General features: G+C 43.7%; 36 protein-coding genes (2 of these 36 running past the window's edge). 15 read left to right on the top strand and 21 right to left on the bottom strand.

Features of this window, described 5'->3' with window-relative positions; genetic code table 11:
• The 6 genes from ACQY73_RS23855 to ACQY73_RS23830 all read right to left on the bottom strand — a co-directional run.
• Nucleotides 1–1,117 carry the 5' portion of a peroxiredoxin family protein gene (locus ACQY73_RS23855; protein ID WP_428655783.1) on the bottom strand. The gene continues 107 nt to the left of window position 1, outside the view, so only the first 1,117 of its 1,224 coding nucleotides appear in the window; its start codon is at nucleotides 1,115–1,117; its stop codon lies beyond the left edge, outside the window.
• A 250-nt stretch (nucleotides 1,118–1,367) separates the two neighbouring features.
• Nucleotides 1,368–2,045 (bottom strand): carbonic anhydrase, encoded by a 678-nt coding sequence (locus ACQY73_RS23850; protein WP_428655781.1) that lies wholly within the window; start codon nucleotides 2,043–2,045, stop codon nucleotides 1,368–1,370.
• The gene (locus ACQY73_RS23845) at nucleotides 2,011–3,585 is read right to left on the bottom strand and encodes a SulP family inorganic anion transporter (protein WP_428655779.1); all 1,575 of its coding nucleotides are present in this window, start codon (nucleotides 3,583–3,585) and stop codon (nucleotides 2,011–2,013) included. Before ACQY73_RS23845 ends, ACQY73_RS23850 begins: the two co-directional genes overlap by 35 nt.
• Nucleotides 3,586–3,632: 47 nt before the next feature.
• A complete protein-coding gene (locus ACQY73_RS23840) occupies nucleotides 3,633–5,186 on the bottom strand; it encodes a SulP family inorganic anion transporter (RefSeq protein WP_428655777.1) in 1,554 nt (517 codons plus the stop codon).
• Between the two features lie 241 nt (nucleotides 5,187–5,427).
• Entirely contained in the window at nucleotides 5,428–5,760 is a 333-nt protein-coding gene (locus tag ACQY73_RS23835) for a hypothetical protein (RefSeq protein WP_428655775.1), read from the bottom strand.
• Nucleotides 5,761–5,893: 133 nt separating this feature from the next.
• Complete coding sequence (locus tag ACQY73_RS23830; RefSeq protein WP_428655774.1) at nucleotides 5,894–6,625, bottom strand: lysophospholipid acyltransferase family protein; 732 nt, start codon at nucleotides 6,623–6,625, stop codon at nucleotides 5,894–5,896.
• A gap of 134 nt (nucleotides 6,626–6,759) precedes the next feature.
• On the opposite strand from ACQY73_RS23830, the gene ACQY73_RS23825 reads away from it, so the two are divergent.
• Complete coding sequence (locus ACQY73_RS23825) at nucleotides 6,760–7,743, top strand: acyl-ACP desaturase (protein ID WP_428655773.1); 984 nt, start codon at nucleotides 6,760–6,762, stop codon at nucleotides 7,741–7,743.
• Between the two features lie 95 nt (nucleotides 7,744–7,838).
• On the opposite strand, the gene ACQY73_RS23820 is transcribed toward ACQY73_RS23825, so the two are convergent.
• A complete protein-coding gene (locus tag ACQY73_RS23820) occupies nucleotides 7,839–9,461 on the bottom strand; it encodes a SulP family inorganic anion transporter (protein ID WP_428655771.1) in 1,623 nt (540 codons plus the stop codon).
• A 225-nt stretch (nucleotides 9,462–9,686) separates the two neighbouring features.
• Between ACQY73_RS23820 and ACQY73_RS23815 the strand changes: the two genes are divergently transcribed.
• On the top strand, nucleotides 9,687–10,898 hold the full coding sequence (locus tag ACQY73_RS23815) for a DUF1343 domain-containing protein (RefSeq protein WP_428655769.1): 1,212 nt from the start codon (nucleotides 9,687–9,689) through the stop codon (nucleotides 10,896–10,898).
• An 81-nt stretch (nucleotides 10,899–10,979) separates the two neighbouring features.
• Nucleotides 10,980–11,870, top strand: coding sequence for an SAM hydrolase/SAM-dependent halogenase family protein (locus ACQY73_RS23810; RefSeq protein ID WP_428655767.1), 891 nt, complete (start codon nucleotides 10,980–10,982; stop codon nucleotides 11,868–11,870).
• Between the two features lie 77 nt (nucleotides 11,871–11,947).
• Here ACQY73_RS23810 and ACQY73_RS23805 read toward each other — a convergent pair whose 3' ends face one another.
• Both ACQY73_RS23805 and ACQY73_RS23800 read right to left on the bottom strand, forming a co-directional pair.
• Complete coding sequence (locus tag ACQY73_RS23805) at nucleotides 11,948–13,513, bottom strand: glycoside hydrolase family 10 protein (RefSeq protein WP_428655765.1); 1,566 nt, start codon at nucleotides 13,511–13,513, stop codon at nucleotides 11,948–11,950.
• 207 nt (nucleotides 13,514–13,720) lie between these two features.
• Nucleotides 13,721–15,601, bottom strand: coding sequence for a CocE/NonD family hydrolase (locus ACQY73_RS23800; protein ID WP_428655763.1), 1,881 nt, complete (start codon nucleotides 15,599–15,601; stop codon nucleotides 13,721–13,723).
• Nucleotides 15,602–15,804: 203 nt separating this feature from the next.
• Between ACQY73_RS23800 and ACQY73_RS23795 the strand changes: the two genes are divergently transcribed.
• From ACQY73_RS23795 to ACQY73_RS23770, 6 genes are all read left to right on the top strand, one after another.
• Nucleotides 15,805–16,449: a hypothetical protein gene (locus ACQY73_RS23795; protein ID WP_428655761.1), complete on the top strand. Its 645-nt coding sequence runs from the start codon at nucleotides 15,805–15,807 to the stop codon at nucleotides 16,447–16,449.
• A 425-nt stretch (nucleotides 16,450–16,874) separates the two neighbouring features.
• Nucleotides 16,875–20,093, top strand: coding sequence for a SusC/RagA family TonB-linked outer membrane protein (locus ACQY73_RS23790; RefSeq protein ID WP_428655759.1), 3,219 nt, complete (start codon nucleotides 16,875–16,877; stop codon nucleotides 20,091–20,093).
• Nucleotides 20,094–20,126: 33 nt separating this feature from the next.
• Nucleotides 20,127–21,689, top strand: a complete 1,563-nt coding sequence (locus tag ACQY73_RS23785) for a RagB/SusD family nutrient uptake outer membrane protein (protein WP_428655757.1) — start codon at nucleotides 20,127–20,129, stop codon at nucleotides 21,687–21,689.
• 164 nt (nucleotides 21,690–21,853) lie between these two features.
• On the top strand, nucleotides 21,854–23,134 hold the full coding sequence (locus ACQY73_RS23780; protein WP_428655755.1) for an amidohydrolase family protein: 1,281 nt from the start codon (nucleotides 21,854–21,856) through the stop codon (nucleotides 23,132–23,134).
• 80 nt (nucleotides 23,135–23,214) lie between these two features.
• Nucleotides 23,215–24,693: a phytoene desaturase family protein gene (locus ACQY73_RS23775; RefSeq protein ID WP_428655753.1), complete on the top strand. Its 1,479-nt coding sequence runs from the start codon at nucleotides 23,215–23,217 to the stop codon at nucleotides 24,691–24,693.
• Between the two features lie 46 nt (nucleotides 24,694–24,739).
• Entirely contained in the window at nucleotides 24,740–25,576 is an 837-nt protein-coding gene (locus tag ACQY73_RS23770; RefSeq protein WP_428655751.1) for a phytoene/squalene synthase family protein, read from the top strand.
• A 70-nt stretch (nucleotides 25,577–25,646) separates the two neighbouring features.
• Here ACQY73_RS23770 and ACQY73_RS23765 read toward each other — a convergent pair whose 3' ends face one another.
• The 3 genes from ACQY73_RS23765 to ACQY73_RS23755 all read right to left on the bottom strand — a co-directional run bounded on the left by ACQY73_RS23765 (nucleotide 25,647) and on the right by ACQY73_RS23755 (nucleotide 31,134).
• Nucleotides 25,647–25,886 (bottom strand): hypothetical protein, encoded by a 240-nt coding sequence (locus ACQY73_RS23765; RefSeq protein WP_428655749.1) that lies wholly within the window; start codon nucleotides 25,884–25,886, stop codon nucleotides 25,647–25,649.
• A 217-nt stretch (nucleotides 25,887–26,103) separates the two neighbouring features.
• Nucleotides 26,104–27,870: a RagB/SusD family nutrient uptake outer membrane protein gene (locus tag ACQY73_RS23760; RefSeq protein WP_428655747.1), complete on the bottom strand. Its 1,767-nt coding sequence runs from the start codon at nucleotides 27,868–27,870 to the stop codon at nucleotides 26,104–26,106.
• A gap of 30 nt (nucleotides 27,871–27,900) precedes the next feature.
• Nucleotides 27,901–31,134: a SusC/RagA family TonB-linked outer membrane protein gene (locus tag ACQY73_RS23755; RefSeq protein WP_428655745.1), complete on the bottom strand. Its 3,234-nt coding sequence runs from the start codon at nucleotides 31,132–31,134 to the stop codon at nucleotides 27,901–27,903.
• A gap of 678 nt (nucleotides 31,135–31,812) precedes the next feature.
• Between ACQY73_RS23755 and ACQY73_RS23750 the strand changes: the two genes are divergently transcribed.
• Both ACQY73_RS23750 and ACQY73_RS23745 read left to right on the top strand, forming a co-directional pair.
• Nucleotides 31,813–34,725 (top strand): SusC/RagA family TonB-linked outer membrane protein, encoded by a 2,913-nt coding sequence (locus ACQY73_RS23750; RefSeq protein WP_428668527.1) that lies wholly within the window; start codon nucleotides 31,813–31,815, stop codon nucleotides 34,723–34,725.
• 10 nt (nucleotides 34,726–34,735) lie between these two features.
• A complete protein-coding gene (locus ACQY73_RS23745; protein WP_428655743.1) occupies nucleotides 34,736–36,424 on the top strand; it encodes a RagB/SusD family nutrient uptake outer membrane protein in 1,689 nt (562 codons plus the stop codon).
• Between the two features lie 236 nt (nucleotides 36,425–36,660).
• Here ACQY73_RS23745 and ACQY73_RS23740 read toward each other — a convergent pair whose 3' ends face one another.
• The 4 genes from ACQY73_RS23740 to ACQY73_RS23725 form a co-directional block, all read right to left on the bottom strand.
• Nucleotides 36,661–40,236 (bottom strand): VCBS repeat-containing protein, encoded by a 3,576-nt coding sequence (locus tag ACQY73_RS23740; protein WP_428655741.1) that lies wholly within the window; start codon nucleotides 40,234–40,236, stop codon nucleotides 36,661–36,663.
• Between the two features lie 132 nt (nucleotides 40,237–40,368).
• Entirely contained in the window at nucleotides 40,369–42,090 is a 1,722-nt protein-coding gene (locus tag ACQY73_RS23735) for a RagB/SusD family nutrient uptake outer membrane protein (protein WP_428655738.1), read from the bottom strand.
• Between the two features lie 14 nt (nucleotides 42,091–42,104).
• Nucleotides 42,105–45,335 carry a SusC/RagA family TonB-linked outer membrane protein gene (locus ACQY73_RS23730; RefSeq protein WP_428655735.1) on the bottom strand — a complete coding sequence of 1,077 codons (3,231 nt, stop codon included), beginning with the start codon at nucleotides 45,333–45,335 and terminating at the stop codon, nucleotides 42,105–42,107.
• Between the two features lie 648 nt (nucleotides 45,336–45,983).
• Nucleotides 45,984–46,868 carry an alpha/beta hydrolase gene (locus tag ACQY73_RS23725; RefSeq protein ID WP_428655733.1) on the bottom strand — a complete coding sequence of 295 codons (885 nt, stop codon included), beginning with the start codon at nucleotides 46,866–46,868 and terminating at the stop codon, nucleotides 45,984–45,986.
• A 90-nt stretch (nucleotides 46,869–46,958) separates the two neighbouring features.
• Between ACQY73_RS23725 and ACQY73_RS23720 the strand changes: the two genes are divergently transcribed.
• Nucleotides 46,959–47,690, top strand: a complete 732-nt coding sequence (locus ACQY73_RS23720; RefSeq protein WP_428655731.1) for an NUDIX hydrolase — start codon at nucleotides 46,959–46,961, stop codon at nucleotides 47,688–47,690.
• 9 nt (nucleotides 47,691–47,699) lie between these two features.
• On the opposite strand, the gene ACQY73_RS23715 is transcribed toward ACQY73_RS23720, so the two are convergent.
• The 4 genes from ACQY73_RS23715 to ACQY73_RS23700 all read right to left on the bottom strand — a co-directional run bounded on the left by ACQY73_RS23715 (nucleotide 47,700) and on the right by ACQY73_RS23700 (nucleotide 53,914).
• The gene (locus ACQY73_RS23715) at nucleotides 47,700–48,809 is read right to left on the bottom strand and encodes a hypothetical protein (RefSeq protein ID WP_428655729.1); all 1,110 of its coding nucleotides are present in this window, start codon (nucleotides 48,807–48,809) and stop codon (nucleotides 47,700–47,702) included.
• On the bottom strand, nucleotides 48,806–49,918 hold the full coding sequence (locus tag ACQY73_RS23710) for a hypothetical protein (protein ID WP_428655727.1): 1,113 nt from the start codon (nucleotides 49,916–49,918) through the stop codon (nucleotides 48,806–48,808). The genes ACQY73_RS23715 and ACQY73_RS23710 overlap by 4 nt, the downstream gene beginning before the upstream one ends.
• 96 nt (nucleotides 49,919–50,014) lie before the next feature.
• Nucleotides 50,015–50,974: a TIM barrel protein gene (locus tag ACQY73_RS23705; RefSeq protein WP_428655724.1), complete on the bottom strand. Its 960-nt coding sequence runs from the start codon at nucleotides 50,972–50,974 to the stop codon at nucleotides 50,015–50,017.
• Nucleotides 50,975–51,082: 108 nt separating this feature from the next.
• A complete protein-coding gene (locus tag ACQY73_RS23700) occupies nucleotides 51,083–53,914 on the bottom strand; it encodes a PQQ-dependent sugar dehydrogenase (protein ID WP_428655721.1) in 2,832 nt (943 codons plus the stop codon).
• A gap of 262 nt (nucleotides 53,915–54,176) precedes the next feature.
• Here ACQY73_RS23700 and ACQY73_RS23695 point away from each other — a divergent pair, with 262 nt between their 5' ends.
• The 3 genes from ACQY73_RS23695 (at nucleotide 54,177) to ACQY73_RS23685 (ending at nucleotide 57,550) form a co-directional block, all read left to right on the top strand.
• Entirely contained in the window at nucleotides 54,177–54,851 is a 675-nt protein-coding gene (locus ACQY73_RS23695; protein ID WP_428655719.1) for a response regulator, read from the top strand.
• A gap of 8 nt (nucleotides 54,852–54,859) precedes the next feature.
• Nucleotides 54,860–56,266, top strand: coding sequence for a sensor histidine kinase (locus ACQY73_RS23690; RefSeq protein ID WP_428655716.1), 1,407 nt, complete (start codon nucleotides 54,860–54,862; stop codon nucleotides 56,264–56,266).
• A 123-nt stretch (nucleotides 56,267–56,389) separates the two neighbouring features.
• Nucleotides 56,390–57,550: a trans-sulfuration enzyme family protein gene (locus ACQY73_RS23685; protein WP_428655714.1), complete on the top strand. Its 1,161-nt coding sequence runs from the start codon at nucleotides 56,390–56,392 to the stop codon at nucleotides 57,548–57,550.
• 66 nt (nucleotides 57,551–57,616) lie between these two features.
• Here ACQY73_RS23685 and ACQY73_RS23680 read toward each other — a convergent pair whose 3' ends face one another.
• Nucleotides 57,617–57,671, bottom strand: partial view of an alpha/beta hydrolase family protein gene (locus ACQY73_RS23680; RefSeq protein ID WP_428655712.1) — the end only. Its footprint extends 1,097 nt past the window's final position; only the last 55 of its 1,152 coding nucleotides appear in the window; the start codon falls outside the window, past its right edge; its stop codon occupies nucleotides 57,617–57,619.

The raw sequence follows: 57,671 nt of genomic DNA, 5'->3' as shown, positions 1-57,671 counted from the left end.
GTCCTTTTTTGTCGATAAAAATAGTGGTAGGATAGCCGGCCACTTTGTTGAGCGCAGGAAGCGATTTACTCGCATTGGCATCATTCGTTCCCGCTAAAAGCAATGGATAAGGCACGCCGAAACGTTTGCCCATGTAATCAATTTTTGGTCCTGACACTTTCATTTCCGGTGAACGTTCAAACATTAGACCTACTATTTCTACGCCGCGTTTAGCATTTTTTTCGTACCAAGGCACCATAAATCGCGTTTCGTCCATGCAGTTAGGGCACCAGGAACCGGAAAGTTGCAGCACCACTACTTTGCCTTTAAACCGCTCGTCTTTCGAAGAAATAATATTGCCTTTGGTATCCGGAAAGCTAAATTCCAACGACTCAAAACCCGGTTTCAAATAGGTAAGTGCCGTAGGTGGAGGCAACGCCGCTTTTTCGTCGCGGTAAGAAGCAAAAGGCTGATACCCTGAAATTCCCGACCACATACCGCCGCGAATAGTGCCTGAAGGCAAAATAGCCGCCCGAAACAAAAACGCGTGCGAACCATCGTAGCATGACATGAAAAGACTATCGCCCACAACATCACCTGCCAGGTAGCGGTAATCGCCCGTTGGGGTGAGTACAGTTCCTGCCAATTTTGTCCCTTTTTGTTCCAGAATTCCTACTGCGAAGGTCGAATCTTTCCCCTGCGGGCGAATAAAATAAGTGGCGTATTTGCCCGTAACGTTCTTCGTTGTTTTGGCAGGAGTTTTGGCAAATAAATACGGTTCTCCTTTTTGTGCTTTGAAAGGAAGCACGGATACCCAAGTGCCGTTACGGTTTTTCTTCCATGAACCGGTCAATTGATTTCCCGATACTTTGGCAACCAAGTCCGAATCAAAGATCAGCATCGGAATGTGCAATGAATCGCCTTCCATGTAGGCTTCGTCCATGGCAAGGCGCTCGGAGCCGTTCAAGACAAAAACTTCGTACTTACCATTGGCTTTAGGATTGATCTCCAGCCCGAATGGCAAATCATACGCGCCCCGCTGAAGGGCTGCACGCCAAGTGCTTTTAGGAATGTTGGTTTGGCCGAAGCCGACAAAGAAAGTACTGAGAGCAAGTAATGTAGAGGCTATTTTTTTCATTTAGCTTGTTATGATGGGTGATTTTTAGTGAACAAGCTTTTTTTTAGAAAAGTTGGCTTAACAACATTTTATTGCATTTTCAATACCGGCTCGCCTCACATTTTTTTATCCTAAATTAAAAAAGAGAGTTTGGCCGGTTGGCGCAAACTCTCTTTCTATGTGAACCCCACCCTAAATCCCTCCCCTCTTAGGGAGGGACTTTGAATTCCCCTCCCTAAGAGGGGAGGGTCGGGTGGGGTTATGAAGACTTCTAATGTTTGTATTCTCCCGCCAAATCGTCTTCCGGCTTTTTTGCTTCTTCAAAATCGTAACGATAAATAGGCGAAATTTCCGCGCCGGGAAGCACTTCCGTAATTGGATTAATAAGGCCGGTATGCAGATCAAACACCCAACCATGCAAATGAGGGTATTGGCGTTGATGCCATGAACGCTGCACGATTGTCGTTTTAGCCAAGTTGTTTACCTGCTCGATCACGTTCAGCTCAACCAAACGATCAAAACGTTTTTGTTCAACGTCGATACTGTTCAGTTCCGTTTCATGTTTTTCGTATACCTCTTTAATATTACGTAACCATTTGTTAATCAACCCAAAATCTTTGTTGGTCATGGAAGCTTTTACGCCTCCGCATCCATAATGGCCTACTACAAGTATGTGTTTAACTTTCAAGACCTCTACCGCGTATTGCAATACACTCAACATATTGATGTCGGTATGAATCACTAAGTTAGCCACGTTACGATGCACGAAAAGTTCGCCCGGGGCCGTTCCCGTTACTTCATTGGCGGGTACACGGCTGTCAGCGCAACCGATCCAAAGAAATTCGGGTTTTTGGTCAGCGGCCAATTCCTCAAAATAGTTTTCGTCGAGCATGAGCTTTTCCGCAGCCCATGATTTATTCGCTAATAAGAGTTTTTTGTATGCTTGCATTTGATTTTCGATTTGAGATTTTACGACGGGTTATTCCCTTAAATTCTACCTGTATTCCCCGTAAAGGAGCATCTTCCTGAAATTCTTCCAGTGTTGTATAAATATCGTGGTCAATAAAATGAGCGCGCACTCCGTCTACAAACACATAATCACCGGATTTTAAGGAGGCCAATACTTCTTTCAAGTGCGCTTTATTTAAAAAGGACACATCTTTTTTGAACCAGATCAAGACCGTTTCTTTGTCTCTGCCTACGCTGATAGCCGACAGATTGTTGGTATAAACAACGTATGCCATTCCCACGACCAGCCCAATGGTCAGCCCGATCAACAGATCAGTGAATACAATGGCAATGACCGTAATGATGAAAGGAATAAATTGGTTAAGCCCTTCCTGATACATTTTCTTGAAAACGGCAATTTTTGCCAGTCGATATCCTACGAAAATAAGCAGGGCAGCTAAGCAGGCCAACGGAATATAGTTGAGCCATCGGGGAATGGCAATGACCGCTAACAGCATCAAAAGTCCATGAATGAACGACGAAAGGCGGGTTTTGCTGCCGCTGTAAATATTAACTGATGTACGAATCGTCACCACCGTCAGCGGTAAACCTCCGATAAGCCCCGAAACTATGTTGCCGATCCCCTGCGCTTTCAATTCTTGATTAGGTGATGATATCCGGCGCTGCAAATCCAGTTTATCAGCCGCTTCCAAGCTAAAAAGCGATTCTATACTTCCCACAATTGCAAGCGTAAGCGCTGAGATATACACTTGCGAATTGGTTAAAATTTCCAAAGCCGGAAAGTTAAAGGCTGCTTTGGCATCTTCCCAATCGCGAATGATAGGAACGCGTACCATGTGGCTTGATTCTTTCAAACTCAATTCAGGAATCCATAACCGAAACGCCTGATTGAGCAACACTCCCGCCAAAACTACCACTACTCCGCCGGGGATTGTCTTAAAGAATTGAATCCCTCTTCTCTCCAAATAACTCCACCATATAATAAGTCCTAAACAAATGACACTTATTATAATAGCGCCCATAGCTGGATGATTTAGTGCTTCAAGAATTTCTGAAAATGTATTGCGATGATCGGCTTGGGAAAACTCAAATTCTCCTTCGTAATCGGCATCCCAGCCCAAAGCGTGCGGAATCTGTTTCAGAACAATCACAATCCCAATGGCCACCAACATGCCGCTGATTACGCTGGAAGGCACAAAACTGCTGAGTCTTCCTGCTTTTAGCCATCCCAGCAAAAACTGAATGATTCCGGCAAGTACCACAGCCATCAAAAAATTAGGATAACTGCCCAACCGTTGGATGCTGTCAAAAACAATGATGGTAAGCCCCGCCGCCGGGCCACTGATGGTCACCTCTGAGCCCGAGAATAAGGTCACCACCATTCCGCCGACCACCCCGGCCAAAAGCCCCGAGAAAAGGGGCGCTCCCGACGCAAGGGCAATGCCGAGGCATAAAGGCAGTGTTACAAGAAATACCGCCAAACCTGCCGAAAAATCTTTATTTAAATACTTTAAAGTCATAAGCAAGCAGTCATAATTAAGAAATGAGTACTAAGAAAATTACGCCATTAATGTCCTGCAACACCTTTGAATTCAGGAATGCCTTTCAGCTCTAATTTGATTCCTCTCAGGATGGCAGTTTCTTTAAAATTGTGAATGATCTCGAGCACGTCCAAATCAATATTGTGCGATTTTGTACCATCAATGATCACGTGTGAATTGGCCGGCAGTTTATCCAATGTCAAGGTGATCACTCCTTTGTTGATGAATGTTACATCTTCTACCAATTGAATCGTAATCGTCTCACTTTCATGGCGTTTTTCTTTCATGAAATAGTACGCCCGTTTGTAGTTGTTGCGTAAAATAAAGAAGATGGAAACTGCCATTCCGATGCCGATCCCTTTCAACAGATCCGAAAACAAAATGGCAACAATGGTTACGATGAAAGGAATAAACTGCTCCCAACCCAACGCATACATCGTCTTAAACAAGGATAATTTGGCGAGTTTATACCCTACCACCAAAAGTACCGCCGCCAAACACGCCAACGGAATTTTGTTCAATAAACCTGCAAAACCAACGACACTGATCAACAGCAAAAACCCATGAATGATCGCCGATTTTTTGGTTTTACCTCCCGAATTGATATTGGCCGAACTGCGAACGATTACTGCCGTCAGGGGAAGGCCTCCGATCAATCCCGACACGATATTTCCCAGTCCCTGCGCTTTTAATTCACGATCGGTGGGAGTATTACGCTTATAAGGATCAAGTTTATCGGCAGCTTCTACACTTAACAGCGACTCTAAACTCGCCACAATCGCAATGGTGATCGCAATGATATACACATTAAAATTGCGTAGGCCTGCAAAGTCGGGCAGGGTAAATTGTCCAATAAATTCTTTGACTGAATTTGCTACCGGCAGTTTGACCAAGTGATCATTTTCCAAGGCCAGTATGGGATACGTTAGCTTAAAGAATTCGTTTAACCCAATTCCCAACAAAACTACTATCAACGCGCCGGGTACAAATTTGAAAAATGTATATTTTTTTAAGAAGGGTTTATCCCAAGCGATCAGGATCGACAGCGAAATAGCTGCAATGATGATGGCACCCGGGTGAAGGAAATTAATGGCATTTAAAATTTCAGAAAAAGTATTTTCGCCATCTACCTGAAAAAACACAAAGTCCCCTTCGCTGTCTTTGTCATACCCCAACGCATGAGGAATTTGTTTGAATACGAGGATCAGGCCGATGGCGGCCAACATGCCTTTAATGACACTCGAAGGAAAATAATGGCCGATAATTCCCGCTTTCAGATAGCCTAACACTACCTGAATAATACCCGCCATTACAACTGCCAGCAAAAACAGCTCGTAAGAACCCAATTGCTGGATCGAATTAAGTACAATTACGGTAAGCCCGGCCGCAGGACCGCTCACGCTCACGGGCGAACCACTGGCCAGTGCCACTATAATTCCTCCTACGATACCGGTAATAATTCCTGAAAAAAGCGGCGCGCCCGACGCCAAAGCGATTCCTAAACAAAGGGGTAAGGCCACTAAAAACACCACTAAGCCGGCGGGTAAATCTTGTTTTAAGTCATTCAGCAGGTGTTTCATTTTATTAATTGACGTAAGTGAATTCTATAGTTGATTGTAAAAAATAATGGAGAACAGGAATTGCATCCCGCTTTCCAAAAGCAGACCGGCAATGCCTGTGACTTAGTTGTGTCTGTCCAAATGAGTTATGCTGAACACTTATCGTCAAATACAATAACAGCTTAATTATGAGTAAATTAATTACTCAATAAAAGCATTGAACAGCAGACGCTAAAAGGAATGAGTACAGTACGGAAAGCATTTAGCAGCTTTCGGGAGGAGGAATCGAAATAGAGGTAAAATGCTCCGGAATGAGCATACGGTAGGTAAAATTGATAGACGACTTTTTTAAAATCGGTACATTGAAAATAGGATACGACAATGCCTCAAGTTCGTCGCCGCCTTCTGAATCACCTTCTCCTTCAGCATTTTCTTCGTCAAAGGGGCAGTCATTTTCAGAATCAGGGCAGGAAGAGTCGGCCCGTTTTTCGAGGGCAATTTGTTTTTTTACATTCGCAAATGCAGGCTTAAGGATCGCCATTAGTCCTATAAGAGAACTAAAAAGAATCAATAAGAATACTCTTGCGTAATTCATTGACCGGCTTTGCGTTAGTGGCAATTACAACTTCATTTGATGCAAAAATGATACTATATTTTTTAATTTTCAAACACTATTTAACTCAACTGGTGAGAATAAAGCGTTTCTGATTTCGAGTTATTATGCAATTTCAACTGATTTCTTTCTGAATAGCCGTTTTAGCCAATTCCACAATTTCTTCTACGCTTTTTCCTTTTGGTTCTATGGGCGGCAGTACCACCCACGACAACCTCTCTAAGCTACTAAGTGGAAAAATGCCTTTTGGGTTCATTTTTCCCGTATTTTTAATGGCCACAGGTACCACCAAAGCATGAGGAGCTTTCTTGACCAGAATCCCAACACCGCCTGTGGCAAAGGTTTTAAGTTCCCCCGTACGCGAGCGTGTTCCTTCGGGAAAGATCGCGGCAGAAAACTTCGTTTCTTCGATCAATTTACCCAAACGGGCAATTTCTACGATGGCTTGTTTTCCATCTTTTCGGTCAATAAGCGCGGCACCACTTTTTCGTAAGTTATAGGAAATGCTCGGAATGCCTTTGGCTAATTCAATTTTTGATACAAAAAGGGGATAGCTTTTTCGCAAAAACCAGATCATGCCCACGATGTCAAACATACTTTGGTGGTTGGCAATGAAAATAACGGGCCGATCTGCGGGCAATTCTGTTTTTGCTTCATAATGCAGGCGTGTTCCCAGCAACCATAATCCATGCAACAGAAAACCATTCAGCCAATGAACTGATTTTTGGTGTGTTTTACGACTGAAGAAATGAAAACAAATCACTTGTATGACGTGGAATACCACTAAGGTCAAGCCAAAATAGATCAAGTAAATGCCGCTGAGAATGTAATCTATTATTTTTTTCATGTAATTGTGGGAAAGAAATCTTTTCAACGCCAAAATTAATCAAACATTCCTAAATCGGCACATCAGGAATTTTGCTAAAATAATGCGTACCTTCGGCCCAATTTCGTTCTATTTTTAGTTAAACGTTTTAAATCATGCAACTTCCATCCACCCGTATAGAGGTTATGAAATTCATCGGCCAAAAGATCGATTCGATCTTTTACGAATTTCTGAAACCCATAGAAGACCTTTGGCAGCCTTCCGATTTTTTGCCAAGCTCGACCGACGAAAACTTTCTGACAGACATAAAACTCCTTCAGGAAGCAGCGCGCGAGTTGCCTTACGATTACATCGCGGTGTTGGTTGGTGATACCATTACCGAAGAAGCACTCCCCACGTATGAATCCTGGCTAATGACCGTAGAAGGTGTAAATCAGCAAGATCCGCAGCAGGGTTGGACAAAATGGATACGTGCCTGGACTGCCGAAGAGAATCGCCACGGCGATTTATTGAACAAATATTTGTACCTCTCCGGGCGTGTAAATATGCGTGCTATGGAATTATCGACGCAATACTTAATTGCCGATGGGTTTGATATTGAAACAGGCACTGACCCTTACCGCAATTTCGTCTATACTTCTTTTCAGGAATTAGCCACCAATATTTCGCATCGTCGTACCGCTACGTTGGCCAAACAGTATGGCAACACGTTATTGTCAAAAATGTGCGGCGTTATTGCCGCCGATGAAATGCGCCATGCCAAAGCGTACAAAGCATTTGTAGAACGCATATTTGAAGTGGATTCTTCCGAAATGATGTTGGCGTTTGAAGACATGATGCGTAAGAAAATCGTAATGCCGGCGCATTTCCTGCGCGAAACAGGCGTTAAGATCGGCGAAACCTTCAGTCATTATTCTGATGCTGCCCAACGCATAGGAGTCTATACTACCTACGATTACATTGAGATCATGGACTCATTACTTAAAGATTGGAAAATCGACAAGATCGGCGGCCTGAATGAAGCCGGTGAAAAAGCAAGAGATTATTTGATGGCGTTGCCAACGCGTTTGAGACGGGTGGCAGAACGTACGAAAGTGCCTAACTTGGATTACAACTTCAGTTGGATATCAGCGTATTAAGCCGATCATTCCAAAATTTCTTTCTTATCTATACCAAAAAAAAGCAGTGAACAATTCACTGCTTTTTTGTTAGCATATAATCTCATCTTTTAATTTTATGCGATTTCAACCGCATTCTTACGTAAGTGCTTAGGCAAACGACGCGCTGCCAATGGGTGCTCTGAAAGGCTTTCGTGATGATCCAAACCACGCAGGGTCAACGAACCACCTTTCGATTCAAAATCTCTTCTGAAATTATTAAGGTTATCTGCGACCGTATGGTCTACATAAGAGGCTTTCGAAAAGTCAATAACCAATGAACTGCCGTCCGGAACTTTTTGTAACAGGCTTTTCAATTTAAGGTAATTGGCAAAAACCGCTGCGTTGTTTACATTCAATTGATATACCCCCAATTCTTTTTCCTGAAGTTCAAAACGTGATTTGATAATATCGCTCACTCTGACTCCCAGCGCCAATTGAATGATAAATTTCGTCAAAATACCGGCGGCAATACCAATCAGTAAATCAGTAGCAATGGTGGTAATGATGGTAATTAAAAAGATAGTAAGCTGCTCTTTACCAATATGGTAGATGTGTGCAAACTCTTTAGGTGACGCCAAACGGAAACCAACAAAGATAAGCATGGCTGCCAACGAAGCCACCGGAACCATCTTGATAACAGGCACTAACAAAACCACAAACAACAAAAGGAAAATACCGTGGAAGAAGTTGGCCCAACGGCTTTTAGCACCGTTGTTGATATTGGCTGAGCTACGTGCCACTTCAGAGATCATCGGCAAACCTCCCAACAAACCTGAGATCGTGTTACCGATTCCTACGGCCATAATGTCTTTACTTAAATCAGATTTACGTTTTTCAGGGTCGATCAAGTCAATGGCGCGACCGGTCAATAATGATTCAAGGCTGCCAATAAGCACAAACATCAAAAGGTATTTGAAGAAAATAGGAAGTAACTCAGGATTTGTGACCGCACCGAAATTAACATTCAGGTTAAACGAGAAATCACCGGGATTTACCAGAGGCTTAAGATTTTTATAGTTAGGATCAGTCAAGTGGAAGTATTGTCCCAGAAGCACTCCAACGATCAATACGATCAAAGCCGGAGGTACTTTTTTCAAGGCTTTGATTTTCAGGTATTGCCATCCAAACAAAATCACCAAACTGATACCGCCGATGATGGCGATGTGATATTCCATGTGCGCCAAACTGTGAGGCACCATTTCAAGCAATTCAAGCGGCTCTTTACCCTTCATTTCGGAAGGGGCAGTCCCAACCGCTAAGTGTAGTTGTTTCGACATGATGATGATACCGATGGCGGCCAACATACCGTGCACGGCTGAAAGCGGGAAAAAGTCGGCCAGTTTCGCAACTTTCAACAAGCCTAAAACGATTTGAATCAAACCCGCGATAACGATTACACCTAAAGCTAATTTCCAGCCCAAGTCCATATCACCTTTACCAAGCTCGTCAACAGCCCCTGCTACGATCACGATCAGACCTGCTGCCGGACCTTTGATGGTCAATTCGGAACCGGCGAAAAAGGCAACTATGATTCCACCAACCACGGCAGTCATAACACCCATAATAGGAGGAAAATTACTTGCTCCCGCAATACCCAAACACAACGGTAATGCGATCAGCGATACTAAAAAACCTGACAATAAATCCTTGCTCCAATGGGCCTGTAAGCTGTCAAAAATGCTTTGTTTCGATTTCATGATGCAGAATGCTTGATTTTAACACCACAAAACTCTTTATCAGGCATTAAACGGATATTAAGGGCAGATTAAAAGGAGATTAAAAGCGACTTTCGATCATTTTATTCCTACCGAAAACAGCTTTTTCGACGCATATTTTTTTATGATTTTTGACTTTTGTCATAAACTTTTCCAAATCCTGTAAACCATAAGAATTGTACCTTTGCCTTTCATTAACGACAACCCATGCACCCGCCGGTATCTTTTCAAACACTTCTTAATTTACTACAGCAAAAAGGCTCTGCTCAGGTAGGGTTGTTTTGTAATCAAACCGCTTTTGTATTTGAAAAACGGCAATACTTTATTGAAGTCTTGGCAGAATTAAACGTCTTACAAACGGTGTTTGTGCCCGAACATGGCCTGTTTTCCGAACTTCAGGATCAGGAACCTGTTGAATCGTTGTCCGTATACCACCCACTGGCCGAGCATGTCCGGTTTGTATCGTTATACGGCAAAACCGAAGAAAGTCTCCGCGTAGCTCCTGAAGCACTGGCGTCTCTTACCGATATTATCGTTGATATTCAAGACGTTGGATGTCGTTATTTTACCTACACTACCTCATTGGCCTATTTGATAGCAACCTTTGCCGGGATGCCCTCACAACCACGATTATGGGTTATTGATCGCCCCAATCCTGCGGGCCGACAGGTAGAAGGCTCAGCATTACCTGCGTTGTTCAGTTCTTTTATCGGTCATGCAGGCTTACCACACCGACATGGCCTTTCGATGGGCGAATTGGCGTGTTGGCTAAAAAGATTTTATCAAGGTTCATTTGAGTTAACCCTTGTTGCGCCTTCGTCGAAGGATTTTTTCTTTCAAATTTTTCCTTCACCCAATTTTCCTTCTCTGCAAACAGCCCAACTTTACAGCGGACAATGTTTGTTTGAAGCAACCAACCTCAGCGAAGGGCGAGGCACAACGCGCCCTTTTGAGATCGTCGGCGCGCCTTCTTTGTCGTGGGAAAAGCTTCAGCAAATCAAACGGGACTTTGAGTTACAGACCGATCATTTGCCTTGGATCAATTATGTGTTGCGTCCGTTGCAATTCATCCCGACCTTTCATAAATATGCCAATGAGCTTTGTTGCGGCTTTCAGGTACATTTGGCGTCCAATGCGCCGAATCATTCACTGCTAAGCAGTTTATTGTTACTTCGAATCATGAATGAACACCTACCCAACCTTTGGCGAGAAGGCCCTTATGAAAAAGGCAACATAAGAACCGCGTTGGAGATATTGGTCGGCGATGAATTATTAATTGACTTTGTGCAAGGGAAAGAAACACTGAAAGCTACCGTTGATTCACTGCAATATCATGAAAATGAATGGATTCAATCGACGCAGGTATTGACGAAGGAAAAGCTTTTTTCTCCATTTTTTCACCGCCTTTTGTCACCCTGAAAGGGTCTACAAATATCTCAATGAGTTACAATAGATGCTTTCAGCATGACAAATACTATATTAACTAAAGAATTAAACCTTATGAAAAACTTTACTGCCCTTGTCTTCCTCTTTTTAGTTCCATTTTCCCTATTCGCCCAACCCAAAACCATTGTTTTTCAAACCGATTTTGGTTTAAAAGACGGCGCGGTATCGGCCATGAAAGGTGTAGTGATGGGCGTGAATCCAACGATCCGAATTTTTGATCTGACGCATGAAATACCCGCCTACAACATTTGGGAAGCTGCCTATCGACTGGAGCAAACCGCGCCTTATTGGCCCGAAGGCACCATTTTTGTATCGGTAGTAGACCCCGGCGTAGGTACTGAACGTAAGTCTGTTGTCCTGAAAACCAAAAGCGGACATTACTTTGTGGGCCCCGACAATGGCAGTCTGACGCTGATTGCCGAGTCGTTGGGTATTCAGGAAATACGCGAAATTGACGAAGCCATCAATCGTCGGCGAAATTCACAAAACTCTTACACATTTCACGGCCGTGATGTATACGCCTACACAGCGGCGCGGTTAGCAGCGGGATTTATTACGTTCGCAAAAGTCGGTAAACGCCTTCCCAATGAAGTAGTAAAAATCCCTTTCCAAAAGCCTGTACTTGAAGGCAACGCCATTGTGGGCAATATTCCGATATTGGATATACAGTACGGCAATGTTTGGACCAATATCCCCGCCGATCTATTCAAAAAACTGAACATTGCAGCCGGTCAAAAAGTAAAAATAACGGTATGGCAAAGCGACAAACAGGTTTTTCAAGGCGAAATGCCTTTTGCCAATACATTTGGTGAAGTGCCCGAAGGGCAAAATATGAGTTACTTCAACAGCCTGATGAATTTTTCCTTTGCCGTCAATATGGGCGATTTCTCTACAAAATACGGTGTAAAAAGCGGCCCGGAGTGGAAAGTAAGAGTGGAAAAATGAGACTTGGAAAGTTTTGAAAACACTTTCGGTTATGAGTAACCGAAAGCACGATAGAAAGCACAAAATACATCAATATATTATTTTTTCGACGCCCGAATATTCGACCTCACCATTACAGTGGTAAGGACTGCTTCACTCTCATTATGCAGGCGATCAAGAGCAGTAATGGCATAAGTGTAGCGCCGATTTCGGAGCGCAGTGCGGTCAAGTGCGCGGGTTTGGCCTTCATAACAACCTGCCAACAGCCGGGGCGTTTCGTCGTCCGAATACCGGTACACGGCATAGTAATGTGCTTTGTCACCGTCGCGGGCGAGCTCAGGGACAGTCCAGTGTAATTCTACTCCGTTGCGTGTATCGGAAGCCTGTAAGTTACGGGGGGAATTCGGCGCAATGCGGTCTTTCCAAGGCATAGTAGGTGGAAAAGCGGGCTCTTTATAAAAATTGGTACGAAGAGAGTCCGCATGTCCTAATTTATTGCCGATCAGCGACTTGGAACTAAAAAAGGCACTCCCGGTAATTTCAGGATTCAGACGAATAAATCGCATTTGGTTCGGGAATTCAGAGTTGTTGACCCAAGCTCGGTCTTTCTCCTGAGTGCCAACCTTGTAGGCACCCTGCCCGATGTACAAATGACGGCCATAGGTATGTTGCAGCCACCAGGAAGTCACTATTTTAAAAGGGATTTTATCGTGTTTGGTCGAAAAATAGATCTGCGGCACCACGTAATCTATCCACCCCGCTTTCATCCATTTTTTGGTATCAGCATATAGATTGTCGTAAGAGGTTTGCCCTGCTTCCGTGACTGACCCGCTCGGGTCATCTTTCCGATTTCGCCACACGCCAAAAGGACTGATCCCAAATTTTACGTACGACTTTTCGGCAATAATGGCATCGCTTATCTGTTTGATAAGTTTGTCCACATTATCGCGTCGCCAATCGTCTTTGCTTCTGAATCGACCACCATATTGTCGAAAAGCCTCTTCATCTTTTAAGGTTTGCCCCGTAACGGTGTACGGATAAAAATAATCATCAAAATGAATTCCGTCTACGTCATAGTTTTTAACAATGTTGATGGTAACACCGGTAATGTATTCCCGAACTTCCGGAAGGCCGAAGTTGAATAATTTAGAACCATCGTACTCAAAAACCCATTCAGGATGCTTGCGCCCGATGTTCTCATTGGAAATACTTTTACCGGATCTATGCGCTGTTCGATTGAGATTAAGCCACGCATGAAACTCCATTCCCCGGTGATGACATTCTTCGATCATGAATTCCATTGGGTCATAAAACGGCTCGGGCGCTTTGCCCTGTTTTCCCGTCAGCCATTCAGACCAAGGCTCTTCGCTTTTGGCATAAAACGCATCCGCAGCGGCGCGTACCTGTACAAATACTGCATTGATTCCTGTGCGCTTATGCGTATCCAAAATGCGAATAAATTCTTCGCGCTGCTCTTCGGAGGAAAGATTTTTACGGCTTGGCCAATCAATATTATCTACGGTGGCAATCCAAACGGCCCGCATTTCCCGGCGTAATCCCATCGGCCCAAAATCACGCGGGTTGGAGCGAGGTTTTTTGGCTGTTTTACAGCCTTCCAATCCTAAAAAAAGCAATAGACAAAGCCAGGCAAGGTGTTTTTTCACGAAGCGATCAGAATTGAGTTAGGGCAACCAACGATTGATGAGACAATCTTTAAGATTTCAAAAGTAACGTTTTTATTCTAATCTGTTGGCATGTAGGCGATTTGGCGACTGAACAATCTCGTTATCAAAGTTTACTCTTAAAAACACCTGAGGAAACAGGGACAAACGCAAGGCTTGCCCCTACCTATAAATTTTACCGAAAGTGATTTATTTCCCTTTTACCAATGGTACCCGAATGGCCGATGGATATGCGGATGAATGCATAATTTGGTTATTGGCGATTATCCCCGTTTTTTCATCGAAATTCTTGCCTCCTGTATTAAGGTTGCGGTCAAAACGCGGAAAGTTACTGCTTGATATTTCCACGCGAAGGCTATGACCGGGCGCAAAGTAATTGGACGTTACCATTGGGCTTAGCGTGATCTTATAGACTTTGCCTTTCTCCATCCATACTTCTTTGTCAAAACCCTCGCGATAACGAGCGCGCAGGATGGTTTCATCCAGATTATAGGCCCGTCCGTCGGGATATACATCAATTAGTTTTACGGTAAAATCAGTATCCTTCGCATCCGATCCTACATACAGCGTAGTTTCTATAGGTCCCGACATCTCTGCCCCATCTTTAAAAGGCTCCGTAGAATAAACTAAAATATCATGGCGGGTTTCCATTTGGTGCTGATCAAACGAGCCACCCTGCACGGCCGTTCCCGTACAGCAAACATTGCCGCCATAAGATGGAACCGGAAACATAGGGTCATAAGCAAATGCGTCGGCTTTTGTGTCTTTGGCAGGTGCTAAAGTCGTAAGTTTACCATCTCCGTACAGGCTGTTGGCTTTGCCGCCGCTTGTTAGATAATAGGTAGTCATTTCGACATTGGCAGGAGGCCACGTGTCAGAGGATTGCCATTTGTTAGAACCCATTGTAAAGTACTGTACTTTAGGCGTTTTCTTCGTAAAATCATTGGATTCCCCCTTGAGCCAAAGGTCAAACCACGCATAAATCTGCTCGTCATAATTAAGGCGGGCATCGCCCATGCTGCGTTCACCTACGATGGTATTTTCGGTGGCCCGTTTATAAGCACAGTGCAGCGTAGGAGCAATGACTAAATACTGATTATCTCGAACCTGTGGGTCTGTGGCATTTTTGCGAACATGATTATACAAAGCAAGATTCGGTGCACTTGACACATCATACCACGACACAAACCAAAAACTCGGCACGCCAAAAGGCATATTATCGTGGTACAAACCACCTTTAAACCAATCCGGATCGTTGGGTTTCCGCACGATCATCTTATCATAAACCCCTTTTTGTCCATTCGCATTTTTGATAATATCCTGTACGGGAAGGTGTCGCAATCCTTTTGACCAATCAACGGGAGGCATTTCGGTGGCCAGATCAAAATACCGCGAAGCTCGTACCAACTCTTCCTGCGTGGCCTCTTTAGGGAATTGTGGACGAATTGCATCGTTTTGTGTTCCGTACAACCACGCCGTAAACAGCATTTGCTGAGCGCCGCCACGGTACCAATTGCCCTGCTCCCAAAACTCTCCTACCTTTCCCACTCCCGCGCCAAAACTTTGCGGTACCATTGCGGCATGAGAAGGGTGATCAAGAGCAGCTACCGCCATTTGCCATTCTGCCGTAGAAGAACATCCCAAGGTGCCGATCTTTCCATTACACCAGGATTGTTTGGTTAACCATGAAAACGCATCGTAACCATCGGTTACGGGCGTACCCAGAATATCCCAAACTCCTTCCGAAAAAAACCGTCCACGCTCATTTTGTACCACTAATGCATACCCGTGCGATACCGCATCCAACGCCTGTTGATAGGTGTTATTTCTCATTTCGCCGTTGCCCCATGCATTGAAATTGTAGGGGGTTTTAGAGAAAATTACGGGAACAGGCTTATCTGTTTTTGGCCGATAAATATCCGTTGCCAAGCGAATACCGTCTCGCATGGGCATCATTACTTTTTGATCAACAACAGCAATCGCCTGTAATTTTTTCAGAACATCTTCCTGAGCAAAAGCAGCTATAAAAGTAAACAGCCAAACAAAGGTAATTGTGGATATTTTTTTCATACGAAAGTTAGTTTAACACTTTCTCAAAACTAACCAATTCGCTTCCAAAAGCCAAAAATGAGGCAGAATTGTACCTTTGTTAGTAAGAGCTCTAAAATATATACGTATTAGCACGGTTTTTGCAACCAAAAAAAATAGGGCTAAATTGCCAACTGCTTACCTGATTTTTACGCGTTCGGGTCTGTCTAAATTGCGCAAAAACAATGAAAAACAAATTACTGCTTTCGGTTTTCGGGTTTCTTATTGCAACAAGCGTTTTGGCGCAACGTTCGATTCCAATTGAGCAGGATGAGCGCCGCTTGTGGCTTGATGTCGGTGTAGGCCCGGGAGTATTGAAAGCCGGAAGTGCGTATAGTTTCAAACCCCTGTTTTTACCTAAAGTCGGCTTGGGTTGGCAAATTTTTGTCACACCTCATTATATTGTCAGTGAGCGATTGAATCTGGGCTTAAAACTGGGTGGCGTTTTCCGTCCAAAGTTTGAAGACGCCGAATCAAACAGTATCATTCAACCAAAGTTTACGCCTTACGGATTGGCTTCCATTGACTTTTTCCTGACCCCGGCCTATCGAAGTTGGGGGGCTCCCGCCAAAACCCGTTTTTATATCGGCCTCAATGCCGGCATCTCCTACTTTGGCGAATTAGAGGCGAAAGACTTAGTAACCGAACAAACTTACAAACTTCGCAGAAGAGGGAAAGACATGTTTCTCACGGTTGCACCCAGAATCGGTGTCTCAATAGGCGAAATCAAACTGGAAATTGAACACATCGTCACTACTCCCTTCAATCCGGACTTCACTTCATTTACCATCAGCACCGGTATTCCTTTGGGCATTTCACGGTATTACTGATATTCCTTTTAGCACCTTCGTTCATCTATTCATTCTACTGTTTCGTAAAAAACTCCTTCCTTGCTTACAGCATTTATTTGACCTGATATTATGTCTTTTAATTTGGACATTTCTTATTTAACTATTTTCATTCTTTTTACTCATCCATTACTTATCACTTATAAAAAGTGCCTTTACAAGCCCTATTTAATAAAAATACCTAATAAGCTATAGTTTATTATATTTTTTAAAAATAGACTTATTCAAAGTGATATAATTAAATATATATATCGCTTTGATTACATTTAATGTTAAATTATTAATATTTTATACGAAATAGTGGAGTAGTTACCATTTTTTCTCTTCTTTTTTGCAAGATAAACCTTGTTCTAATCAGTACCGTTTTTTTAACTTAAACGCTGTTCTGACAGCTCATTCTCTCTATTATGGAAAAAACCTTACAACCGCATGGCCGGTTTGGCAGGGTAATGCGCTCAACTGCCGCACCAATCTTCCTGTCTTTTTCCTGCCTTCATTTCACGTACGCCGCTCCTGATCGAGGCCTTCTCGAAAAAAATGCCACCGTTCGTTTAGAAGAAAAAGTCGTTGACAAAACCATTTCCGGAAAAGTAATCGACGACACTAACAATCCGTTACCGGGAGTAAGCATTGTATTAAAAGGTACTCAACGCGGTACAGTAACCGACGTTAATGGTCAGTACCGACTGGAAGTTCCTGAAAATTCCACGCTTATTTTCTCATTTGTAGGCTATACGCCGCAGGAAATCGTTGTTGGAAACCAAACTGCAATCAACCTTACGCTGAGAGCCGACAGCAAGGTTTTGGAAGAAATCGTGGTTATTGGTTATGGTACCCTGAAAAAATCAGATTTAACGGGCTCTGTTGGTTCCATAAAAACCGATCAGTTGATGGAGCGCCCGGCTCCTTCGCTTACACAGGCATTATCGGGCAGAATTTCGGGGGTACAGGTAAACAACAACTCCGGTCGTCCGGGGGGAAGAACTACCATTCGTGTACGTGGATTTAGCTCTATCAACTCGTCCAACAACCCGTTGTACGTAGTGGATGGGGTGATGTTACCACAAGGTACTCAAAACCAGTTCAGCTCTGCTATCGACTACATTAACCCCAATGATATTGTATCAGTAGAAGTACTGAAAGATGCTTCTTCAACCGCTATCTACGGAGCGAGAGGTGCCAACGGGGTAATTCTTGTAACTACTAAAAAAGGGAAAGCGGGCGAAGGCCAAGTGACCTATAACGTTGATTTCAGCGTTAATACCATTGGACCAAACAAGCCCGAAGTACTGAATGCCAAGCAATACATGGCAGTAGAAGATCTGGCATGGGCCAACATGGCAAAATACGATCCGGCCGGTTGGGCAGCAGGAAAATGGGCTTACTTAAACCCAAAATTGCGCCGCACCGATCCACGCGTATTCAACAGCGACGGAAGTCCTAAATATGATACTGACTGGTTCAAGGAGTCATCGCAGGCTAAACTTTCACAAAACCACCAATTGGGTTTCAGCGGCGGTAACGAACGCACTCAATATTCACTTTCATTGGGTTATCGCGACGATCAGGGTCTTATCAAGACTTCCTATCTTAAACGTTATTCAGGCCGCTTTACCATTGACGATCAGGTCAAAAAATGGATGAAAATCGGTGGTACGTTGAGCTACAACAACCAAACAGAAAACCTGGTAGACATCAATGATGCAGTAGCCCGTCAGATCGTAGAGGATTTCCCATTCCTTCCTGTAAAATACGAGGATGGTACTTTTGCTAACAACCGTGATTTCCCTTACGCTGAAGGAACATTCAGCTCGGTTCACCGTTTGTATGGCCGTCAGTATATCCTGAATACACAGACTACTTTGGGAAGCTTATACACCAATATCAATCTGGCAAAAGGACTGGAAATGAAGACTGTTTTCGGAGCTAACATCCAAACACAGGAAAACAACCAATACACTACCCGGACTCTGAACATTGGCGGAAACGGTAACGCTTCAACCAGCAACCGCAAAGAAAGCTTCTGGTCGTTGGAAAACTACCTGACCTATAATAAGCAATTCGGTGACAAGCATTCACTTACTGCTTTGGCAGGGATTTCATGGCAGGAAACCAAAGTATTCAGCATGAACGGCAGCGTAAGCGGTTTTGCCACTGACTACTTCGGATTCAATAACCTAGGTGCGGGTGCTACCAACCCGGCCGTGGGTTCGGGTGCATCGCGTTTTGCGTTCAACTCGTACTTCGGGCGTATCAACTATGCCTATGACAACAAGTATTTGGTCACTGTAACCGGTCGCGCAGACGGTTCTTCCAAATTCGGGGAAAACCACAAATTTGCAATCTTCCCATCGGGAGCGTTAGCATGGCGTGTATCGGAAGAAGACTTCCTGAAAAACAATTCGCTTATTTCTAATCTGAAACTTCGTACGAGCTACGGTTTAACAGGTAACTCTGAAATTCCTGCGTATTCGTCCCTGTCATTGCTGAGTTCTAACTATTCAACCATCTATAACGATGCTCGGGTATCAGGAACGGGTATTTCTCGTTTGGCTAACCCTGACTTACGTTGGGAAAAAACCGCTCAAGCTGACGTAGGACTTGAAATTGGTTTATTGAAAGGCAGAATCAACCTTGAAGCAGACTACTATTATCGCAAAACTACCGATATGTTGTTGGATGCTCCTGTTCCTCGTACCAGTGGTTACGGAACGATCCGCAGAAACGTAGGTTCAATGCAAAACAAAGGACTTGAGCTTGCAATTAATACCATCAACGTAGATGCCGGCGGCTTCCAGTGGAATACCAACTTCAATATTTCATTCAATCGCAACAAAGTGCTTTCGTTGGCAACTCCTTCCGATATCTTCGGGGTAGGCGGACCTAACTTTACCAACCAAACCAACATCATCCGCATCGGTGAGCCGGTAGGTTCTTTCTGGGGATTGACCCGCGTTGGTGTATGGAGCGAGGCAGAACGTGAAGAAGCCGCTAAATTTACCAGCTATCGTAACGGTCTGACCATTCTTCCCGGTGATATTAAATACCTGGATGTAAACGGAGATAAAGCAATTACTGACGCTGACCGCAGCATCATCGGTAACGGTAGCCCTAAAGGTTGGGGAGCAATGACCAACACCTTCCGTTACAATAACTTTGATTTGACGTTGGAACTTCAGTTCATGTACGGTAACGATGTATTGCTCATGAACCTTCACCCAAGCGAAGACCGTCAGGCATTGGCTAACAGCTATACTTCTGTATTGAACGCCTGGACACCGCAAAATCAAAATACGATGATCGCTGAGATCCGTGATACAAGAGCAGGATACGTGACCAACGTTGACTCATGGTGGGTAAAAGACGGTTCATTCCTGCGTGGTAAAAACCTGTTGTTGGGTTACACCTTCCCGGGTCATGTTACCAGCAAGATAAAGTTGAACCGCCTCAGAGTATATGCTACGGCACAAAACTTCTTCCTGGCAGTAAAAGACAAGATCATTGGCGATCCGGAGGTAACACCAACTAACCAGGGCGATACCAGCAGTGCTTTCTCTCAGGGAGAGATCTGGCACAACTATCCTAAACCCACTACTTACATGGTCGGTTTGCAGATCGGTTTTTAATTAATGATTTCATTATCAAAAAGAACATTAACAATGACGTTTAATATAGCAAAAAAAATAGGCAAGACGCTCTTGTGCGGAGCGGTTTTGCTTGGACCGGCGGGTTGTACGGATTTCCTTGACGAGGCGGCTCCCTCCAACCTAACCCCCGAAAGCTTTTATACCATTCCCGATCACGCTGAAGCAGCATTAGCCTCTGTTTACGCCGATCTACGTTTTATGGGTGACGGAGCGGGTATCTTTTCATCAAACTGGCAGTTACTTGAAGCCTTGACGGGAACTTCGACCACGGAAACGGCTCAGAACTCCGACCTGAATAACCTTTATGGTCTGGTACACGATGGAAACACCGCGCATGTGGTCAACTATTGGAATGGTTTGTACAAAGTGATCGCCCAAGCCAATCAGGTCATTGCGAAAGTACCCGCAATCACTCCGATGGACGAAGCTCAGAAAAAGAAAATTCTGGGAGAAGCACGTTTCCTTCGCGCTACGGCTTACTTTACAGCAGTCAGACTGTGGGGAGATATTCCATTGGTAACCAAACCTCAGACTGCTGCTTCGGAAGATTTTCAGCCGGCCCGTGCTCCTCAGGAAGAAGTCTATAAGCTGATCGTAGAAGATTTGGTCGCTGCCGAAGCAGCCGGCTTAGCTTGGACGGATGTAAGCGGACGGGTAAATTTAGCCGCCGTAAAAGCCCAATTGTCAAAGGTATATCTAACAATGGCCGGTTTTCCGCTTAGCAAAGGTGCCACGCACTACAAGTTAGCTGCCGACAAAGCCAATGAGGTCATTACGTATGCCAATGCCAATCCTGCAAGCATTAATCTTTTCACTACGTACGAAGATGTGCATAAAGAGAGCATGAAAAACCGCGTTGAGCACCTTTTCATGCTTCAATACAACACGTTGGTGGCAGGTAACCCGATGGATAATATGTATCCTAACTTTAAACCTGTAACGTACAACGGTCCCGGTGGTACAGGAAGTACCGTTCCTACCCCTACCTTCTACAAATCGTACGAAGAAGGTGACTTACGTGCCAAAAACCAAGAAGGATATTTTTATACCAGCTATTTTACCAATGGTAACGGTGCGCCTTTCGATTTAGGTGCTCCTTATATCTTCAAGCACTTTAACAGAACTGCCAACGGTACTTCAGGAGCAGCAGGTTCTCGCAATAACAATCTGAACGTGCCACAGATCCGTTATGCTGAAGTGTTATTGATCTATGCAGAAGCTCAAAACGAAGTAGGCGGACCTACACAGGCCGCTTATGATGCGATGAAAAGAATCAGAGATCGTGCAAAACTTACTACTCCTGCAATGGGGACGTATACCCAAGCTTCGTTCCGTGAAGCGGTGTGGAGAGAGCGCTGGCATGAGCTTTGTTACGAGCAAATCACTTGGTTTGACATGGTTCGCCTCCGCAAAGTGTACAACGAAAAAACCAATGGTTTTGACAACTTTGTAGGTCACGTCAATTTGAGTTCTAACCAAGCGTTGCAGGAAAAACATTTATTGTTGCCGCTCGGAAAGCAGGAAATGCTTAACAACCCGAACCTGAAACCACAGAATCCGGGGTATCCAAACTAATATCTCATCTTTTAATTCTTTTACTCCCCGGTTGTGACAACACAATCGGGGATTTTTTTTAGTGTGATTAAAGCCCGGTTCTCATTTTAAACATTTCGGTTTGGACAAAAAATGCTTTATTTGGGTAAATAATTCTTACCATCAACCTAATACCCAAATTACCCATGAGAAAAGTTTCCCTTTTTGCAGGATTGCTGCTGGCAACTGCGAATTATGTAAATGCCCAACGTACACTAATTCATTGCGGTAAATTAATCGACGGAGTAAGCGATGCCCCCCAAGAACAAGTAACCATTATCGTGGAAAAAAATCGAATCATTGGCGTTGAAAAAGGCTACTCCAAAGTCCAAACAACCGACAAGCTGATTGACTTAAAAAGCAAAACCGTATTGCCCGGCTTGACCGACATGCACGTACATATTGAAAGCGAAACCAGCCGGGACCAATACCTGAAACGACTGAGCAACAACTCCGCCGATATTGCTTACGAAGCCCAAAAGCACGCGCTTACCACCCTCATGGCCGGTTTTACGGCAGTACGCGACTTGGGAGGTACCGGCGTAAACATTTCGCTTCGCAATGCCATCAACAAAGGTTTAGTGGCCGGCCCGCGCATTTTTACGGCGGGGCAAACCATCGCTACTACCGGCGGCCACGGCGACCCAACCAATGGGTTAAGTAATATGTACAGTGTTCCTGATAAAGTCACGGATGCCATCGTAGATAGCCCGGACGAAGGGCGCAAAGCAGTACGCCAACGTTACAAAGACGGTTCGGATTGTATCAAAATTACAGCCACAGGCGGTGTTTTGAGCATTGCCAAAAGCGGTAAAGCACCACAGTTCACCGAAAATGAGATCTCTGCCATTGTACAAACAGCCAAAGATTATGGATTTCACGTAGCGGCGCACGCCCACGGCGCCGATGGCATGAAACGGGCACTCAAAGCCGGAGTTACTACTATTGAGCATGGTACCTACATGGACGATGAAGCCATTGAATTGTTCAAAAAAATGGGCGCTTATTACGTTCCTACCATCATTGCCGGCCGCACCGCTGCCGATTCGGCCAAAGTGCCGGGCTATTACCATCCATTTGTTCGTATGAAAGCGCTGGAAATTGGGCCGCTGATTCAAAAAACGTTTGAGAAAGCCTACAAAGCAGGCGTTAAAATCGCCTTTGGCACCGACGGTGGGGTGTATCCGCACGGCAAAAACGCCAAAGAATTTGAGTACATGACCGAAGTGGGGATGCCAGCCATGGAAGCCATCAAATCAGCAACTGTAGTTCCCGCTCAAATTTTGGGAGAACAGGACAACATGGGCAGCATCACTAAAGGCAAATACGCTGACATTATTGCGACCGATGAAAACCCTCTCCAAAACATCAAAACCCTGCAAAACGTCACGTTCGTGATGAAAGACGGCGTTGTGTATAAGCAATAACGATTTTACATATCTCTTTTTTGCCCATTTCTCAAACCCTTGCCTGCTTTTGGAAGTTTACTATAAAAATAGATGATAGCTTGAAAAAAGTAATTGTTATCGGAGCCGGATTTGCGGGGCTTTCTGCCGCTACTAGGCTGGCCGACAAAGGGTTTGAGGTTACGGTTTTAGAAAAGAATGCCATTCCGGGCGGCCGGGCGCGTTTTTTTAAGGCTGAAGGTTTTACGTTTGACATGGGCCCCAGTTGGTATTGGATGCCCGATGTGTTTGAAACCTATTTTGGAAAATTCGGGAAAAAGCCGTCGGATTATTATCAACTCGTACGGCTTGATCCCTCTTACGCGGTTATTTTAGACAAAGAAACCACCATAGCAATTCCTGCCGGGGTGGAAGCAGTCAAGCAACTTTTTGAAAGCATTGAACCGGGTAGTGCCGAAAGGTTGGAGGCATTTTTGAAACAGGCATCCTACAAGTACGAAGTGGGAATGAACAAATTTGTCTGGAAACCGAGCCGCAGCATCAAGGAGTTTTTAAGTCTGAAACTTTTGATGGACGTGGGACGACTGGATGTTTTACAGCCATTTTCCAAACACATTCGTAAGTTTTTTACGGACCCTAAGTTGCTCCAACTCATGGAGTTTCCTATTTTGTTTTTGGGAGCAACCTCCGAAAATACACCTGCGATGTACAGCCTCATGAACTATGCGGAAATAGCCTTAGGAACATGGTATCCGATGGGCGGGATGTATGAGATCGTTAAAGGAATGGTCGTATTAGCAGAAGAAAAAGGCGTAAAGATCAAATTAAATCAGAACGTCACAAAAATTGAAGTGTCGAACAAAACGGCTAAAAAAGTAATTACCGACACCGAAGTTTTTGAGGCTGATGTTGTAATTGCAGGAGCTGATTATCATCACGTTGATGCGCATTTATTGGGTGAGCACCGAAATTATTCCGAAGCCTATTGGAACAAAAGAACGCTTGCTCCTTCTTCGTTGCTTTATTATTTGGGTGTTAATAAACAAGTGCCAAAGCTATTGCATCATAATCTGTTTTTCGACGAAAACCTATCTCAACACGCCCACGAAATCTATACCGAACCGCAATGGCCGAGTAAGCCGTTGTTCTACGTTTCGGCACCTTCCAAAACAGACCCCACCGTTGCCCCGGAAGATTGCGAAAATTTATTTATCTTGATTCCCGTTGCTACGGGGCTTACAGATGATACTGAAGAAATTCGTGAGCGTTATTTCAACATCATTATGAATCGACTGGAAGCGTATGTAGGTGAATCGATTCGGCCAAATATTGTCTATAAACGCACTTTTGCACATCGGGATTTTCAGGCAGATTATAACGCATTTAAGGGAAATGCGTACGGATTAGCGAATACCCTTTTACAAACTGCGTTCTTAAAACCAACTCTTAAAAACAAAAAGGTCAGTAATGTGTTTTATACAGGACAGCTTACTGTTCCGGGCCCCGGCGTACCGCCATCGTTGATTTCAGGATTGGTAGTAGCCGATGAAGTTATCAGGGAATTTGGAGCAGCTGGTTAACTAACACAACAACAACTCCTTAATCTGCGTGCATAGCACGGCGTATATGAAGCAATTGTTTGACCAAACAACGCTCGATTGCAGCAAACTCATCACTGAGCGATACAGCACGTCGTTTACATTGGGAATCAAAACCTTAGAGAAAAAATTCCGATTGCCTATCTATGCTGTTTATGGTTTCGTCCGCTATGCCGACGAGATCGTTGATACATTTTATGAATTTGACCAAAAATATTTGCTTGAACGATTTATCAAAGATACGTACGAAGCCATCGAAACGGGCATCAGCATGAACCCCGTTTTGCATTCGTTCCAACTGATTGTTAACAAATACCACATTGAACATGAACTGATCAATGCTTTTCTGCACAGTATGGAAATGGATCTGTACAGGCAGGAATATACCGATGAAAAGTACCAAGAGTATATTTACGGTTCGGCAGAAGTTGTTGGGTTGATGTGTCTGCGTGTCTTTTGCGAAGGCGACACCACGATGTTCGATCAACTAAAAAACGGTGCCCGGAGCTTAGGAGCGGCTTTTCAAAAAGTAAATTTTTTGCGCGATCTAAAAAGCGATTATGTGGATCGGGGCCGCGTTTATTTCCCCGGAGTTGATTTCGCAAAATTTACCAAAGAGTGTAAGTGCCAAATTGAGGCTGATATTCAGGCCGACTTTGACGCTGCTTACGTTGCCATCAAACAACTGCCGCGCAGTTCGCGTATGGGGGTTTATCTGGCGTATGTGTATTACCTGACATTATTCAATAAAATCAAAGAAATCCCGGCTACCCGCATTCAGGAAGTACGTATTCGGGTGCCTGATTTTCAAAAGATGACTTTACTGGCCAAAACCTATGTCCGTTTTCAATTCAGTGAATTATAACCAATTGTAAACTTTGCTTTCCAACAAAAAACTCCGCGTTGAACGTGGAGTTTTTTGTTAAATGATCTATTTAGTACCGGCGACCGCGACGATAATAACCCGGCCGCCATTCATAATGCCCTCTGTGCCAACGGTGATATCCGGGCACCCACGTATGGCGGGGAGAAGGGGGTGCCGGTATAACTTCCACCCGTGCAGCAGGTGGGGCAGGACGAACCACTACAGGCCTTGTTCGTACAACACATCCGGAAAGTAAATAAATCATCAATCCGGTCATAAAGAATGTGGATAACTTCTTACTTGTTTTCATAACTCTTACTGTTTTAAATTATACATCTGTTAGAGTCAAAGGCATCCGTTTTCACTGAGTTGCCTGTCTATATGTACGTTTTAGAAATGCGAAATCGCAAATGGTTTAATAAAACGTAAAACAATCTAAAAAAATCGGGCCGGCATTTTGGCCATAAACCAACAAAAAAGGCCTCGCAGTTCGCTGCGAGGCCTTTTTTGTTAACTAAAAAATCGGCTTAATAACCCGTGTTTTGTTTCAGCGTTGGCTGGCCGCTTTTCTGACTATTTAATATCTCGTCGTTTGGAAGCGGGAAGTAGTTGTTTTTAGAAGTAAATGACTTACCAACCAAATAACCACGTTTGTTATAGGTTCTTCCGTTCACGTCTTTTCCATCTACTGATTCTTCCTTCACATACTTATTCAGGTATTTTTCAGCAATTCCCCAACGAACTAAATCGAAGAAACGGTGGCCTTCCATCGCAAATTCCAGACGGTTTTCCATGCGTACGGCATTGCGGGCATAATCAGCGCCTTTTGCAGCAAATGTACCTTTAGGATATGGATTAACCACATAATTGATGGAAGCGTCCTGCACCGAGCCGGTTTTTGCGCGAACACGAAGTTGATTTACATAATCTTCGGCAACCTGCAGATTCCCCAATTCGATTTCAGCTTCAGCCAACCATAAAAGAACCGAAGAAAGCTTGATCAATCGGTAGTTGTTGTTTACGTTTCTTCTTGAAGTTGAGTGCGTTGAGCTACCTTCATCTGCCAAGTAATACATCCATTTTTTGCCGATATAAGGTCCTGAATAGTTTTGATTTCTTACCCAGTTATAGCCCGGCATGATACCCCAATCCAAGAAATTAACCCCTCTGCGCCCAACCGTCCAGTCTAAACGAGGATCAACGGGAGTTGTTTTATCCAGGTTAAATGCCTGATCGGATTTTAAACCTTGGTCATTTGATAAATCAACCAAATTGTACGTATCAGCAGTACCGTCCGGTGAAGAACCGATCATCGGCAATCCGTCAGCAGTGGTTTTAAACGAATTCACTAAATTTTGTGAAGGCAAATAGAACCCGCAGCATCCACGGCCGGGAGAGTTGGCCGAATAAGGCCAGTTCAGGTTATCACCTGCATTACCGTTGTTACCGTTGGTACCGTCATTCACCGAGAATTCCACTTCAAAAATAGATTCTGCATTGTTATTGGTAATGTTTCTATAATTATCGTGGTAGTTAGGCATCAGTTTTTTGCCCGAATTTTTTACGATATCATCCAACAACGTTTTAGCTGCTGCCCATTTCTTTTGGAAAATATAGGCTTTGGCCAAATAAGCTTTAGCAGCCCATTGGCTTGCTCTTCCTTTTTGAGATTGAACAGCCGGAAGGGTTTTGGCAGCAAAATCAAAATCAGCTTCAATATTCGCCCAGATATCCTTGTCGTTTGGAATCTTAGTGGAATTAGGATCACCGGCAACGTAGATTTTCTCGTCGATGTACGGTACGTTATTCCACATTTTTTTAGCTTCAAAATGATAATGGCCTCTCAAAAATCTCGCTTCCGCAATTACCTGCGTTTTTTCGGCATCTGTCATGTCCTTGATGTCGGGGCTGCTTACCAACTGAATGGTTTCATTGGCACGCGCTACACCGTCATACGAATGTTGCCATTTTCCTAAGAAGTAGGTATTGTCCGACAGCCAGTTGTATTGTTCGATGTATTCCTGTTCAGGTTGGTCACCGATGTCAGTCCCTTTTACGGCATCACCGCTGGTAATTCCCCCAAACACATAGTTTGAGATGGTCGATTGACGGCCGGTGTTACCTGCTCCTACTCCGTCAAGCAGCGAGTAAGCACCAATCAGCATGGCATTTACCCCGTTTTTATTACTTAAGGAAGCCAAAGAAGCGGCCCCTTGGGGTTGTATGTTAAAGAATGATTCGGAACAGGAAAAGCTTATCCCGAGCACTAATCCAACTATTAGTATCTTTTTCATTTTGTTTGATTTTTTATTCAAAATTTGAAATTAGAACCCAATTCTAACACCTATGTTATACGACTTAGCTACCGGGAAAGCACCTTCGTCGATACCCATATGGATATCTTGGTTGTCAGTTCCTGACGATCTCAAGTTGATATCAGGATCTAAGCCTTTATACTTGGTGAAAGTGAAAAGGTTTTGACCTTGGAAATAAACCTGAGCAGAGCTCAATTTGATTTTTGACAATACAGCCGTTGGAATGGTATACGTCAATTGGATGTTTTTGATACGCATGTACGAACCGTCTTCCACAAAATAAGTAGAGATCTGCTGACTTGTTCCGTCCTGTGAATTCAAGCGAGGCAATAAGGCATCATCACCCGGTTTTTTCCAGGAATTGTAAAGCATGTCTTTCGAGCGGTTTCCTTGGAATGTGTTGAAATCGGTCCAGTATTTCAGGTAATTGAATATCTTATTTCCCTGCGATCCCTGCGCAAACAAGGTCAAATCCCAGTTTTTGTAGCCTAAATTAACGTTAAGACCATACGTGAAATCAGGGTGAGGATTTCCAATGATGGTTTTATCAGCGGCCGTAATAACGCCGTCACCGTTCACATCTCTGAATTTGAATACACCCGCTCTGGTATAGGTTCCGAATTTAGGTGCAGCAGCAGCTTCTGCTTCATCTTTGATTACACCGTCAACAATATATCCGTAGAAACTGGCAATAGGCAATCCGGCTTTTGTAACCGAAATAGCCGGAAGACGCGTAGAGAAACCAAACACAGTAGCGTTAGGGTCGTCGTTCAGTTTTACAACGTTGTTTTTGTATTTGCTTATCATACCGCTTACGCTGTATCTGAAACCTTTATAGCTATCGCGGTAGGTAATGTTCAAGTCAACTCCTTTGTTGTTTACTTCTCCAATATTCACGTAAGGAACAGAACCTGTACCTGCCGTTTTCGGAATAGGTACTTGGGTCAACATATCTGAAGTGGTACGAGTATACAAATCCAAGATCACTTCCAATTTACCTTTCAACATGCTTGCATCAATCCCTACGTTTGTAGAAGTATTGGTTTCCCAACGACCGTTAGGGTTACCGAATTGAGTCAAGTCAAAACCATTGGCAATCGAGTTCCCCGAACCTGTAATGTCGTAGGCATTATTTTGTGGATCAGGCGTATAAAGCGTATAGGCGTTATACACGTTTGGAATCAACTGGTTTCCTGTTTTACCCCATCCTGCTCTGATTTTAAGATCATCCACAAAACTTTGTTTTTTCATAAAGCCCAGCTCGGTTAAACGCAAACCAACCGAGAATGCAGGGAATACCCCATAACGGTAAGCAGGCGAGAAACGTGAAGAACCATCGCGACGAATCGTTGCATCGGCCAAAAGGAAGTCTTTGTAAGAGTAATTGACCTTAGCAAATTGAGAGAACAACGCACTGATGGTGGCACCGGAACCTGCATTGGATAAACCTGCCGCCGCACCAAGGTTCAGGTAGCGGTAAGCAAGATCGTCAAAAGCATAATTGCTTCGAGCTGCGTTAAATCCAAAAGCATAGGTAGAAACCGCCTCAGTACCTGCCAATGCCGTAATTGTATGGTCTCCAAATGTTTTGTTGTACGTCAAGGTATTGAACCAAGTGATGGTTCTGTCGAAGTTATTCGAAACCGTCAAGCTGTTTGCACTGCGAGGCTCAGCGGCTTCAATATCACGGTTCAAATAAGCAGAGAAGTTATAGTTGTTAAATTCAACACCCAAACTGGTTCTGAATTTTAAGCCATTCAGGATGGCAACTTCACCAAAAATATTACCAAAAATGTGCGTTCCTTTGGTAACGTTATCTTTCTGGCGCCATTGTCTGGCCAGTGGGTTTGGCGCATTACCAAGGTTAGAACCTCTACTTCCTGCAAATCCATTCAGGTCTGAAGTGTTTGTTCCGCCCAAGCCAACAGGCCCGCCTGTAATATCAAACACGGGGATAATAGGTTGAATACGAATAGCAAACATGATCGGGTTACTTTCGTTGTTGTTACCGTCAGGAATCCCTACTCTTTCGTCGTAAGATACCGTAAAGTTTTCGCCAAAGGTCAATCTGTTTTTAGTGAATTCAGTATTGGCACGAACCGAATAGCGTTTGTAGCTGGTATATTTCAGGATACCGTCTTGGGTAAAATAGTTACCTGAAATGGCGTATTTACCATTTTTTGATCCACCTGTTGCGCCCAATTGGAAGTTGGCGATCTTGGCAGGTCCAAAAATCACGTGCTGCCAATCAGTACCTTCTTTGTTCGCCTTGGTAATGTTGAAAGCCGTAACCCCCAATTTAGGATCAGTAATATCATTGGTATATGTATAGTTGGACGGCAACTCTCCATATATGTTAGGATAAATGTAATCAGCGATCGTTTGCTCACCCGTTGGTGTAAATCTGTATTGTGCCGAAGGCGAAGTACCTGCTACTTTTCCGGCACCGATTTCTGACTCATAATAATACTGACCCAATTCTTTGGTATTCAACAAATCCAATGTTCTACCTACCTGTTGTGTACCGGTATAAGCATCGAATGTAATTTTAGGTTCGCCTGATGAACCTCTTTTGGTAGTGATGATCACAACGCCGTTGGCAGCACGAGCACCATAGATCGAAGCCGATGATGCATCTTTCAACACCTGCATTGACTCAATGTCGTTAGGGTTGATCTGGTTCAATGTACCTTGCGTAGGCGTACCGTCAATAACATACAAAGGGCTGTTGTTGTTGATAGAACCGAACCCACGAATACGCACCATCGTTCCACCACCGGGAGAGTTGTCGTTCCCAACCGTGACCCCGGCTGCTCTACCCTGAAGCATTTGAGTAACACTCGCCGTTGGCAGCGCGGTAAGTTCTTTGGCATTTACCACTGTTACTGCACCGGTGATGTCTTTTTTCCGTTGGCTGGCATAACCGGTCACAACGACCTCAGAAAGCGATTTTACGTCGACGGCAAGCGATACGTCAATGGTTGTGCGATTGCCCACCGGAATTTCCTGAGTCACATAACCAATGTAAGAAACGACTAAAGTGCTGTTGGCAGCGGAATTGGTAAGGCTAAAACGACCCTCTCCATCGGTCGTTGCCCCGATTGTCGTTCCCTTTAAGAGAACACTTACTCCGGGGAGAGGCGCATTTTCGGCGTCGGTAACACGCCCGGTCAAACGGCTTTGCGCCCATGCAGATAGCGCACAAAGCCACACTAGTGTAGCTAGGTAAAGATGTTTTTTCATGTTTTGTTAGATAAATTAAGTGAGCAAAAGCGGCACAGCCGAACTGCAACCTTGTTTTAAAGTAGCACTAAGTACTATTTTTACTTGATTTATTTAAAAAAAATAAACTGAAAAGTCGGGTTCGTCTTTTTGATGTTGGCATTTATCGCTACAATAAATGATTTCAGCTACAATCATTATATCCTTTATTCTATAGGTTATACGCCATTGAGATTAATAATAATTATTATTCAACTATTTCAAACGTTTGCATAGGCTTTGAAGATGGTTATATTTTTTATTTAAAAAATTCAATTATAGTATTGTACTCAATTTCACCTATCTTCCGACAAATACCTAATCGTACTACCCTATGCAAAAAAAAGTACCTCTTCTCCATTCATTATTATGTGCGTCTATTTTTCTCCTCTGATTTTCGTAAGTCTGCGTTAAATTTTTGAGGAGTTTCAATTCTGCTTTCTAATTTTACAATTGCTAAACATAACGGTTCGATAATGTCGGCTTAACAATTTGTTAATGGCTTAATCAGACCTTTGCGAGGCTATATTTACAACCAAACAACCCATTTATTGTATGAAAAGTATGTACAACTTAATGCCTCCCAAGTGGCTTTTATGGTCGATTCTGTTGGGGGGGGCTATAGTAGCTTACCCGGCAACGACGCACGCGTCTGCTCCCATGGTGGTAAAAACCACTGACAAAACAGTGACCGGTCGTGTAACGGATGCCAATACCAATGAGCCGCTCGCCGGCTGTAGTGTTGTGATCAAAGGAACTCAAAAAGGGACAAATACCGATGCAAACGGCGCTTATACCTTAGCCGTACCCGACGATAAAGCGGTATTGGTCTTTGGTTTTATTGGCTATGAAAAACAGGAAATTATCGTTGGTGCCCGTAATTCGGTGGATGCAGTCCTTAAATCAAGTGCATCTGACTTGGCACAGGTGGTTGTAATCGGTTATGGAAGTACTACCAAGAAGGATATGACGGGATCGGTAAAATCGCTTAAAACCACCGATTTCAACAAAGGGATCATCAACTCTCCCGAGCAGCTTTTGCAAGGTAAAGTAGCAGGGGTAAATGTTACCTCGGCCAGCGGAGAGCCGGGCGGTTCTCAATCCATTACCATCAGAGGTCCGGGCGGAGTTCGTACGGGAAGTACGCCTCTCTTTGTATTGGATGGTATGGCATTGGATAACTCCGGCACCGGTGGAGCCATCAATCCTTTGACCTTTCTGAACCCACAGGATATCGAGTCCATCGACGTATTGAAAGATGCCTCGGCTACCGCCATTTACGGTTCTCGCGGTGCTAACGGGGTTGTATTGATTACTACCAAAAAAGGGAAAGCAGGTTTTTCAAATCTTACGTTCTCTTCAAGTGTCGGTATCTCTACGATGTCCAGACCTTTGAAAGTATTTACGGCTGACGAATACCGCAAGCAGGTACCTGCCGTGGGCGGTGTATTGGACGATCTGAAAGGAAATACTGATTGGCAAAAAGAGGTTACCAGAACGGCATATACCCAAAACCATAACCTGTCGTTTGGCGGCGGAGCCGACAAACTGACCTATTATGCGTCTTTAGGGTTGCAAAATCAGGAAGGTATCTTAAAAAGCAGCCAGCTTAACCGTTATACAGGTCGCATCAACGTAAATCAGAAATTGATGAACGACCGCCTGAGCATTGATGTAAATTTGAACGCCAGTTTTACGCAAAATAACCGCCCGCCTTACGGAGCTATGTTGGGGGGAGCTATCTCGGCCAATCCTACGTATCCTGCTTACGATGATAAAGGCCAGCCGTATCAATATGCCAGTGGCGTGAATCCACTCATTACGCTTAAATTGGAACAGGATATTACCAAAACCAACCGCGTGATCGGAAATATTTCTCCTTCATTCACCATCATCAAAGGCTTGGTTTACAAGCTGAATTTTGGTATCGACAACTCTAATTCAGTACGCGATCTGCAATCATTGCCTAACGCAGTTCCTTTGCAGGATGGCCGTCTTGAAACCATTTATCAGTACAACAATAACAAGCTGATCGAGAACTACCTGACGTATACGCTTAATCAAACCGATCACAGTCTTTCTGCCTTGGTGGGTCATTCGTACCAAAAGATATTTCTTCAGGGACGCAGCAACAGCATTAATAAATTCCCGATCTCAACCATTGAACCAATTTACAATCCGGGCCTTGGTCAGGACCTTACTTTGGCCAACAACAAACCGGGTGGCTATGCTGTTGTTAATGAATTGCAGTCGTTCTTCTCACGGGTAAATTACCAATACAAAGACCGCTATTTAATGACCGCCACTGTACGGGCTGACGGCTCTTCGAAATTCGGTTCCAACAACAAATACGGGATATTCCCATCTTTCTCTGTGGGTTGGAGACTTTCGGAAGAATCTTTTATGAAATCTCTGCCATTCAGTGATTTGAAAGTGCGTGCAGGTTGGGGAAAAACGGGTAACCAGGAAATCCCTTCTAAGATCACACAGGCTTTGTTTACCTCACAGGTATCGGGCACTACCAGTTATCCCTTATATGCAACAGGCGCCTATGCTCCCGGTACTTCTTACTCACGCTTAGCCAATCCTAACATTCAGTGGGAAGTATCAACACAAACGGACTTAGGGATAGATTTCGGTTTGTTCAACGGCGCATTGTCCGGAACGATTGACTATTTCAGTAAATTATCCAATAACATTTTGTTAGAAGTAATTCCTGCCGATCCTGTTCAACCTGCCGGAACTTTCTGGACCAACGTACAGGATATGACCATCAAAAACCAAGGCTTGGAATTAGAACTGAACTATCGCTATATCGGCTCGACCGGCTTGCGATTTGATATCGGAGGGAACGTTACGTTCATTAAAAATAAAGTAACCAACTCGCCATATTCCGTTATTCCTTCAGGCTCGGCTTCGGGTTCAGGCTTAACTTCCGCCACCATCAATGGTTACATCAACGAACAACCTATCGGTACTTTTTACCTGAAACAATTTACAGGTTTTGATGATAAAGGTATCAGTACTTACCTTGATGCCGACGGTGACGGTTTGATCACTGACAAAGACCGCGTAGCTGCCGGAAGTGCTTTGCCAACCAAACAGTTTAACTTCAACGGAAGTGTTTCTTATAAAGGTCTTGATCTGGTTGCTAATTTTAACGGTGTATCCGGAAATAAGATATACGATAACACTGCCAATGCCAACTTTTATAAACTGAGATTGTCGAAAGGCATCAATACTACAGCAGAAGCGATTGCCTCGACCAATGAGTCGGTCAATAATGCAGCTCCCGTATCGACAAGATACCTGAAAGACGGTGCATTCTTCCGTTTGAACAACCTTTCGTTAGGATACAATCTCAATACCAAAGCGTTGGGAATCAACAAGTGGGTTTCGGGAATTCGTGTTTCCGCTACCGCTCAGAATTTATTTGTAATTACTAAATACAATGGGTATGACCCTGAAGTAAACACCGACCGGACTATCAATGGTATTTCGTCGTACGGGATTGATTACTTGAGTTATCCCAAAGCCAAATCGCTTATTTTTGGTTTGAACGTTACATTTTAACATCAGAAACATGAAAAAGAACATATATGCAATGCTGACAGCCGCCGGGCTAATGGTGCTTGGCAGTTGTACTAACCTTAATGAAATTGTTTTGGATGAATCATCGGCTTCCGGTCTTACAGATAAGCAGGCCGCCGAAGGGATCATCTCTCCTGTGTATGCTTTATTGCCAAGTATTTTTCAGCATACCAACTATTTTACAATGCAGGAAATATCGACCGATGAGGCTATTTTACCTTATCGTGGCGGAACGGATTGGGGCGATAACGGTATCTACTTGGCCATGCACCAGCACACACATACCAGTACTGACCCTAACATCCGCTCTACCTGGAACTTCATTTTGCAGGGAATGTCACGGGCTATTACGGCGATCAATTCGTTGCCAACGCTTAATGACCCATCGGCAAAAATCTTTTTAGCTGAAGCTCGGGGAATGCGCGCTTATTATTCAATGCTGACGCTGGATATGTTTGGTTTGGTGTTCGTAAAAGATGATCTGGGAGAAAATTCCAAGATCATTCGCGGCGATGAAGCCGTTGAATACATCAAGGCAGAATTGCTTGCCATTGAGCCATTGGTTGACGCAAACGTTGGCCCCGGCCGTATTTCAAAAGGTGTTGTATGGGGGCTTTTAGCTCGTTTGTATCTAAATGCTGCTGTCTACCGCGATCCGTATGCCGCTCAGTTTACGTTCAAACCCGAGGATATGGACAAGGTCGTTGAGTACAGCGATAAAATCATCAACTCAGGAATGTATCAGTTGTCAAAAGACTATTTTTCAATGTTTAACGACGACAATCATACCAACAAAGAATTGATCTTTGCGGTAGATCAGCGCGCTGATTTGAACGGACATAACCGGATGGCTTATTTCTCACTCTCCGGTGATCAATTCCCGCTTCCTGCCTATCCCAATGCCAACGGCACCGATGGACCTGCAATTACACCTGATTTTTATCGCACGTGGGTAGCAGCTAACGGAACCAAAGACCCTGCCGCTGCCGATCCACGGTTCTATAAGCAAAATTTGACTATTTATTCAAACCTTGCCGATTCATGTGTAGCTGCGGAAAGCTTTAACATCAATCGCGGAATTTTGCGCGGACAGCAATACGGTCTTATCAGAAAAAATGGGGTCTTTTTGAAATGTGCTGACGGTAGAATGAAAGTTGGTAAACTTTTCCACGATACGCGCAATAAACCTACACTGGCCGTTGATTTTACGGAGCAAGTAGATTACACAGTGGCCGGCAGTAACTATAACACCGGTTATCGTGTAGAAAAATATGAATTCAGTAAAAAATCTGTCAGCGGACGTAACTTCGGGGAAGCCGACATCGTCATCATCCGTCTGGCGGATGTGTACATGATGCGCGCCGAAGCCAAACTTCGTAAAAGCAATGATGCCGCAAGTGCCTTAGCCGACGTAAACATCGTGAGAGCTTCAAGAACAGCAACCACTCCTCCCGCTCCGCTTACAAGCATGACATTAGACCTTTTGTTCCGCGAACGTGGATTTGAGTTCTATTGGGAAATGTTGCGCCGTACAGATATGATTCGTTTTAACAAATACGAAGGAACCTGGACCGAAAAAACAAACACCGACAAGCTGAAAAGGCTTTTTCCAATTCCTCAAACAGCCATTGACGGTGCTTCCAACTTACCCGGTTATTTGAAACAGAATCAGAGTTATTAAGAAGCCGAGCAAAAGTTTTCGGTTTTTTTCAAGGTAATATTACGGAGGGGTCGGCCGTTGCCGTTGCTCACAACCCGACCCCTCCGCTCGAAGAATGGCCTACTGTTTCAAATACTCTAAAATTTATGCTCAAGTACTTAAGAAGCCAGAGCGTCAATTACCGATTTCAATCATTACAAAAGCGGCCACCTATCATGGGCGGCCGCTTTTGTATGAATAACAAATCAACTTAACAATTAATACGCTTTTCGCTTTTTGCCTTGAAAATCAACGATCTCAATGGCTTTTTCCTGCCCCGTCAAGGGCAATTTACGTACTGATTGAGAAAGAAAAGAAGCGCCGTAATACAATTCCTGACGGCTTGTTTTGCCGTCTTTTGTTTGAATAAGCGCGTAAGCATCATTTCTCAGTAAAGGCAACCATTTGATCGGTGAAGAAGCTTGCCCGAATAATTTTAATGGTCCTCGGTTTTGCGTTGCGATCACCATTCGGCGGCCGGTAGAACTTGCCATTTGGGCTAAACCTTTCGCATTGCCGGGAACATAGAAGCCCGTTGTGGTTTGGGTAAGCGGCGTAAAATTCCCCTTGCCGTCTCCTTTGAGCATTAATCCATTGGAAGCATCATAACGCCCAGTGCTGGTTTCATTGCCAAAGTCGTTGGCGACCAGTAATACATCCAAATTGCCGTCTTTGTCCAAGTCTTCCACAATCATTCCATTAATAGGTGATAGTTGCGCAAGAGTAGGCAACGGCTTGGTATTGAAAGTGCCATTGCCCGTATTTTCAATGTAGACCGATGGACAATAATTTATATCCAATTGAAGCGCTTTTTTGCGTTCCTCTTCTTTAAGCATATTATCTAAGGTAGCCTTTCCAAAATCTGCGTATTTCTGAAAACGCGCCCGCGTTTGAATAAACTGCTTGATAACATCGTCACGACCGTGGAAAGGCACACTGACGAGTTTATTGTCAGCATCAGGAAAATACGTAAAAGGAATGGCGTCAAACATCCCGTCTTGGTTAAAATCCGCCGCCAGAATACTTATCGGATACGCGTCTGAGGCTTTTGTGAGGGCATTCAAACCCAGATTGCCGGCGATGTAATCTGTGTCACCATCGTGGTCAAAATCACCTCCCGCCAAGCTACCCCAAAATCCTTTTTGACTATCCAAAGCCGAGTGGATAACATCAAATTTTCCTTTATTATTCTTCAATAACGTAAGCGGCATCCATTCTCCCGCAATCAGCAGATCTACCCAACCATCGTTGTCATAATCGGTCCATAAAGCGTCGCAGGCAAGGCCAAGGTTGGCCAATGCGGGCGCGATCTTGGGCGTGACATCGGTAAATTTAGGCGTACTATTAGGCGAAGTATCATTGCGCAGGATATAACTGTTCACGGGTTTGGGATATTGGTCAGGCTCTACCCGACCGGCCACATACAGATCAAGATCACCATCATGGTCATAATCAGCCGCTCTAACGCACGATTTACTGACCAAGATCGAAGGAATCGCTCCTTGTACCAATTGATATTTCCCTTTGCCATCGTTGGTATAAAGTCTATCCTGATAACCTACGTCATTACTCCGTAACTCATTGGCTCCGCTGGCAATGTAAAGGTCAAGGTCGCCGTCGCCATCCGCATCAAAAAGCAACGTTCCCATGTCCTCCGAAGTCTTATCGGGACCATCAACTCCCGGCAACAGATCACTGATCGTAAAGGTACCGTTCGTGTTTTGCACAAAGAATTTTCCCTTATTTTGGCGCGACCCGCCTACAAAAAAGTCGTCGAGCCCGTCACCATTAATATCTCCTGCCGAAACAGCAGGTGGATATTGTGACAATTTATGAGGCAGCAATTTTTGAACATTGAAGTCAATGTATTCAGGCTCTTGGTGTACCCAATTGATCTGGAGGGAATCGTTCAACTCGTTGAACATATAAACGGGATTGAACCGGGTAGGTGTATAGGTTTGGTTGCCGTTGGCCTGTGAAACATACAAAGTTTGATTGGCTTTCAGATTTTTCAACGTTTGTTTTTTACCGCCGGGCCAGATCACCACCGCCGAGTCTATTTGTGTGTACTCGCCAAGGCCAAAATGAGCAATCGGCTCTACCGTCGATAGGTATCCTCGGTAAGGGGAATGCTCATACACCTGTACCAATCCTTTGCCATAAAACAATTCAACGCGCGCTCCAAGTCCCTGTACATTTTTATCCCGGCCTTTAAAACCAATACGCAGATAATTGGCTTTTTCAGGATGTGATTCCACTAAATTGTTGCGGTATACAAACGAAGAGTCGTTTATGTTATTGGTAATAATATCGAGATCACCATCCAAGTCAAGGTCTGCATAAGCGGCACCGTTGGAAAAAGACGCCTGATTGAGTCCCCATTTTACCGATACATCTTCAAATGCCAGATCGCCGGTGTTTTTAAAGGCAAAATTGGAGATTTTGACGATTGGCAGTTGCCCAAGTAAGTATTCCTTAGAGGCAATGGAACTGGTTTCGTCGCGAAATTGGGCAAAATCACGGTCGGTTACATCGCGGGGAAAACCATTTGTAATAATGAGATCACGAAAACCGTCGTGGTCAAAATCGGCAAGCATAGGCGTCCAGCTCCAGTCGGTTTGGGCAATATCGGCCTTTAAGCCGATCTCCGCAAATATAGGGTCATTTGTGTTGGGCTTATTGCCCATATTGAGTTGTAATGTATTCCTTACGTATTGGTGATTAAAACCAAAAAGGTCATTATTCAGGTAAGTTTGATAACTGTTAGGCCCCATGAGGCTTTTTTTACGGGCATTATCCTTGGGTAGCATATCTACCGCTATGATGTCCATTAATCCATCGTTATTAATGTCGGCTACATCATTGCCCATGGCCGAGTTACTGGTATGCTTTAAATAGTCCGAAGCTTTGTCTGTAAAACCCAAATGCTTACCGTCTTTGATACCATTGTTTATATAAAGCAGATCGTCTGATAAATAATCATTTGTAACATAAATATCTTTGAAACCGTCGCCGTTGAAATCGCAAATAGTAAGCCCTAAGCCATAGCCTTCGATCTGAATTCCTTCTTCTTTAGAAACGTTGGTATAAATGGGATGGCTGAGGCTGTCGTTCCAGTCGCATCGGTAAAGGCGGTCGGTAGTAGGCGAGGAACCGTCGCGGAGCTTTTCGTGGTATTGATTGGGGTTATTTTCTACCGTGTTGGTCAAAACATATAGGTCTAAATCACCATCGTTGTCGTAGTCAAAGAAAGCTGCATTCATGGAATGACCGCGATCTGCAATTCCATATTCGTTGGCCATTTCTTTAAAAATTGGTACTCCGTCTTTATCATTCCCTTGGTTGACGAACAGCAAGTTAGCTCTTTCCGCTTCCACTTTTTTTGCGGTCGCAGTAAGGTAAATGTCCATACGACCATCGGCGTTGATATCTACTAAACTAACACCCGAGCACCAACGACCAAGATTGGAGATCCCTGCTTTTTGGCTTACGTTTTCAAATTTCAGGGACGAACCTTTGATTTCGCTTTTATTAAGGTAAATACGGCTGTCTGCCTGATTCCCCGAAAACACAACATCGGGCAAACTATCGCCGTTCATGTCTGCAATACCTACGCCACCGCCATTGTAGACGTACTCAAAATCAATAATATTAAGGGTATCATTTTCAATAATGCGGTTAGAAAAATCAATTCCCGTTTCTTCCACTTCCAGCTTCGAAAACAGGGGTTTCTCTTTGCATGAACTAAAAAAAACTGCTATCAAAAAGCCGATAATACTAAGTCTGGCAGCCATGCTCAAAATTTGCGTTTGAATTATTGATTGAAAATATAGATTTGAATCTATTTTATTTAACAAATGCGGCAAGCCTCTCGACTTGCCGCATTTGTTTTAACAGAAACTTAAATATTGTTACCTGACTTTGACTTAATAACCGGGGTTTTGCTTCAAAATATCCTTACCCTGCAAGTCAATTTGGCTTTGCGGTATAGGGAATAGGGCATACTTAGAGTCGTATTTAGCTCCACCCAATGCGCCCGGCAACAGTACTTGGTCATATTGTAAGTACTTATTGATGGCAGCTACATCCTCGCCCCAACGTACTAAATCGTAGAAGCGGTAGCCTTCCATACCAAGTTCAATTCTTCTTTCAAAACGAACAGCTGATCTGGCATACTCTTTGGTTGGGAAAGCATCATAAACGGCAATTTTATAATTGGCAGCAGGTTTGCCATCAATCATTACATAATCTGATGCATTAGCAGCTCTACCTCTCACCATGTTAGTATATTCCAGTGCTTTAGCTAATGACCCCACTTCAATCTCTGCTTCAGCAGCCATCAATAGAACATCGGCAAATCTGATAATAGTGACATTATAAGCGTTGTAGGTCTGGTGTCCCCAACCACCTGTTTCAGTCAAACCGGCGGCTTTTTCTGCTTTCGTAAATAAGTATTTCTTTGGTGAATACGGGCCACCGTTAGGTTGATTACGAATCATGCTAAAGCCGGTATGTAAGCCCCAATCCAAAAATGGAATACCTCTACGACCTACTGAATGGTCTAATCTGGGGTCCAACGGTCCTGCATCAGGAGTGAAAGCCACATCGGATTTGATACCCATATCGGTTTTAAGTGCATTAGCCGCGCTATTGTATGAACCATCTAATAATGGCAATCCTTTTGCATCTGTACGGAATGAATTAACAAATTCAAACGATGGTTGAAAGAATCCACAGCAAGTACCCGGATCAACCCCTTGAATATAATTCAATTGTAAGTCAGCATTTGCATTGTTTCCATTTCCTGATTTAACCGTTGCCTGAACCGCAAAGATTGACTCAGCATTATTGTCGTTTGCAACACGGTATATATCAGAGTATTTTGGAAGCAGCGCATATTTTTTACCACCTGTTGTTTTACCATTGGCAATAATCAAATCAAATAAGGCTTTTGCTTCTGCATACTTTTTTTCGTAAAGGTATGTTTTTGCCAAGTAAGCAGCAGCGGCCCATTTATTGGCACGTCCAACAGAAGACTGCGTTTCAGGTAGATCATTGTAAGCAGCCTTAAAATCATCTTCAATTTTTGGCCATAATTCTACATCGTTCTTTACTTTATCTATCCCATTGGATAGATTTTTTGTTTCGTCAACATAAGGCACCAGATTGAAGTTTCTTTTCAATTGAAAATAGAAATGCCCTCTCAAAAAACGAGCCTCAGCCGTCATTACTTTGATATCCTCTGCTTTCACAGCAGCATCTGCTTCTTTGAGTAGCGCCAAAAAGGCATTGGCTCTCGAAACACCTTCAAAATAACTTTGATATACGTTACCGGCAACCTGATCCGTCGAGTTATACTGAAATGTTTGAATAGGATTCATTTCAGAACCGTCGCCCGGGTCAGTCCCTTTATTGGCATCACCTCCTCTAATACTGCCTATAAGCCAGTTTGACGGGCCGGAGTGAGTTTGACCTAAAGCACTCAACTGAGCGTATGCAGAAATTAAACTTCCGTCTAAACCGGCTTTAGTGGTAAGCTGTGCTTTAGCAAGTGAGCCTGTTGGCGGCACTTCCAAAAAGCTGTCTTTACAGGCATATCCGGCTACCAAAAGGATAATGCATGTGGTTGAAAAGATTATTTTTTTCATTGTTTTTATTTTAATTAAAATCCAACATTTATACCAAAAGTGAATTGACGAGTCATCGGGAAGTTACCTAAATCTACCCCAAAGTTAGTATCAGCAGCACCGGCCACCTGTGGGTCAAGTCCACCATATTTGGTAATTGTGAATAAGTTATTAACAGCAGCATGCACACGAAGTTTGCTCAACTTCATTTTATTGGCAATTGCCAATGGGAAGTTATAGGCGAATGATAGGTTTTGGAATCTCAAATACGAGCCATCTTCCACATAAAAATCACTGGATTGAGAACCTGTACTGAAACCGTCATTTGCTTCAAAAATCGGAATTTTTGCGCCTGTGTTCTGTGGAGTCCAAGAATCTTTTACGCGCTCAGATATAGCGGAACCGGCAAATAATGGGTAAAAATCAGTAAATCTTTTCGAGATATTAAAGATTTTATTTCCAATTGAAGTGTAGAAGTAAGATAATACCTCAAAGTTTTTGTAGGTAAGTTTAAAGTTCAATCCACCTGTAAACTTAGCCACCGGGCTACCTAAATAAGTACGGTCATCGGCGTTTATTTTGCCATCCCCGTTAACGTCTGTATATCTGAATCGACCTACGCCGGCACCGTCTTGTGTAGGAGCGTTCTTGATCTCTTCCTGACTTTGGAATAAGCCCTGTACTTTGTAGCCATAGAAAGAAGACAGTGAATAACCCAATTGGTTACGGATAGGGTTTACACCTCTGAAGCCCGGGTTAACATCCTGTAAGTAAGTAAGGCCACCGCCGATTTCGGTAATTTTATTGTTAAGGAAACTACCGGTAGCATCAAATTCGTAGCCTACCTTGCCTCCAAATTTACCTCTTGTTATCAATTGAATGTCGATACCTTTGTTGACCATCGTACCTACGTTGACCGAAGGAGCAGTGGCACCACCCACTGTTTGCGTAATGGGTAATGTGTACAATAAATCTTTGGTGTCTTTCTGCCATAAATCCAAGATTACATCCAATTTGCCATTAAGGAATGAGCCATCAATACCAATGTTTTTGGTGATACTGGTTTCCCATTTTGCATTAGGGTTTCCTATTCTTGATTGTCTGAATCCACCTACTACACCTGAGTTTGTACCATTGATATCATACCCGGAATTCTCGACACTTTGTGCATACAGGTCATATTGGTTGGCAGGAGCAACGTTATTAGAGTTACCCATTGTACCATATCCCCCTCTGATTTTCAAGTCAGTAACCCAGGGGAGTTGTTTCATGAATGCCTCATCCGAAATTCTCCACGCAGCAGACACCGCAGGGAATATACCATATCGTGTATTCGCACCAAAGCGAGATGAACCATCACGTCTGATAACCCCTGTAATGATGTACTTGTCTTTCAAATTATAAATAGCTCTTCCAAAATAAGAGTTAAAGGTAATCCCATTGTTTTTCGTACTGTTTGCAGGGTTACGAATATCCAATGTAGAGATAGTAATGTAGTTAGGATCTCCTGAGAAAGGATTGCGACCATCAGCACTAAGGCTTTTACCAAAACCGGTATTAAGCGCTTCTTGTCCTACGAGTACCTCTAAACCATGAGCCCCGAATTTCTTCTTATAAGAAGCGGTATTAGTAAAAGTCCATCCGAAGCTGAAACCGCTACTTTCGTTATACGACCAGTTTACCCCTTTATTTTCCAAGGTTTCATAGATCGGACGACCGTATCCCCAACCATAGGAATTGACGTAACTGATACCAATTGACGACCGCAATGTCAAATCTTTGATAGGATCAACTTCAATGTAGAAGTTACCGGCAGCCAACGCATTAAAGTTCTTATTTAATTTTCCTGCCTGTTGGTTAGCCACAGGGTTTGAGCCCTGACCAAAACCAAGTGCAGTAGTACCTGCATATCCACCAAACTCATCATACACCGGGATGATAGTAGGTGAACGGAATGCACCTAAAATATCGTTCTCATCCTGTGATGATTGTAGACCGTTATTGCCACCTTGACGACCTAAGATCTGCAGATAGGTAAGTTGGAAGTTTTCACCGATTCTTACATTCTTGAAAACATCAAATTCGGTATTCACACGCATTGCATAACGCTTAGCTCTTTGGCTCGGCAAAATACCTTGCTGATCCTGCAATGATAGCCCTACATAAAAGCGCGAAGCATCACCACCACCTTCAAAACCTAAGCTATGTCTTTGAATAGTACCGGTTTGTGTCAATGCTTTATACCAATCGGTTCCTTCTTTGTTTGCTTTGATTACTTGGTAGTAATCGCCGATGGTTGGTCCGGTGATATTATATTTTAATTTTTCTGCGGCCAGATCAATCGTTCCGACTACACCACTTCTATTACCTACTTTAAGGTAATCAGGAATAATCGGAGTTGCTCCTGAGCCATATTGTGGGTGAGAAAGAGGCGAGCCTGAGTTTTTCAGTGCCGTCCAGGTCCAAGTAGCCTGATCCTGCGGATTCATCATTTTTTGTCCCGTACCCGGATCAGTAAGCCCGTACACACCGTCGTAGGTAACATTCAATTTTCTCGCTGATTTTTTACCTCTCTTAGTGGTATATACAATTACACCGTTGGCCGCTCTTGCTCCATAAATGGAAGCCGCAGAAGCGTCTTTCAGTACAGTTGTAGATTCGATGTCTTCAGGATTTAAGTAATTGACGTTACCTACCGGATAACCGTCAACAATAACCAGAGGGTCGTTGCCACCAAATGCACCAAAACCACGAATACGAATCTGACTTCCTGAACCCGGTTGGCTGGTGGTTACAACTGTTAAACCTGCAACCCTACCTTGTAATTGTTGTTCAACACTTGACGATGGAACATTTGTAAGGTCTTTTGTTTTTACCGTTGAAACCGCTCCCGTTGACTCACGACGCTTATCGACAGAATAACCTGTTACGATTACTTCCGACAAGGCGTTTACATCATCTTCGAGTCTTACATTTACCGTACTCTGGTTGCCAATGGATACTTCCTGCGGCTTATATCCAATTCCGGAAACCACCAATACAGGATTTGACCCGTTTACACTAATAGTAAAAGTACCGGTTGCATCAGCCGAGGTACCTACATTACTGCCTTTTAATAGAATTGTTGCTCCGGGAACCGGGCCGTCGTTTGAAACGACTTTTCCCGTCACTTTCCGGTCTTGGGCATGTGCAGGGCCGAGAGCAAGGAAGAGCATAAACATCCATGCCACCGCACACATCAGCGGATAATAGAACTTTGATTTCATAAATAAAAACTGATAGGTTAAAAATGAACAAATAAAAATAAAAATAATACAAAACTAAAAAACACGCTAACTTCCCATTACAGCTATTTATTTGAAAAAATTAATAAATACTGAAAACCTCAATCGTTCTGCTAATGGGTGGTGAAAATTTGTAAACGTTATTGCCCTTTTGTATTATACAACCTCAATGGTTGAAGCAATAACTTAATCAGTCAAAATAGTCTTAGTAATAAAGCTAACGCACATTTACTCTTTAAAATAAGTACTGAATGGCTAACGTGCCGGCCTGTTTGAAAATAATTTTTTGAAAATGAGTCCTGCAATCAAGCTTGTTTTTCTCATACATACATCAGAAACAGCTAAGTTTTTGCCGGTCAATTAGTTGAACTTTTCAAAAAAGAGAGCCGAAGTAAAAGAGCAATCACAACTAATAATGTAAGAATTATGGCTTGCAATTTTACTTGTAAAAGTATAGTTATTTCTTGTTTCAAACAAATTAAGCTTATTTTTTAATTTAAAAGTCTAAATTTTTTGCTTTTAAAAATCAGGCTTACTACGCTCGACAACAGCCTATCCGTTGTGTTATTCTCTCACTTAAAATAGTACTAATTTATCAATGCACAGAGCAACACACAAAAGATGAAACCTTTACCTGTGAAAGCTCAGACCCACAAATTTCAAGACTTCGGGCAGTGCTGTACGCCAATAACTCCATGTATGACCACCGTCACGCACTCGAAACTCATGCGGAATTTTTTTGTCTATCATCATAGCGTGCAATGCCATGTTACCTTTGATCAAAAAATCATCGTCACCACAATCAATGTAATACCGCACTTTCTTAAGCTCGTCGGGATTGCCTGCTTCTACAATTTTGATGGGGGCATTTTTATAATAATGAGCAGTCAGACGGTCTTTTCCCCGTAACCCTTTGCCATATAAATCACCAAAAGCATTGTCCCAACCTGCCTGATCTTGGCCATTAGCCGAAAATTCTTCGTCAGTCCATACAGCGGCACTCAACGGAGCGGCGGCGGTAAACAAATCGGGATGCTTTGTAGCCAACAGAAATGTACCCAATCCGCCCATCGAAAGGCCTGCTACGGCCCGAAATTCTCTTTTGGCGCGTGTGCGGTAAGTAGCGTCAATGTGAGGAATAAACTCGGTAATAAAGAAATCTTCATAACGCGTTTTATTATCATACGAGTTCTGGTACCACGTCACACCGGCATCAGGCATGACAATGATCATAGAAGGTGCATCTCCATTGTTGATCGTTCTGTCGGCAATGAGATGGGCTTCTCCATATTGTGTCCAACCTGTTTCGTCATCGGTATAACCGTGCAATAAATACAAAACGGGATAACTGCGGTTGGTTTTTTCATAATCGGCGGGCAAATAGATACTGTATTTAATATCTTTACCCAAAATTGCGCTTTTGACTTTAATGCTTTCTTTAAGCATGCCATTTTGCGCAAACGTAACCGTAACATAACTGATTAAGAAAAGAAAAAAGGCAAAGAGGTTTTTCATTATTTTTGATTTGCATCAATTTGATACAAACTTATTCGGATGGCAACAATATTCCAAATTTTTTCTTTTTTTTGTCCTAAACTTTAATTCATGACTCTAAGCCCTGACATAAAAACTTTTTTGGATTCCGGCTCTCAGTATCATCCCGGTGTTTCCGTTGATTGCGTGGTCTTTGGGTTTCACGAACGCCAATTAAAAGTTTTATTGCTTGAATTTAAAAAAACAAACGTATTTGCTTTGCCCGGCGGTTTTGTATTTAAAGAAGAAAGTACCGATGAGGCTGCAACTCGAATTTTGTGGGAGAGAACGGGAGTAAAAAATATTTACCTTGAACAATTCTATACTTTTGGCGAGCAAAACCGTGGAAATTGGAATGTTCATAAAGAAACAATGTCATCTCATGGTTTTGAACTTGAAAATGAGCATTGGATATTGCAACGATTTATTTCTGTCGGTTATTATGCATTATTAGATTTTTCCAAGTTTGAACCTGCACCCGACATTTTTTCTGATGTAGGTGATTGGTATGATATTCATCAAATTCCTCCGTTGATTCTTGACCACAACCGTATCGTAGAAAAAGCTTTGGATACGCTTCGTTTAATGCTGGATCATAAGTTGGTGGGTTTTAATTTGTTGTCCGAAACATTCACAATGAATGAACTCCAAAGTTTGTACGAAACGATTTTGGATAAAAAACTCCTCCGCGCCAATTTTCAGCGCAAAATGCTCAGTATGGAAATATTAGAACGGGTCGAAAAGAAATTTTCGGGTAAAGCCCACAAGCCTCCGTATGTCTACAGAATTAAAAAAGTACAATAAGTTAACATTTCAGTTGATACGCCAGGGAAGCTCAAAAACCTTCTTATCGGAGGGAAGTGTTTCTTTGTTTGTGATGTCGCGGTCAAACAGACGGTTTAGATTATTGCCCGCCAAATCTTCCAAACGCGATTCTATCATTAACTTGTAGGAGCCAACTAGCCAAGGCTTTGCGGGTGTAAAAAGAATGCTGTTTCCCCTATCATTCACTTGGATCAAGCCATTCATTGTGTTGCCGCCGGTATCAACAATGCGGATGGTATTTTGCAGCAAAATATGGTCCAATGCCTCCTTTATAGTTACTTCAAGAGGTTGTACAGTACCTTTCGGGGGAATGTTAAGTGTCCAATCTTTTATTTTGGGGGAGGTTATATCACGCGCCGTTACCACAAAATTTTTGGTATACGTCTTCTTTAAAGTCGCCCCCTGCTCATCAGGCCACTGATCTGATACCCACAAGGTGTAGTGTTTTCCTTCGGTTAATGGAGCACCCAATAATTTGTTGGGCTGCAGGTCGCGTTTGATTCTGCCCGGATCCAACCATAACGTCAAAATGGTTCGTTCGGCATTCCACAGTTCAGGCTGTAAATTCAGAAAGGTATTGGGAAGTGTATCTCCCTTGGCATCCAGTAAGGTAATATACTGCAAAGAATGCCCTTCGGCCATCGGACGAGAAAAAACAAAATAAAATTTCAGCAGGTTTTCGGGAAGGGTATCCTGCGTAGGATACATACCTACGAGCTCAGGCGAGCCTATCGGGCGGGGAATTTCAATTTCACTCAGTAAACGGTTTTCAAGGAATACCTCATAACGAAGCCCTTCGGTAAAAGGGATAAGCGGCTCAAAGATCACCGAATCCTTCCCTATCGTGTACTCTCCTAAAATGGCAGTTTTAAAGGTCGACGCAGCAAGCTGTACTTTCAATAACTTGGGAATATCTGCTTCGGGAATGGCCGCAAGTTGGCGCAAAGGAATGGAAAGGCCTATCGCCCGGCCATTTTTCCGGAGAAGCGTAATTTTAGTTTTTGATGCGTCTTGACTTTTGACACAACCCACAAGCAGAAGTAAAGAAAAAAGAATCAGTTGGCACGGGTGCCAACTGATTCGTACTCCTTTGCTCATAGTGCTCGGTTATTGGAAGTTCTTATATCAAGATCTCCGTTGGCTCTGCGTTGCAGGAAAACAAACTGGGTCTCGTCCAATTTGTCAAGTTGCAGCACATTTACCATCGGGAAAGACACGTAAGGCACTCCGGCAGTACTGAAATTTTCTTTGATGGGTTCGGTCAATGAGCCTTGATAGCTTTCAATGTCTTTGTATTTCACTTTCATGACAGGCCGGTCAGAATTGGCCATGATCAAAAACAGGTCATTGCCTTTTTTCATCGTAATGATGTCCAAAGGGCTGTTGCCGGCACCAAATTCACCAACCGTACGGCCTTTTACGTGCGTACCGGGTTTCAGATCATCAATCGGAAAAAGAACAAGCGGGGTACACGTATAACTTGCTACGAGGAATTTTTTGCCGTTCAATTCTGCCGTGGTAAACGTTTTGATGGGCGAATTGGTCTCGTATTGTCCATGAGCGGCATGATAGATCTCCAGCGATGATTGGTCCTGTTTATTGGTAAAAGGAAAAGGAATACTGCGGAAAGTAGAACCAAATTCCTGATTCGACAATCCGCTGACCATTAGTTTGCCATCGGCATAGTTAAGGTCTGAAATAGCCCATACCCGCATTGGCCGGCCGCGTTGGTCTTTGGCATCTTCGGCAGGAGCATTATTGAGTGAAGCCAACGAAAACTTAATGTCTTTCAAACTTACCGGTTGAATAGTTTCACCATCTATCTTGAATAACACAGGTGCTCCGCTTCCGGATTGTACGGCGCAATACACTTTTTTGGAAATAGGATTCACTGCCAGATCCTGAATGGTAATATTTTTGGCTTCGGTTCCCAATAAAGCCGCGATCTTCTGGTCGATATTTTTTATTTCAACGGCTTTGGCACTTTCCAGCTTTTCAGCATCTTTGGTATCAATGGCAAATACCGAAGCACTTTTAGAATCACCTATGAACAACACCCCTTCCGGGCCAAAAGCAAGCGCACTGATTGATTTTACTTCAGGTGTGCCGGTTTCAAACCCGCTCAATACGCTCGCAGAGCGATTTGTGTAAGCGACCAGCACCACCGCAGAAAGGGCAGCTGCCATCGATAAAAACGTCTTTTTCATACTGATTTTGAGTTAAAAGTTTAAGCGTTTATGACTTCCTGAAATTCTAATGAAGGAGTAACACGAATTTAACAAAAGTGTTTCACATTGAGATGATTACGAAGTAAGTTTTTGCAAATTGGCGAAACTCACGGCAATACTGTCAAAGGGGTTGGCGGCCATATCCTGCTCCACAAAATAGTATTTAAGCCCCGCCGTTTTAGCTCCGGTAAAAATCTTTTTGAAATCTACTACTCCATTTCCCACCTCTACCGGTTTTTTAAGTTCTTTATCAATGTCTTTAATGTGCCAAAGCGGAAAACGACCGGGTTGTTGTTTGAACAGCTCCAGCGGGTCAATTCCGGCCTTTACTACCCACGCCATGTCCATTTCCATCGCAACAAGATCAGGAGATGTTTGCGAAAGGATCAGATCATAAGGCGTTTGACCTTCTACTTTATCAAATTCGGTGGCGTGATTGTGGTAGGCAAAACGAATACCCGCTTTTTTACATGCCTCGCCCGTTTTAACAAAGACTTCAACTGATTTTTTGATCTCATCCAATGTACCCACGGGCGTAGAAGCACAAACCAAATAAGTCAGTCCTCCTTCGGCGGCTTCGTCGACCACTTGCTGATAGTTTTCCAGTAAATTCAACCGTTTGGGCATATTGGCCGGCATTTGGCGCGGCGGTTCAGCGTTTGCCGGTGCACCCGCTCCTCCGCCCGCAGGGGAACCGCCTTGGGCAGGTCGCGGACGAAAAGGTGCCCCGCCCACGTGGTGCGCACGCCACGTCATGCCGAGGCCTTCCACTACCTTTTTAAACTCTTTGGGCGAATAACCATAATAACCTTCTTTCATGCTGAAAGCCGATTCAATTTCTTTGTAGCCAATGGCCGCTACTTTTTCCAGAGAACCTTTGGCATCGTCTGACATGGCTCTGAACAGGGTAAATAACTGTAAACCCGGACGGGGAAAAGCCTCCGGAGCGAATATATTTTTAGCCAAGGTCGGCAAAGCCAGACTACCCAATGCCAATGCACCGGAATGTTTGAGGAAACTTCTACGATTTTGCATAGTTCGTGGAGAAAGTAATGCTGAGTGAATAATACTATCAAAAACTTTAAGCGCTCCGGGCAATGCGTCGGACGGCTTTGAGCCGTCCGACGCATTAGAGACAAATTCTTATAAATTAGGTACAGTATTCTGAAATTGAACCGCAGAGACTGACATCAAGATTTGATTAGGCTGGGCTTTGGGGTTTTTGAAAACAAAATATACATCATGAAAACCTTGCGTTGCTTCAATTTTAGCAACCGCCTGCTGCGCTTGATTCGCCCTGCGTGGCGCGGCCTGGGCAGGAGGAGTGGCGGCATTCTGATTGTTAGTGGCAGCTGCAGGAGGAGGACCAAACGTTTGCTCTCTTACTACAACCGCGTTGGTTTCACCAATGAGTTTGCCCGTTGGGGAGCCCAACCGCACTTCAACCGTGCCGCCTGCCGCACCAACCCGAGTAGCCGCTTGGGCCAGAATTTCGATTTGTTTGATTCCCGTCAAATCCAATTGATTGTAGGCGATGTATGAATCGTTACCAATGATATTAAATGATTTTGAGGGAGTTATCAACAATTGTGTGCCTTTGCTCTTATCTGCTTTTGCAGGATCCAGTGACGGATTTCGCAAGTGCAAAATGTTTTCAGTCATCAACGGTGAAAGCAACTTTGTGCCACGGTCGGTATAAGCTGCTCTTAAAACGTAGCTTCCTTTGCCGTTCTCGTTCTCAGGAATTTTGGTTGTAAACGAACCATCCGTAGGCAATGATTTGGCTTGTAAAGGCTTTTCACCGAGGCTTAAAATATATTTTACCATCGTGGCTGCATCGTTGGAAGATATTTGTGGGTGTGCGCTCATCGCGTGGTCTCCCCATACACCTCCGCCGCCGGCAATGATTTTCTTAGCCAATTTTTCGGGAGCAGAAGCATCGCCTTTGTATTTCTGCGCAATGTCTTTATAGCTCGGACCCACCGATTTTTTATCCACAATATGGCACGATTTACAATCGCTCATGCTCATGAGTTTATAGCCTGTATTAAAACGCGCCGAAGCTTCCGTGCCACGATAATTGGAGGCTATTTCGATAGGGTCAAATGAGTCGGGCATGTAGTCGATGTTGACCGCTACTTGGCCCGGAGCGATTTTGCCATTGTCCAAACTACCGTCTTCTTTGTCGTTTACTTTGACTTTATACTCAATATTTTCGTTAGGAAAGAAGAATGATTTATTGCCTTTGGTTACCTCCAAAGCTACTTCCGGTGCTTCGTTTCCTGCTTTGATCTCAAGGGTGCGACTATTCTTAGCTCCTTTAGGATCTGTGACCGTCAATGTCGCTTTGTACGTTCCGGGCTTGTCAAACGTTACTGTCGGATTTGGCTGGGCCAGCGTTTTAAAAACTCCTGCTTTAGAGGTAATTTTCCACTCGTATTTGAGCGCATCTTTGTCAAAATCCTGCGTTCCTTCCGACGAAAATGCCACTTTGAAAGGAACAGCGCCCGCTTTTTTATCGGCCGAAGCTTCTACCATAGGCGTTCTGTTTCCTGCATTATATTCGATCTTTACCAGACGCGCATTGTCATTGCCTCTAAACCATGCACTGCCGTATTCAAGCACGTATAGGTCTCCGTCAGGGCTGAAATCCATATCAATGGCGCTGCTGAAGTTTTCGCTCGGCATAAAGCGTTCCATTGATTTATAGTCGCCGTTTTCATCCATTGTTACGGCCATGATCCATCCGCGCATAAATTCAACCATAAGCCATTTTCCTTCGTAATAATCGGGGAAAGGGCGAGGGGCATTTTTAAAATCAGATTTTCTGAAAACGGGGCCACCGGTAGCACTTCTTCCCGAACTTCCTACCAACGGAAACTCCGTTGAATTGCCGTAAGGATACCAGACAAAAGCTTTTTGAGCAGGAGGCAGTTCGCGCAAACCTGTATTATTGGGCGAATCGTTGATGGGTCTGGCCGGATCAAATTTCGAATCAGCTTTGATTTTATTGGTCTCAAAGTCCCAATCCGAATAGATTTTATTATCACCTATAAAATAAGGCCAACCGAAAAATCCCGGGCCTTTGGCTTGGTTAAATTCATCGTATCCACGAGGCCCGCGCGGCGAATCCTGCGAGGCGTCAGGCCCCACTTCGCCCCAGTACAAATAACCTGTTTTGCTGTCAATGGAAGGCCGCCAAGGGTTGCGATGGCCCATTGTATAAATTTCAGGGCGGGTTTTGGCAGTGCCTTTAGGGAACAAATTGCCTTCAGGAATCGTGTATGTTCCATCGATTTGGGGTTTGATCCGGAGAATTTTTCCACGCAGATCGTTCGTACTTGCCGCACCGCGTTGGTCATCCCATGTACTTTGATTGGGTCGCTCGTCAAGGTTGGCATATCCGTCTGAGTTACTGTTGCTGGTGTTGTTTCCCGTAGTTAGGTACAGATTTCCCACCTTGTCGAATACCATTCCTCCGCCCGTATGGCAGCATTCTTCCCGTTGGGTTGTGACTTCCAATACAACTTTTTTAGAAGCCTCCACCAATTCATCGCCTTTTAATTCCCAACGCGCCAAAACGTGTTTTTTGTCCGTTGGGTCGGCATAGTACATATAGATCCAATTGTTCTTGGCATAATTGGGATCGGCAATCAGGCCCATCAGACCTTCTTCGGCTTCACGCACTTGTCCCTGTCGGTTAGTGTATTTTGTATTGACCGGTATGGTGGCTAGTACGGTTACTTCCTTCGTTTTAGGATCGTAGGCCTTTAGGTTTCCTTTACGCTCCACAAACAAAATCCGTTTGTCGGGCAAAAAGGTCATCTCCATCGGCTCGTCCAGTTTCTCCGTCAGAATACTTTTAGTAAAACGGTTTTCTTCCGGAAGCGGCGATTGACTGTAGGCAGGAAGTCGTGCGCCCAATGCAATTAGAAAAGCAACTCCTAACCTACTGAAAGGGGTAGTGAAAGACATATGTAAATGAAATTTGTAGTTTTCTTAGTTAAAATTATAATTTATTCCAATCAAATATAGAAGAGATAGTTTGTATCAAATACATACATTAGACAAAAAACAATAAGTTGCCGATGGTTGACGGTTTTTGACCGACCGTTTGGCTTTTAACCGGCTTTATTAAAAGCCGGTTAAAATAAAGGGGTAGACTTTTTCCAAAAATTTCTTATCTTTAAAATTGGAGCATTATTAATATAATCACCATTTACCTAATTGTTTGTATATGAAAGTTTTAATTGTTGAAGACGAGCCAAAACTGGCCGGGTTTATAAAAAAAGGACTTGAAGAGCAAGCATGGGAAGTAGATGTAGCCTTTGATGGACAAATGGGTAGCAGCCTGGCACTGTCCAACCCGTATGATGTTATTGTTTTGGACGTTAATCTGCCTAAAATCAATGGCTTTGAATTGGCGGCACTGCTGCGCAGAGAAAATATTCGTACACCGATCTTAATGCTTACTGCTCTCGGCACTCTTAACGATAAATTGGCAGGTTTTGAGTCCGGAGCCGATGATTATTTGGTCAAACCGTTTGAATTTCAGGAGCTCATTGTTCGACTCAGAGCGTTGCAAAAACGAAACTCAGAAAGCGGACCTACAACGAATGTCTTAAAAATAGCCGATCTGGAATTAGACCTTAACGAACGCATCGCCCGGCGCGACGGTCACCGTATCGAACTGACAGCCAAAGAGTTTGGGCTTTTAGAATATTTCATGCGAAACCGAGGCCGTGTGGTTTCCCGCGTAGATATTGCCGAAAAAGTCTGGGATATCCACTTTGACACCGGCACCAATACCATTGATGTTTACGTGAATTTTCTTCGCAAGAAAATAGACAAAGAATTTGAGCACAAACTGATCCACACCGTGGTCGGGATGGGGTATATTCTTAAAGAATAATCAAAGTGATGGTAAGAATAAGCCGTTGGATTGACAAGATAAATATACGCCTTCGCCTCACGCTCCTTTTTGCCGTGCTGGTTGCTTCCATCATGCTCGCCTTTTCGCTGTCAGTATATTATTTGTACAATCAGTTCCGTGAAAAAGAATTCAATGAACGACTCCATAATAAAGCCATCACCACAGTGCGGCTTTTTGAGGATGTAGGAGGGATTACGGAAGAGTTACTGCACGCGATTGAAAGAAATGACCTGACTACCATGTATCAGGAAGAAGTAACGGTCTATGATTCCCAAAACAGGATCGTGTATGACAGCGGCAAAAATCCCTACAAGATCACCCCTAAATTATTGGCTCATGCACGAGCCGGCCATGATTTCAGTCTTCGTGATGGTGAAAAAGAAATCGTAGGTGTCAGATATGTAGATAAGCGAAAAAATGTATTGGTCGTAGTTGCCTATGCCATTGATCTGTATGGCTTCAGCAAATTGGAAAGACTTCGTACCATCCTGTTTACAGGCTGGGCTGGAAGTCTTTTATTGGTGGTACTGGCGGGATGGTTCTTTTCCGGTGATGCATTACGCCCTGTATCGGATATTATTGAACAGGTAAAAAATATTTCTGCCCGCAATATTCACGAACGGCTTAAAGCGCGGCGGCAAAAAGACGAATTGGGCCAATTGGCCGCTACATTCAATGACCTGCTGAGTCGATTGGAAGAAGCATTCAGTTCACAGCGTAGTTTTGTTTCCCATGCTTCGCACGAATTACGTACCCCTTTGACCATTATGATGGGGCAGTTGGAAGTAGCTTTACTTCAAAAACGTACCGTTGAAGATTACCAACAGACCATCAAAGATGCCATTGATGAAGTAAAGAAAATGCGGGACCTGATCAATGGTCTTCTTGAACTTGCCCGTATCAACAATGATATATTTCAATTGCATTTCCGTCCGCTGAATATTGATGACTTGCTGTGGCAGGTTCGCGAATTATTGCTTACGCAATTTCCGCTTTACAATATTCAAATTGAATTTGATGAATCGCAGCAGGAAGAGACGGAATTTAAGATCAAGGGTGATGTGGCACTTCTGCAAATGGCCTTTCTGAATATCATGGAAAATGGCTGTAAATACTCAGAAGAACAGCGAGTTAATGTATCTTTGTTAGCCCAAAGCGATAATATTCGTATCTCCTTTACAGACCGTGGCATAGGTATTGCCGAGGAAGATCTGCCGCATATTTTTGAGCCTTTTTACCGAGGAGAAACGAGCAAATCCCGCAAAGGGCACGGCATTGGTCTTGCCCTGACGCAGCGGATCATTCAACTGCATAACGGTAAAATATGGGCTTTTTCTCAACTCGGTAAAGGCACTCAGTTTGTCATCTCACTTCCTTATCCGGACGAAGTTTAAGTAGGCTGCTTTTAACAGGATTCAAGCAAAATTGGATATTTCTATCCATACCGATGCTGATTATTGGTGCAGTGTTCTATTTTCGCATTTTCAACCTGATTCCGGGCGCTAATCATTTTCTAAATGCACTACTCTCACATCATCAACGAACTCGCCGAAGACCGCGAACTGTATTTCAACGCCGTCAGCCCACCGATTGTCCAAACGAGCAATTTCGCTTTCAACGATTTTGCTTCTCTGCGCGCTGCCTTTGATGATGAAATGTCAACGTATCTTTATTCAAGAGGGCTTAATCCAACGGTCGATATTCTGCGAAAAAAGCTGGCAGCCTTAGACGAAGCAGAAGATTGTTTGGTGCTCAACAGCGGCGCATCGGCTATTTTTTGTGCGGTCATGACCAATGTTCAGGCGGGAGACCATATTGTGAGTGTTCAAAAACCTTATACATGGGCAGGGAAATTGTTCGATAACGTCCTGCCCCGCTATAACGTCTCTACTACCTACGTAGACGGTACGAAAACGGAGAATTTTGAAGCAGCCCTTCAACCCAATACCAAAGTCATTTACCTCGAATCTCCGGGTACGCTGACCTTTGATTTACAGGACATGGAAGCAGTGGCTCAATTGGCAAAATCAAGAGGAATTATTACCATCATTGACAACAGCTACTGTTCGCCGTTGTTTCAAAAACCGCATCGTTTTGGCATAGATCTGTGTTTGCAATCAGCCACCAAATACATCGGCGGGCATTCAGATACCGTTGCCGGTGTTTTGACGGGCAGCAAAGCCATGATGAAGCAAATCTTTGACCGTGAAGCGCACAATACCGGCGCTTTTATTTCGCCTTTTAACGGTTGGCTATTGTTGCGAGGATTACGTACACTGCCCATACGTTTGAAGCACATTTCGGAAAGTACCCAAAAAGTGGTCGCTTTTTTAAAAGATCATCCCAAGATAGAAAAAGTCTATTTCCCGCTTGACCCCGATTTTGCCCAATATGAATTGGCAAAAAAACAAATGACCGGTGCGTGTGGATTACTCACTGTTGCGCTGAAAGCGACCTCCCATAAACAGATCGAAAAATTCTCTTTGGCGCTGAAACACTTCCTGTTAGCCGTCAGTTGGGGCGGGCACGAATCGCTCATCATGCCAAAATGTGCCGGTCTCCGACCGGAAGAATTTGATCCAACTAATAGTGAACACCGCTTAGTACGGTTATATATAGGACTCGAAGAAGCTGAGTATTTGATAGAAGATCTGGACCAGGCCTTGGCGATTTTGTAATGTAGAGGCACAAAATTTTGTGCCTCTACATTACGCATCAGACGGTTTTGAACCGTCCGGCACGTTTTATTTCAACAAAGCCATCACAGCTTCTTCACCCAATGCCTTAGCAGGTCGGGGA

Source organism: Runella sp., from assembly GCF_965279615.1.
In the GTDB taxonomy this organism is placed as follows: Bacteria; Bacteroidota; Bacteroidia; order Cytophagales; family Spirosomataceae; genus Runella.
This window is presented reverse-complemented; position numbering and strand designations above follow the sequence as displayed.

Bases quoted from the DNA above. Each gene is read 5' to 3' on its own strand.
- ACQY73_RS23850 (WP_428655781.1), bottom strand. From the start codon at position 2,045: ATGCAAGCATACAAAAAACTCTTATTAGCGAATAAATCATGGGCTGCG.
- ACQY73_RS23845 (WP_428655779.1), bottom strand. From the start codon at position 3,585: ATGACTTTAAAGTATTTAAATAAAGATTTTTCGGCAGGTTTGGCGGTA.
- ACQY73_RS23840 (WP_428655777.1), bottom strand. From the start codon at position 5,186: ATGAAACACCTGCTGAATGACTTAAAACAAGATTTACCCGCCGGCTTA.
- ACQY73_RS23835 (WP_428655775.1), bottom strand. From the start codon at position 5,760: ATGAATTACGCAAGAGTATTCTTATTGATTCTTTTTAGTTCTCTTATA.
- ACQY73_RS23830 (WP_428655774.1), bottom strand. From the start codon at position 6,625: ATGAAAAAAATAATAGATTACATTCTCAGCGGCATTTACTTGATCTAT.
- ACQY73_RS23825 (WP_428655773.1), top strand. From the start codon at position 6,760: ATGCAACTTCCATCCACCCGTATAGAGGTTATGAAATTCATCGGCCAA.
- ACQY73_RS23820 (WP_428655771.1), bottom strand. From the start codon at position 9,461: ATGAAATCGAAACAAAGCATTTTTGACAGCTTACAGGCCCATTGGAGC.
- ACQY73_RS23815 (WP_428655769.1), top strand. From the start codon at position 9,687: ATGCACCCGCCGGTATCTTTTCAAACACTTCTTAATTTACTACAGCAA.
- ACQY73_RS23810 (WP_428655767.1), top strand. From the start codon at position 10,980: ATGAAAAACTTTACTGCCCTTGTCTTCCTCTTTTTAGTTCCATTTTCC.
- ACQY73_RS23800 (WP_428655763.1), bottom strand. From the start codon at position 15,601: ATGAAAAAAATATCCACAATTACCTTTGTTTGGCTGTTTACTTTTATA.
- ACQY73_RS23795 (WP_428655761.1), top strand. From the start codon at position 15,805: ATGAAAAACAAATTACTGCTTTCGGTTTTCGGGTTTCTTATTGCAACA.
- ACQY73_RS23790 (WP_428655759.1), top strand. From the start codon at position 16,875: ATGGAAAAAACCTTACAACCGCATGGCCGGTTTGGCAGGGTAATGCGC.
- ACQY73_RS23785 (WP_428655757.1), top strand. From the start codon at position 20,127: ATGACGTTTAATATAGCAAAAAAAATAGGCAAGACGCTCTTGTGCGGA.
- ACQY73_RS23780 (WP_428655755.1), top strand. From the start codon at position 21,854: ATGAGAAAAGTTTCCCTTTTTGCAGGATTGCTGCTGGCAACTGCGAAT.
- ACQY73_RS23770 (WP_428655751.1), top strand. From the start codon at position 24,740: ATGAAGCAATTGTTTGACCAAACAACGCTCGATTGCAGCAAACTCATC.
- ACQY73_RS23765 (WP_428655749.1), bottom strand. From the start codon at position 25,886: ATGAAAACAAGTAAGAAGTTATCCACATTCTTTATGACCGGATTGATG.
- ACQY73_RS23760 (WP_428655747.1), bottom strand. From the start codon at position 27,870: ATGAAAAAGATACTAATAGTTGGATTAGTGCTCGGGATAAGCTTTTCC.
- ACQY73_RS23755 (WP_428655745.1), bottom strand. From the start codon at position 31,134: ATGAAAAAACATCTTTACCTAGCTACACTAGTGTGGCTTTGTGCGCTA.
- ACQY73_RS23750 (WP_428668527.1), top strand. From the start codon at position 31,813: ATGGTGGTAAAAACCACTGACAAAACAGTGACCGGTCGTGTAACGGAT.
- ACQY73_RS23745 (WP_428655743.1), top strand. From the start codon at position 34,736: ATGAAAAAGAACATATATGCAATGCTGACAGCCGCCGGGCTAATGGTG.
- ACQY73_RS23740 (WP_428655741.1), bottom strand. From the start codon at position 40,236: ATGGCTGCCAGACTTAGTATTATCGGCTTTTTGATAGCAGTTTTTTTT.
- ACQY73_RS23735 (WP_428655738.1), bottom strand. From the start codon at position 42,090: ATGAAAAAAATAATCTTTTCAACCACATGCATTATCCTTTTGGTAGCC.
- ACQY73_RS23730 (WP_428655735.1), bottom strand. From the start codon at position 45,335: ATGAAATCAAAGTTCTATTATCCGCTGATGTGTGCGGTGGCATGGATG.
- ACQY73_RS23725 (WP_428655733.1), bottom strand. From the start codon at position 46,868: ATGAAAAACCTCTTTGCCTTTTTTCTTTTCTTAATCAGTTATGTTACG.
- ACQY73_RS23720 (WP_428655731.1), top strand. From the start codon at position 46,959: ATGACTCTAAGCCCTGACATAAAAACTTTTTTGGATTCCGGCTCTCAG.
- ACQY73_RS23715 (WP_428655729.1), bottom strand. From the start codon at position 48,809: ATGAGCAAAGGAGTACGAATCAGTTGGCACCCGTGCCAACTGATTCTT.
- ACQY73_RS23710 (WP_428655727.1), bottom strand. From the start codon at position 49,918: ATGAAAAAGACGTTTTTATCGATGGCAGCTGCCCTTTCTGCGGTGGTG.
- ACQY73_RS23705 (WP_428655724.1), bottom strand. From the start codon at position 50,974: ATGCAAAATCGTAGAAGTTTCCTCAAACATTCCGGTGCATTGGCATTG.
- ACQY73_RS23700 (WP_428655721.1), bottom strand. From the start codon at position 53,914: ATGTCTTTCACTACCCCTTTCAGTAGGTTAGGAGTTGCTTTTCTAATT.
- ACQY73_RS23695 (WP_428655719.1), top strand. From the start codon at position 54,177: ATGAAAGTTTTAATTGTTGAAGACGAGCCAAAACTGGCCGGGTTTATA.
- ACQY73_RS23690 (WP_428655716.1), top strand. From the start codon at position 54,860: ATGGTAAGAATAAGCCGTTGGATTGACAAGATAAATATACGCCTTCGC.
- ACQY73_RS23685 (WP_428655714.1), top strand. From the start codon at position 56,390: ATGCACTACTCTCACATCATCAACGAACTCGCCGAAGACCGCGAACTG.